General features: G+C 60.1%; 44 protein-coding genes, 1 tRNA gene and 1 pseudogene. 19 read left to right on the top strand and 27 right to left on the bottom strand.

Annotation, left to right across the window (positions count from 1 at the left end):
• From MYY08_RS05550 to MYY08_RS05515, 8 genes are all read right to left on the bottom strand, one after another.
• On the bottom strand, positions 1-1120 hold a 1120-nt coding region (locus MYY08_RS05550; protein WP_288013721.1), incomplete at its 3' end, for a secretin N-terminal domain-containing protein.
• A gap of 101 nt (positions 1121-1221) precedes the next feature.
• Positions 1222-1449, bottom strand: coding sequence for an HrpF protein (locus tag MYY08_RS05545; RefSeq protein WP_038628603.1), 228 nt, complete (start codon positions 1447-1449; stop codon positions 1222-1224).
• Between the two features lie 74 nt (positions 1450-1523).
• The gene (gene sctL, locus MYY08_RS05540) at positions 1524-2126 is read right to left on the bottom strand and encodes a type III secretion system stator protein SctL (protein WP_038628601.1); all 603 of its coding nucleotides are present in this window, start codon (positions 2124-2126) and stop codon (positions 1524-1526) included.
• Positions 2113-2679, bottom strand: coding sequence for a serine kinase (locus tag MYY08_RS05535; protein WP_104951413.1), 567 nt, complete (start codon positions 2677-2679; stop codon positions 2113-2115). The genes sctL and MYY08_RS05535 overlap by 14 nt, the downstream gene beginning before the upstream one ends.
• A complete protein-coding gene (gene sctJ, locus MYY08_RS05530) occupies positions 2676-3452 on the bottom strand; it encodes a type III secretion system inner membrane ring lipoprotein SctJ (protein ID WP_288013713.1) in 777 nt (258 codons plus the stop codon). The genes MYY08_RS05535 and sctJ overlap by 4 nt, the downstream gene beginning before the upstream one ends.
• Positions 3453-3457: 5 nt before the next feature.
• The gene (locus tag MYY08_RS05525; RefSeq protein WP_038628597.1) at positions 3458-3829 is read right to left on the bottom strand and encodes an EscF/YscF/HrpA family type III secretion system needle major subunit; all 372 of its coding nucleotides are present in this window, start codon (positions 3827-3829) and stop codon (positions 3458-3460) included.
• A gap of 67 nt (positions 3830-3896) precedes the next feature.
• Positions 3897-4136, bottom strand: a complete 240-nt coding sequence (locus MYY08_RS05520; RefSeq protein WP_038628595.1) for a hypothetical protein — start codon at positions 4134-4136, stop codon at positions 3897-3899.
• Positions 4137-4303: 167 nt separating this feature from the next.
• Positions 4304-5296 (bottom strand): sigma 54-interacting transcriptional regulator, encoded by a 993-nt coding sequence (locus MYY08_RS05515; RefSeq protein WP_038628593.1) that lies wholly within the window; start codon positions 5294-5296, stop codon positions 4304-4306.
• Positions 5297-5762: 466 nt separating this feature from the next.
• Between MYY08_RS05515 and MYY08_RS05510 the strand changes: the two genes are divergently transcribed.
• The gene (locus MYY08_RS05510) at positions 5763-6533 is read left to right on the top strand and encodes a hypothetical protein (RefSeq protein ID WP_288013707.1); all 771 of its coding nucleotides are present in this window, start codon (positions 5763-5765) and stop codon (positions 6531-6533) included.
• Positions 6533-7624 carry a hypothetical protein gene (locus MYY08_RS05505; RefSeq protein WP_288013704.1) on the top strand — a complete coding sequence of 364 codons (1092 nt, stop codon included), beginning with the start codon at positions 6533-6535 and terminating at the stop codon, positions 7622-7624. The genes MYY08_RS05510 and MYY08_RS05505 overlap by 1 nt, the downstream gene beginning before the upstream one ends.
• Before the next feature lie 107 nt (positions 7625-7731).
• On the opposite strand, the gene MYY08_RS05500 is transcribed toward MYY08_RS05505, so the two are convergent.
• Positions 7732-8700, bottom strand: coding sequence for a lytic transglycosylase domain-containing protein (locus tag MYY08_RS05500; protein ID WP_288013701.1), 969 nt, complete (start codon positions 8698-8700; stop codon positions 7732-7734).
• A gap of 191 nt (positions 8701-8891) precedes the next feature.
• Between MYY08_RS05500 and MYY08_RS05495 the strand changes: the two genes are divergently transcribed.
• From MYY08_RS05495 to MYY08_RS05460, 8 genes are all read left to right on the top strand, one after another.
• Positions 8892-11654 (top strand): sigma-54-dependent transcriptional regulator, encoded by a 2763-nt coding sequence (locus MYY08_RS05495; protein ID WP_038630136.1) that lies wholly within the window; start codon positions 8892-8894, stop codon positions 11652-11654.
• Between the two features lie 89 nt (positions 11655-11743).
• Positions 11744-12166: a PTS sugar transporter subunit IIA gene (locus MYY08_RS05490; RefSeq protein ID WP_038628585.1), complete on the top strand. Its 423-nt coding sequence runs from the start codon at positions 11744-11746 to the stop codon at positions 12164-12166.
• A 15-nt stretch (positions 12167-12181) separates the two neighbouring features.
• The gene (locus MYY08_RS05485) at positions 12182-12652 is read left to right on the top strand and encodes a PTS sugar transporter subunit IIB (protein ID WP_038628583.1); all 471 of its coding nucleotides are present in this window, start codon (positions 12182-12184) and stop codon (positions 12650-12652) included.
• Between the two features lie 14 nt (positions 12653-12666).
• The gene (locus MYY08_RS05480; RefSeq protein WP_038628580.1) at positions 12667-13443 is read left to right on the top strand and encodes a PTS mannose/fructose/sorbose/N-acetylgalactosamine transporter subunit IIC; all 777 of its coding nucleotides are present in this window, start codon (positions 12667-12669) and stop codon (positions 13441-13443) included.
• The gene (locus MYY08_RS05475; RefSeq protein WP_038628578.1) at positions 13424-14260 is read left to right on the top strand and encodes a PTS system mannose/fructose/sorbose family transporter subunit IID; all 837 of its coding nucleotides are present in this window, start codon (positions 13424-13426) and stop codon (positions 14258-14260) included. Before MYY08_RS05480 ends, MYY08_RS05475 begins: the two co-directional genes overlap by 20 nt.
• 10 nt (positions 14261-14270) lie before the next feature.
• The gene (locus tag MYY08_RS05470; RefSeq protein ID WP_038628576.1) at positions 14271-15332 is read left to right on the top strand and encodes an SIS domain-containing protein; all 1062 of its coding nucleotides are present in this window, start codon (positions 14271-14273) and stop codon (positions 15330-15332) included.
• A gap of 21 nt (positions 15333-15353) precedes the next feature.
• Positions 15354-16364: an SIS domain-containing protein gene (locus MYY08_RS05465; RefSeq protein ID WP_038628574.1), complete on the top strand. Its 1011-nt coding sequence runs from the start codon at positions 15354-15356 to the stop codon at positions 16362-16364.
• A 101-nt stretch (positions 16365-16465) separates the two neighbouring features.
• Entirely contained in the window at positions 16466-17233 is a 768-nt protein-coding gene (locus tag MYY08_RS05460) for a class I SAM-dependent methyltransferase (RefSeq protein ID WP_038628572.1), read from the top strand.
• Positions 17234-17338: 105 nt separating this feature from the next.
• Here MYY08_RS05460 and MYY08_RS05455 read toward each other — a convergent pair whose 3' ends face one another.
• Positions 17339-17776, bottom strand: a complete 438-nt coding sequence (locus MYY08_RS05455; protein ID WP_038628570.1) for a DcrB-related protein — start codon at positions 17774-17776, stop codon at positions 17339-17341.
• Between the two features lie 248 nt (positions 17777-18024).
• Between MYY08_RS05455 and MYY08_RS05450 the strand changes: the two genes are divergently transcribed.
• A complete protein-coding gene (locus MYY08_RS05450) occupies positions 18025-18588 on the top strand; it encodes an RcnB family protein (RefSeq protein ID WP_038628568.1) in 564 nt (187 codons plus the stop codon).
• A gap of 145 nt (positions 18589-18733) precedes the next feature.
• On the opposite strand, the gene MYY08_RS05445 is transcribed toward MYY08_RS05450, so the two are convergent.
• The 5 genes from MYY08_RS05445 to MYY08_RS05425 form a co-directional block, all read right to left on the bottom strand.
• A complete protein-coding gene (locus MYY08_RS05445) occupies positions 18734-19861 on the bottom strand; it encodes an NAD(P)/FAD-dependent oxidoreductase (protein WP_038628566.1) in 1128 nt (375 codons plus the stop codon).
• Positions 19862-19904: 43 nt separating this feature from the next.
• The gene (locus MYY08_RS05440; RefSeq protein WP_288013689.1) at positions 19905-20975 is read right to left on the bottom strand and encodes a Gfo/Idh/MocA family protein; all 1071 of its coding nucleotides are present in this window, start codon (positions 20973-20975) and stop codon (positions 19905-19907) included.
• On the bottom strand, positions 20975-21748 hold the full coding sequence (locus tag MYY08_RS05435) for an amino acid ABC transporter ATP-binding protein (protein ID WP_052133955.1): 774 nt from the start codon (positions 21746-21748) through the stop codon (positions 20975-20977). The genes MYY08_RS05440 and MYY08_RS05435 overlap by 1 nt, the downstream gene beginning before the upstream one ends.
• Positions 21738-22565, bottom strand: a complete 828-nt coding sequence (locus tag MYY08_RS05430) for an amino acid ABC transporter permease (RefSeq protein WP_038628562.1) — start codon at positions 22563-22565, stop codon at positions 21738-21740. The genes MYY08_RS05435 and MYY08_RS05430 overlap by 11 nt, the downstream gene beginning before the upstream one ends.
• 79 nt (positions 22566-22644) lie before the next feature.
• A complete protein-coding gene (locus MYY08_RS05425; RefSeq protein WP_038628560.1) occupies positions 22645-23463 on the bottom strand; it encodes an ABC transporter substrate-binding protein in 819 nt (272 codons plus the stop codon).
• A gap of 201 nt (positions 23464-23664) precedes the next feature.
• Between MYY08_RS05425 and MYY08_RS05420 the strand changes: the two genes are divergently transcribed.
• Complete coding sequence (locus MYY08_RS05420) at positions 23665-24735, top strand: LacI family DNA-binding transcriptional regulator (RefSeq protein ID WP_084971335.1); 1071 nt, start codon at positions 23665-23667, stop codon at positions 24733-24735.
• A gap of 107 nt (positions 24736-24842) precedes the next feature.
• Here MYY08_RS05420 and opgB read toward each other — a convergent pair whose 3' ends face one another.
• The 3 genes from opgB to MYY08_RS05405 form a co-directional block, all read right to left on the bottom strand.
• Positions 24843-27134 (bottom strand): phosphatidylglycerol--membrane-oligosaccharide glycerophosphotransferase, encoded by a 2292-nt coding sequence (opgB, locus tag MYY08_RS05415; RefSeq protein WP_288013681.1) that lies wholly within the window; start codon positions 27132-27134, stop codon positions 24843-24845.
• Between the two features lie 334 nt (positions 27135-27468).
• Entirely contained in the window at positions 27469-29235 is a 1767-nt protein-coding gene (locus MYY08_RS05410) for a glycerol-3-phosphate dehydrogenase/oxidase (RefSeq protein WP_038628553.1), read from the bottom strand.
• 156 nt (positions 29236-29391) lie between these two features.
• Positions 29392-29781 carry a tautomerase family protein gene (locus tag MYY08_RS05405; RefSeq protein ID WP_038628551.1) on the bottom strand — a complete coding sequence of 130 codons (390 nt, stop codon included), beginning with the start codon at positions 29779-29781 and terminating at the stop codon, positions 29392-29394.
• A 102-nt stretch (positions 29782-29883) separates the two neighbouring features.
• Here MYY08_RS05405 and MYY08_RS05400 point away from each other — a divergent pair, with 102 nt between their 5' ends.
• Together MYY08_RS05400 and MYY08_RS05395 are read left to right on the top strand one after the other, a co-directional pair.
• Positions 29884-30813 carry a LysR family transcriptional regulator gene (locus tag MYY08_RS05400; protein ID WP_288013678.1) on the top strand — a complete coding sequence of 310 codons (930 nt, stop codon included), beginning with the start codon at positions 29884-29886 and terminating at the stop codon, positions 30811-30813.
• A gap of 137 nt (positions 30814-30950) precedes the next feature.
• The gene (locus MYY08_RS05395; protein ID WP_084971344.1) at positions 30951-32495 is read left to right on the top strand and encodes a methyl-accepting chemotaxis protein; all 1545 of its coding nucleotides are present in this window, start codon (positions 30951-30953) and stop codon (positions 32493-32495) included.
• 9 nt (positions 32496-32504) lie between these two features.
• Here the strand turns inward: MYY08_RS05395 and MYY08_RS05390 are convergent.
• Positions 32505-32783: pseudogene (locus MYY08_RS05390) on the bottom strand (histidine phosphatase family protein); the annotation flags it as partial.
• 77 nt (positions 32784-32860) lie between these two features.
• Positions 32861-33373 carry a hypothetical protein gene (locus tag MYY08_RS05385; RefSeq protein ID WP_038628545.1) on the bottom strand — a complete coding sequence of 171 codons (513 nt, stop codon included), beginning with the start codon at positions 33371-33373 and terminating at the stop codon, positions 32861-32863.
• Between the two features lie 730 nt (positions 33374-34103).
• On the opposite strand from MYY08_RS05385, the gene MYY08_RS05380 reads away from it, so the two are divergent.
• Positions 34104-35351 (top strand): acid phosphatase, encoded by a 1248-nt coding sequence (locus MYY08_RS05380; RefSeq protein ID WP_288013724.1) that lies wholly within the window; start codon positions 34104-34106, stop codon positions 35349-35351.
• Between the two features lie 61 nt (positions 35352-35412).
• Here the strand turns inward: MYY08_RS05380 and MYY08_RS05375 are convergent, their stop codons facing one another.
• The 5 genes from MYY08_RS05375 to MYY08_RS05355 all read right to left on the bottom strand — a co-directional run bounded on the left by MYY08_RS05375 (position 35413) and on the right by MYY08_RS05355 (position 40399).
• Positions 35413-36819 carry a PepSY-associated TM helix domain-containing protein gene (locus tag MYY08_RS05375; RefSeq protein WP_104951417.1) on the bottom strand — a complete coding sequence of 469 codons (1407 nt, stop codon included), beginning with the start codon at positions 36817-36819 and terminating at the stop codon, positions 35413-35415.
• A gap of 44 nt (positions 36820-36863) precedes the next feature.
• Positions 36864-37376, bottom strand: a complete 513-nt coding sequence (locus MYY08_RS05370) for a DUF2946 family protein (RefSeq protein ID WP_288013673.1) — start codon at positions 37374-37376, stop codon at positions 36864-36866.
• A 197-nt stretch (positions 37377-37573) separates the two neighbouring features.
• On the bottom strand, positions 37574-38032 hold the full coding sequence (locus tag MYY08_RS05365; RefSeq protein WP_038628537.1) for a YbaK/EbsC family protein: 459 nt from the start codon (positions 38030-38032) through the stop codon (positions 37574-37576).
• Positions 38033-38127: 95 nt separating this feature from the next.
• On the bottom strand, positions 38128-38931 hold the full coding sequence (gene fhuF, locus MYY08_RS05360; protein ID WP_145055520.1) for a siderophore-iron reductase FhuF: 804 nt from the start codon (positions 38929-38931) through the stop codon (positions 38128-38130).
• 364 nt (positions 38932-39295) lie between these two features.
• Positions 39296-40399: a GGDEF domain-containing protein gene (locus MYY08_RS05355; protein WP_038628533.1), complete on the bottom strand. Its 1104-nt coding sequence runs from the start codon at positions 40397-40399 to the stop codon at positions 39296-39298.
• A 238-nt stretch (positions 40400-40637) separates the two neighbouring features.
• On the opposite strand from MYY08_RS05355, the gene MYY08_RS05350 reads away from it, so the two are divergent.
• A complete protein-coding gene (locus MYY08_RS05350) occupies positions 40638-40922 on the top strand; it encodes a DUF1435 family protein (RefSeq protein WP_288013666.1) in 285 nt (94 codons plus the stop codon).
• A 227-nt stretch (positions 40923-41149) separates the two neighbouring features.
• Here MYY08_RS05350 and MYY08_RS05345 read toward each other — a convergent pair.
• Both MYY08_RS05345 and rsmC read right to left on the bottom strand, forming a co-directional pair.
• A tRNA-Leu gene (locus tag MYY08_RS05345) sits at positions 41150-41236 on the bottom strand.
• Between the two features lie 151 nt (positions 41237-41387).
• Entirely contained in the window at positions 41388-42419 is a 1032-nt protein-coding gene (gene rsmC, locus MYY08_RS05340; RefSeq protein WP_038628529.1) for a 16S rRNA (guanine(1207)-N(2))-methyltransferase RsmC, read from the bottom strand.
• Between the two features lie 107 nt (positions 42420-42526).
• On the opposite strand from rsmC, the gene MYY08_RS05335 reads away from it, so the two are divergent.
• The 3 genes from MYY08_RS05335 to yjjG are packed head-to-tail and all read left to right on the top strand — an operon-like array spanning position 42527 to position 44076.
• The gene (locus MYY08_RS05335; RefSeq protein ID WP_038628527.1) at positions 42527-42940 is read left to right on the top strand and encodes a DNA polymerase III subunit psi; all 414 of its coding nucleotides are present in this window, start codon (positions 42527-42529) and stop codon (positions 42938-42940) included.
• Positions 42909-43349, top strand: a complete 441-nt coding sequence (gene rimI / locus MYY08_RS05330) for a ribosomal protein S18-alanine N-acetyltransferase (protein WP_038628525.1) — start codon at positions 42909-42911, stop codon at positions 43347-43349. The genes MYY08_RS05335 and rimI overlap by 32 nt, the downstream gene beginning before the upstream one ends.
• 46 nt (positions 43350-43395) lie before the next feature.
• Complete coding sequence (gene yjjG, locus MYY08_RS05325; RefSeq protein WP_038628523.1) at positions 43396-44076, top strand: pyrimidine 5'-nucleotidase; 681 nt, start codon at positions 43396-43398, stop codon at positions 44074-44076.
• The last annotated feature ends 262 nt before the right edge of the window (positions 44077-44338 follow it).

Genomic DNA, 44338 nt, shown 5'->3' with positions numbered 1-44338 from the left:
GGGCGGTGCCTTCGCCTTCCAGCGCCTGAATATCGGCGAAGAAGCGGCGGAAATCGGTGACGAACAGCGTGCTGGGGCCGGAAAGCAGCGTCGATCCGCCGCTGACGTTGCCGAACTGGCCCGCCCAGCTGCTGGAAAGGCGCGCCAGTTCGTTGCGATCGATATCGACGATCAGCGCGTCAATTTCGATCAGCTTCTGCGGCACGTCGATCATGGCGATCAGCGACTGGTAGGCGCTGCGGTATTTCGGATCGTCTCGCACCAGCAGGGCATTGTTGCGCACGTCGGCGGAAACCCGTCCCGCCATGGCGCTCAGCGCGCTGCCAGCGGAAGATCGATCCTGATGCGAACCGCGACCAATCAGCTGGTTGAGCACGTTCTGCGACTCCATCCGCATCTGCTCCATACCGTCATCGCCGCCCTGACCGCTGCTCATGCCTTTGGCGCTGTCGCTGCTGCTCTGTCCCAGCAGTTCGTTCAGCATGGTGGCGACGCCCGGCACCAGCAGCGTCTGATCGCGGTAGCGAATATTGCGGTCGGCCACCGAAGCGTACTTCAGCGGAAACGCCATCATCTCTTTCGGCGATTTATCCTCTTTTGGCGTGTCCGATTTTTTGGCGAAGTCGGCAATCAGATTGACGTACTCCGGCGGACCGGTGACCAGCACCACGCCCTCGTCAGGCAGCTCGCCCCAGCCGAAGCGCGGCTCCAGCAGGCCGACGCCCTTCAGCGCCTGTTTGATATCGGGCGCGGCGTCGGGCGAAATTTCCAGGCGGCGCGAGGTTTGCGCCGACAGCGGGCTGACATAGAGCGTGTTGTTATAGACGAACCACTGAAAACGGTACTCCAGCGCCAGACGGTTCAGAAACGCCTCCGGGCTGGCGGCGCGCAGACGGCCGGTCACGTTGCTGTCGGGCAGCGTGCCGATATTGATGTCGACGCCGAAGCTGTTGGTGAAGTCTTCGAGAATAATATTGAGCGGCGTGTTGTCGGCGGAATAGGCGTAGGCGCCGTTCTTCCAGGCTTCCGGCGTGCTGGCGTACAGCGGGCTGCTACAGGCCAGCAGCAGCAGGGCGGCGGCCCAGCGCAGCGGTCTTGTTATTGCGGGCAGGGTGATCACACCTTACTCCTTTCTTCTTGATGTCACGATCGGGCGGGAAAGCCTGTTAGCGGCAGCCGTAGCTGCCGCGCGTCAGGGGAGCGGCGGCGGGCGCCGACGCGTCAGTTAATGGCATCGATAATCGCTTTGCGGATGCCGAACTTGAACTGGGTGTACTGCGAGCTGGCCCAGCTGGCGTTGGACATATCCAACAGCTGGTTCTGGAAGGCGTACATATCGCTGAGGCTGAACGGCTGGCCCGACATCTCTTTAGCAAATTGATAGGTCTCGTTGTGGGTGCGGCTGGACTGGCTGGATAACCGGCGTTGCAGTAAATCTTCGGAAGGCATGGCGCATCTCCTTTAGGTTAAGATCCTCCCTTGAGTGGCGCTGGCGCGCGTTGGGTTCCGCGCCTGATAAAAAATTATCCCTCTGCGCCCAAAGCCTGACAGAACGTTCGCCAGCCGATCGCCATTTCGCCCTGGTCGGTCACCAGCCGCAGGCTCTCCGGCGGCAGCCCTTCGTCGGGCGCCAGCCGCCAGCGCAGCGCCGGACGTTCGCTGAGCCAGGCCGCCAGTGTCGGCTGCTGAGAAGGCGCGCAGCAGAGCGTCGCCTGGATTTCCGGCGCGCAGCGGTTCAGCAGCTGGGTCAGCAGCGCCTGCAGGCGATCCTGCGGCGGCACCTGCGCCAGACAGTGCGACAGCCCCTCGGCCAGCAGGCGGCTGGCCAGTTCGACCACCTGGCGCTGCTGCGCCTCGCGCTGTTGTTGCCAGTCGTCGAACAGCGGCTGCGCCTGTTGCCAGAAGCGCGCCTGCGCGTCTTCGCAGATCGAAATCGCGTCCGCTTCCGCCTGCTGGCGAATCTGTCGCGCCTCCTCCTGCGCCTGTTCGATCAGCGCCTGCGCCTGATATTGCGCGGCGTCCAGCAGCGATTGCGCCTGCGCCTGCTGCGCCAGATCGTCGCGGCTGAGCACTGCCTGCTGCGGTCCCGGCGGCGTAAAACAGGCGATCTGCTTAAGACGCCACATCGTCCGACTCCTGTTCTTCCTGTGTGGGCCGACAGCGCCACAGCGCCGCTTCCCAAATCGGCCGTAGCCGTCGGGCGGGCAGCGCCAGCGGCGGTGAGGGGCAGGCAAGGGCGGCGTCGCGCGGGAAGGCCATGCGCAGCCGAAGCCAGCAGTCGGGCGCGAGCGCCTGCAACAGCGTCAGCGCCGATGCCGATGTCGGAGAGACGTTTTCCGGCAGCCAGCTTTCCGGGCGCAGCCCTTTCGCCAGCCGTCGGCACCAGATTTTATCGTCGCCGGGCAGCGCGGTTTCCGCGCCGCAGACGGCGGCGACCAGCAGCAACAGTCGCGTTTTTTCCGCTTCATCCAGCGAGGCGATTGTCAGCAGCAGCGGCTGCGGCGCTGGCAGCGGCGCGGGGTCGATGCCCCATTGCCGTCCGATTGTCCCGGCGTGCAGGCGCGTCAGCCGCTGCTGTTGCGAAGGCGACAGGGCAAACCAGGCGTCTTGACGCCAGCTGTCATGCGCCGCGCGCCAGTAGCCGCTGTGCCACCACGTCAGCCACGCCTGCGCGGTCATGACGGTTTCCCTGGGTTGGCGACCGTATGGCGCGCGCTTTTTTTGCCGGCGCGCAGCGTCACGATGCCGAGAATCAACAGCAGCAGCACGCCCGCGACGCTTAAGACGCCTTTTGTCAGCGAATACTGCCCCGGCGAAAGGGTAAAAGGCCCCATCTTCACTGTTTCAACGCGATCTTCATACATTTTGGCCGGTACGAACACGATAGCGAGATCGCGATCGTCGCGCCCCACCAGGCCGGGAATACTGGTCGCCACCAGGCGGCGAATGCGCGGCTCGATGCTGTCAGGGTCGAGCGTGTCGTGATATTTGATAAACACCGAGGCGGAGGCGGGCTGTACCGGTTCGCCCGGCGCGATGCGCTCCGGCAGCACCACATGCACGCGCGCCACCACCACGCCGTCAATTTGCGCCAGCGTCGATTCCACCTCCTGCGACAGGGCGTAGATATAGCGCGCCCGCTCCTCCATCGGGCTGGAGATCACGCCGCTTTTCTGGAACACCTCGCCGAGATTGGTGCGCGCCTTGCGCGGCAGCCCGGCCGCGTCGAGAATATTGACCGAACGCTCAATATTTTCCGACGCCACCCGCACCGAGACGCCCGTTTTATCCACCTGCTTGCTGGCGGCGATATGGTAGCGGTTCAGCTCAGCGATAATGTCGTTAGCGTCGTTTTCCGCCAGGTTGCTGTTCAGAACGGTATCGTCGCCGCAGCCGCTCAGCAGCAGAGCAAGCGCACCGATCAGCAAGGCTTTCACCAGAGAAGGTCGCATAGCGTTTACTGTAGGTTGGTTAATTTATCCAGACTCTGTACGCCTTTAGCGATGATCTTGGCGTTCATCAGGCTCTGTACGTAGTAGTCCGACAGCGCGGCGTTGGCGGCGCTAAAATCGAGCGAGCTGGTGGAGCGCGAAGCGGTCTCCAGATCGCGGAATGCGCTCTGCTGCGCCTGCTGGTTGCGCGCGATCGCCCCGGTCAGGCTGCCGATCAAATTGGGCGCCTCGCCGGAACCTGCGGATGCTGACGCTTCCGGCGCGTTGAGCGCCGCGCTGAACCACTGCGCGTCGGCGCCGTTGGCGGCTGGCGCGTCGTTGTCCGCTTCCAGCGTAACGGAAGGGGTCGGCAGAGAAGATGCGTGATTAACTTTCATCGGTTCGGCTCGCTGTGAAAGAAGAAGAGAGGGAGGAGTCAGGCGATCTCCTCCCTGCCCGCGACGCTTAGTACTGGATCTTCACCTGGGCGGCCGCCGAGCCCGCCTGCGCGGCGCTGTCGGCGATGCCGTTGATGCGCTGGTTTTCCGCGTCCAGCTTGGCTTTCGCCACCTGGTTCTGCTGCATCTCTTTCTGTACGCCCTGCATTTCCATCATAAAGTCTGCGCCGCCCAACGCGCCTGAAATCTGGCTCAGGGAGCTGGCGCCGCCGGTGATGAAGTTAGAAATACCTGAAGTTGCACCCATGGTTGTTTCCTCGCTAATGGTTGATTGGTACTGCTGCAATGGTTTCGTTAGTTAAGTGGCGAGGCGACGGCGGCGGTTCCAAAAAAGCGGATTTTTTTCTCACGGGCGGGATACACGGGGCGCCGGGCGCGCAATCGGGCGCGCGGCGCTCAGGGCGGAAAGCGCCTTCAGGCGCTCAGCTTTAGCTGCTTCAGACGGTGGTAAAGGGTACGGCGCGGAATGCCCAGTTCATGCACCACCTCATCGATGCGGTGGCCATGACGATGCAGACACTCATGGATCAGGCTGCGCTCAATGCGGCGCAGACGCTCTTTCAGGACGATCGATTCCGCCTGCGGGATCGCCTGCTGGCAGAGCGGCGGCAGCCCCAACACAAAGCGCTCCGCCGCCGCTTTCAGCTCCCGGATGTTGCCCGGCCAGTTATGCAGCAGCAACGCTTCGTCCAGCCCTGGCGCACGCGGCGGCAGCGGCTGATCGAGCCGCTGGGCGGCGTCCTGGGTGAACTGGCGGAACAGCGGAATAATCAGCTCCGGCCGCGAACGCACCGTCGGCGTCGCCAGCGTAATGGTGTTCAGGCGGAAATAGAGATCGCGGCGGAAACGGCCCTGCGTCACCAGCTGCTCCAGCGGCGTCTGGGCGGCGGCGATCACCCGCAACGTGAGCGGAATGCAGCGTGTGCTGCCGAGACGCTCGATGGCGCGTGTCTCCAGCATGCGCAGCAGCTTAGCCTGTACCGTCAGCGGCATGCTGTCGATCTCGTCGAGAAACAGAATGCCGTTGTTCGCCGCCTCGATATAGCCGGGACGCGAGTGGCTGGCGCCGGTGTAGGCGCCGGAGACCACGCCGAACAGCTCGCTTTCCGCCAGGGTTTCCGGGATCGCGCCGCAGTTGACCGGCACCAGCGGGCCACGGCAGCCGGAGCGTTCGTAGATGCGGCGCGCCAGCGTATCTTTGCCGGTGCCGGTTTCGCCTTCCAGCAGCACATCCACATTCAGCGGGGCGATAGTCTCAACCAGTTTATGCAGATGCGCATGAATATCCGCCGTTGGAAAGGCGCACCCCGTGAGCGCAGGCGAATTCAGCGGGGACAGATCAGCATGGCCGGTGCGCCGGCTCTCTTGCGCCGGGCAGCGCGTGCTGGTGGTAATCGCTTTAACCATAATGTCTCCAGTAACTCGACACGAATTTTTGCTGCGCGTAGTTATACGCTGATGTGGCAATGACAATTGTGAAGTTTTTTTTATGGCATGCCGGTCATAAAAAATTACAAAACCATTCGGTTTCCTTACTTTCCGCCATAACAATCTGCGACAGCTATCAGTCTGGGCTGATAAACACGTAGGGATTTCCAACGTCGCTGTAGGGATTTCCTGACAGGATGACGTTCAGCCCTGTTACCGTGCCGCTTGCGACGACGCCTTGTACATCAAGGGCGTCAGATGAAATTTTTATGTCTGTGCGCTGCCGCACACCTAATTTGCACAGAAATGGAACTCCCCATTCCCCTGCGCCACTTACAAAGCGAGTCAGAGCCTGCGAAGCCTTGAAAAATGTCTGCAACCGGCGAGCAGGCTGGGCCTGTAAAGCTCAATTCATTCATAAATGTAACGTTTAACCGGAGGATGTATGGGATTCAAAATCGGCGGTTTCGGCGGCGGCAAAACAACCATGCCACCACCTGATTTATCCGGCAAAGGGCGTCAGGATATCGGTCCGAACGGGCCGCGTATCAACACCACGACGCCGGGCGGCAATATCACCAATAACAGCACCAGCCTCAATAACGGCCAGGGTGTGGACGGGAAAAACGGCAAGGGCGGCAAGTTGGGCGGTAACCTGCTCGACTTTGGTCTGAACGCTGGCGGCGGCGCGCTGGGCCTGACGGGCAGCGGCCTTACCGGCGGCACCGGCGCCACCGCCAATAACCTGTACTCGACCACCGCGCAGCCTGGCAATCAGAGCGGAGGCCTGCTCTCATCGGGCGGCAAAAGCGGCGGCGTCGGACAGATGCTGCAACAGCTGCTGATGCTGATTGGCCTGCAACAGCTGCTGAAAGGCGGCGGTCAAAATCCGTTGCAGCAGGCGAGCCAGCAACAGCAGCAGCCAGCTGGCAATCAGGCGGCGCAGGGCAATCAGGGCGGCGTTAACGGCATGATCCAGCAGGTTATGCAGATGATGCAGCAAATGATGCAGCTGATGCAGCAACTGACCGGCATGCAGCAGGGCGGCGGCAACAGCGCGGGCGCGCAAAGTAATAATGGCGGCCAGAACAACGCACAGTCCGGCGGCGGCAACATGCTGGGCAATCTGCTGAATTCGGTGATGCAGATGACCGGTCTGAATGCGCTGATGTCGCTGCTGGGCGGCGGTTCGCAGAATAACGGAGGCGTGAAGTAATGGCGTTAAACGTTAACGGAGGGGGCATCGCCCCCCTTTTTCCTGATAAACCCGCGCCCCCGTCCGGCGCGCTGTTGGCCAGCGTCACTGAGCAGCCCGCGCTAAAAAACAGCGGCGTGCTCAACTACGGCGGCGCGGCGGCTAACGCGCCGCTGCTGGACGATGTGTCCGGCGAAGCGCCGCAGGCGAGCGGCGGACAGCAGGGCGCTTTTTTACAAAGCCTGCTGATGCTGATGGGGTTACAGGCGCTGATGCTGAACCTGACGGCCGGACAACAGGCGCAGCAGACGGCGACGCCGGATGAGAAGCTGCAAAATCTTACGCCGCTCATTACCCAGAACGGCGGCGCAGGCAATGGACAGGTGCGCGCCAGCGAGCATGACACCAGCGTCAGACCGACGGAGGAGAACCTGACCGGCCGTCCGCCGGGCGATAACCGCAGCGCGGAAGCGATCCTTGACGAGAACCCGGTACTGAAAAATCTGGGCAATCAGAAGGATATCAAACGCGATCGGTTGAAAGAGCGCTTCGGCGACTGGACCGCCGATAACCCCGATCCGAAAAGCCGCGCCGACGCCGCCTACAATATGGCCTGCGTGCTGAACAGCGTGAAAGGACTCAACGATCGTGACGGCGAGAGCCGCGGCGATGTACACGGCAACGGAAAAATCGAGGGGATCACCAAGGATGGCGACGCGCGTCACGGTACCGAAGCGGGCGTATTGAAGGATATCGCCGAAAATGGATTGAGCGCGCTGCCTGCGGACGGCAATCTGCCGCAGACGAAGGATACCCACGTGCGCAAAGACGGCACCAACAAGGATAACTTCCAGTGGGGCATGGGCGAAATCGGCCGCGTGTTGTCCAATATCCCTATTCTGAAGTCGATCCTGGCGCCGGTGTTTAACAATATCGGCGAAGCACGCACCCTGGGCGAGGTCTTTAGCGGCGGCTTTAAAGGACTGGCCGAGGGCGCAATGGGCCTGGCGCGCGGGCCGGTCGGCTGGGCGGTGACGGCGGCTACCGATACGATTTCCATCGTGCTGGAGAACAGCGGCAAAAACAAGAAAGACCCACCGCCTTTTTCATGAGGCAGAAGGCGCAATCCAGGTCCCTGCACCGTCGGCGCAGGGACTTTTTTACGAGTGGAGTGCGGACGACGCTGCCTCCCCGCGCCTGACGCGCAGGGAGGCGGTTATCACGCGGGCAGAGTGCCCTGGCCGCTGCTGATGATCGAGGCGAAATTCATCACCTTGTTCACATAGGTGGCGTCGCCGGTGCCGGTTTTCGAGATATCGCTGAGATCGTTAACGTTGACGTTAAGCGGCCCGGAATTGTAGGCACGCAGCGCCGCGCCCATATTGCCGCCGAAGTCACCCAGCTGCTCTTTCATATAGAGCGCGCCCGCCATGATGTTGTCCGCAGGATTACTGGCGCTGGCGTTCGGCCCCAGCAGATCGGGGTTTTTGCTCTGCAAATCGGCGAAGGTGTTGCTGTTGACCTGCATCAGGCCGCTGTCCTGCAGGCCGTTGCCGCCGTTAACCGTGGCGGCGCCCAGGTTGCCGCGCGACTCCTGCCAGATTTGCGCCGCCAGCACCTCGCCGGGCACGCCGGTTTTTTGCGCTGCATTCTGGATCGCGCCTTCATACGGCTTCAGCGCCTCTGGCAGATGCAGCCCGCTGCCGCCGGACGGCGCGGTGACGTTGTTGCCCGCGCCGTTAACCGGCGTGGTCATGCCGTTGCCGGTCGGTCCGTTCGGCGTTGCCCCGCTCAGGCCGTCGGAGCCGGGTTGGGGGACGCTCTGGCCGCCGTCAGGCGCAGCAGTCAAATTCTGCGGCGAGCCGCCAGCGCCTGAAGCGGCCGCGTTCTGCTGGCTGGCAAGCTGCTGGAGCAGCGGCATCAGCGACGAAATCAACGCGCTGATCAGCTGGGTCAGCGTCTGAGCGATAGCGTTATCCACCTTCTGCTGCGGATTGCCGCCGTTCTGGCCGAGCAGCGCCGCAAGATCGGTGCCGCCGCCGCCGCTCTGACCGAAATCGATCGGCGAATTCATCGCGCCGGATGCGAGTGGGCCACCGGTCGCCAGCGGATTTTTGTCGCTCAGGTTGCTCAGATCGGGTGGCGGCAGCGTTTGCAGGGGGCCGGGCCCTCCGGGAAGTGTGATCATGCTCAGGTCCTTATTGCGTGTGGGGTCAGTCTGTTAAGTGGCGCAGACGCGCAAAGGGTTCCTGCTGCCCTGCAAAGGTGATGCGACAATCTGTGCGGCATGCCACAAAACGGCAATTCCCCGGCGCGACGAACGCCCGCATCGCTGACTTCGCGGCATCATAGCCCTTGATGTAAACCGGGGAAATCATGATGCGCAAAGATAAATTACTGAATTTTCTGCTTAATCAGACCGATTTTTTTGACCCGCAGCACCTTAGCGAGGTCTTCACCGCCAGCTGGCTGGCACAGCGCTTCGCCATGCAGCGCAACACCGCCAGCCACTATCTCAACCAGCTGGTCGCCGAGGGACAGCTGATAAAAATCAATACCCGCCCGGTCTGCTTTCTGCATAAGGGCAGCTTTGAGCAGCAGTTCTTTCCGCTGTCGCGCAGCGAATATAGCAGCGTCGATGAGCTGTTAGCGGAGGAGGGGGATCGCGCGCCCGCCGCCGACCATTTTGCGCTGCTGATCGGCCATGACGGCAGCCTGAAGAAACCGATCGAGCAGCTGAAAACCGCGCTGTTCTATCCCGACGGCGGACTGCCGCTGTTGATCACCGGCGACAGCGGCACCGGCAAAAGCTATATGGCGCAGCTGCTGCATGAGTACGCCATCGCGCAGCAGGTGATCGCGCCCGACGCGCCCTTTATCAACTTCAACTGCGCTCAGTACGCCAGCAATCCCGAACTGCTGGCCGCCAACCTGTTCGGCTATGTGAAGGGCGCCTTTACCGGCGCGGTCAGCGATCGGGCGGGCGCGTTCGAGGCGGCGCAGGGCGGCATTCTGTTTCTCGATGAGGTGCACCGTCTCAACGCCGAGGGGCAGGAGAAGCTGTTTACCTGGCTCGACCGCAAGGAGATCTTCCGGGTGGGCGAAACGGCGCAGGGGCAGCAGGTGCAGGCACGGCTGATTTTCGCCACTACCGAGGAGGTGCACAGCACCTTTCTTACCACCTTTATCCGCCGTATTCCCATTCAGGTGACGCTGCCCGATTTGGAAAGCCGCAGCCAACAGGAGAAGCAGGCGCTGATGCGGCAGTTTTTCTGGCGCGAGGCGCAGCGGGTGGGCGGCAACCTGCGGCTCAGCCCGCGGCTGACGGCGGCGCTGGAAAGCCATATCTGGCGCGGCAACGTCGGCGAGATGAAGAACGCGGTGAAATACAGCGTCGCCTCCGCCTGGGCGCGGCAGCGCGGACAGACCACTATTGAGGTGACGCTGCACGATCTGCCGGAGACGGTGATGGCGCAGCTGCCCGCGCTCGGCGACCCGCAGGTGCCGGACGAGCCGCTGCTGATCGATCGCGCCGCCTCGCCCGACTGGCTGCTGCGGCAGCAGAACGGCGCGCGCCTGTTAATTCAGGAGACGCAGCTTAGCGTGCTGGCGCTGTTCGCACGCTGGCGCGGCGGGCTGATGGCGTGGGAAGAGATGGAAAAGCGCATGGGCGGCGAGATTGAGATGCTGTTCGACCGGCTGATTTTCGATAACCGCGATCGGGAAGCGTCGTCGATGCTGCTGCTGACCAGCAGCCAGGTGCGCGAAGAATTCTACCGGCTGGAGAAGCGCTTCGGTCTGCAATTTAACGGCAACTGCATCTACGCCCTGAGCCACTATCTGTTACAGCGCGCCAGCGAAACGCCAGCACGCCTGAATACGGAACTGATGCGCCAGCTCTCGCACGCGCTGGAACAGCGCTATCCGCTGCTCTGCCGCTTCTGCCATGAAGTGCTGTCGGCGGTGACTCATAAGCTCGATTTGCAGCCGCAGCGCATCGACGCGCTGCTGCTGATCCTCTGGCTGCAAAAAAGCGGCGCGCTGAGCCAGACGCAGATGACGCGCGCGGTGATCCTCGCACACGGCTACGCGACCGCCAGCAGCATCGCCAACGTGGCGAATCGTCTGTTGAAAAGCAACCTGTTCGAATCGTTCGATATGCCGCTGGACGTGACGCCGGAAGCGATCGCCAGCGAGGTGATGAACTATATCGAGCGCAACGCGCTGGCGTCCGGGCTGGTGATTCTGGTGGATATGGGATCGCTGAACCTGATCCACCAGCATTTCCAGCGCCGCATCACCACGCCGGTGGCGATTATCAGCAACGTCTCGACGCGCATGGCGCTTTACGTGGGCGAACGCATCCTGCGCGGCGACTACCCGGAGGCGATCGTCAGCGAGGTGGCCGCCGACCTGCCGATCGAGCACCAGCTGATCTGGCCGCAGCAGAACAAGCCGCGCGCCATTATCACCGCCTGCGCCACCGGACTCGGCGCGGCCAGCAACCTGAGCGCGCTGTTGAAGGCGAGCATCCCGGAGGCGCTGGCGATTGAGATGGTGGCCTGCGACGACGACAGCCTGACGGATGAGGCGAAGCGCGCCTCGCTGCTGGCGCGTTATGAGGTGCTGGCGGTGGTCGGCACGCTCGATCCCGGTCTGCCGGTGCCGTGGATTTCGCTGGAGTCGCTGATTTCCGGCCAGGGCAGCGCGGCGCTGAACACCCTGCTCGGCGGCCTCGCCAGCGCCTCGCAGATTGAGGAGATCAATAACCAGATCGTGAAAAACTTCTCGCTGCGGCGGGTGATCGAGTCGGTGACCATTCTGGATACCGGTAAGGTGATTAATCAGGTCGAACAGTTTTTGCTGCGCTATCAGCATCTTGTCGGACTACAGCTCGCCAACGATCGCAAGGTGGCGCTCTATATTCATATCAGCTGCCTGATTGAGCGGCTCATCCGTCAGGCGGCGATTCAGCGTTACAGCGGAACGCAGCGTCCGTCGCGGCAGCTCAATCCGCTGCGCGAGGCGCTTAGTGTCATTGAGGCCAGCTACAGTGTCAAAATCCCCGACGCCGAGCTGCATTACATCCACGATATTTTGCATCGCCAGACCGAATTTATCCCGTCAGATCAAGAGTTTTAATCCCTTCTGCCGCTTCGTTTCCGGCGCGCCACTATTTCTGGCACGCCGGTTGCTCTTATTTCTGCGTGGAAACGCTTGATGAGGTCAGGATGAAACGTCACTACATTTTTGCCAGCCACGGCACCTTCGCCGCCGGCATCCGTCATTCCGTCGAGTTAATACTGGGCGCCCAGCCGCACCTGCACACGCTGTGCGCCTATGTGGATGAAAACGAAGATTTAACCCGCCAGGTGGATAGCCTGATGGACGCCTTTACGCCGCAGGACGAGCTGATTGTCATTACCGACATCTTCGCCGGCAGCGTGAACAACGAATTTATTCGCTATCTCCATCGACCCGATTTTCATCTGCTGGCGGGCTTAAACCTGCCGCTGGTGATTGAGATGTTGATCGCGCCGCCGGACGAGCCTGCGCTTCAGCTTATCCACGAGGCGCTGGCCAACGCCAGAGAAGGCATGCAGTACTGCAACCAGACCATCAGCGGCGCCCGCTGCGCCGACAAAGATTTCTGAGCGAGGAGGATAACAATGATAAAGCTCTTACGTGTCGATCACCGACTGCTGCACGGCCAGGTGGCCTTTTCCTGGACGCAATATATTGGCGCCGACTGCATTCTGATCGCCAACGACAGCGTGCCGAACGACGACCTGCGCAAAACCACCATCAAGCTGGCGAAGCCGCCAGCGGTGAAGCTGGTGATCAAAAGCATCGACGACGCCATCGAGGCGATCAAAAGCGGCGTCACCGATAAGTACAAGCTGTTTATCGTCGTCGAGTCGGTGGCGGACGCCTGGCGACTGGCGTCGGCGGTGCCGCAGATCGTCAGCATCAACCTCGGCGGCATCAAGGCGCGCGAGGGCAGCCGCAATATCTCGAAAGCGATTAACGTCCTGCCGGAAGAGATTGCGCTGTTGCAGGAGCTGACGCAGGCGGGGACGGAAATTGAAATCCGTCAGGTACCCGGCGATCGCAAACAGCTGTTTACCGAGGCGCTGTAGCGCGGGGAGTCACCATGACAGAGGCACTTCTGCTGGGGCTGGTGGCGTTTATCGCTCAGTCCGAATATGCGCTCGGCACTTCGCTGCTCTCGCGGCCCATCGTCACCGGCCTGCTGACCGGGCTGGTGCTGGGCGACGTGCAAACCGGGGTGATAATGGGCGCGACGCTGGAGCTGGCGTTTATCGGCTCGTTTTCGGTCGGCGCGTCGATTCCGCCCGATGTGGTGACCGGCGGCATTCTCGGCGTCGCCTTCGCCATCACCTCCGGCGCAGGCACCGAGACGGCGCTGCTGCTCGGCCTGCCGATCGCCACCCTGACGCTGGTGTTGAAAAACGTCTATCTGGGGCTGTTTATTCCCACGCTCAGCCACAAGGCGGACGTCTATGCGGAGCGGGGCGATACCGGCGGCATCGAACGCATGCATCTGCTGGCGGGGTTCGGCCTGTCGCTGATGCTGGCGACCATCGTCACCGTTTCATTCCTTGTCGGCAGCGGCGCGGTGAAAAGCCTGCTCGACGCCATCCCCGAATTTATTAAACACGGGCTGAGCGTGGCGACCGGCATCATTCCGGCGCTCGGCTTTGCGATGCTGGCGCGGCTGCTGATCAATAAAAAGGTAGCGCCCTGGTTTTTCCTCGGCTTCGCGCTGATGGCCTACCTGAAAATTCCGGTTACCGGCATCGCCATTCTGGGCGCTATCGCCGCGGTGGTGATGGTCAACGTGACGCATCAGCCTGTGCAACGCGCCTCGACGGCGCAGGGAGTTGAGAATGACGAAGATGATTTCTGACAACGAAAACCCGACGGAGCCGACCATCACCCCGCGCGATCTGCGCCGCGTGTTCTGGCGCTCTTTCCAGATGGAGTTCTCCTGGAACTATGAGCGGCAGATGAACCTGGCGTTTGTCTACGCGCTGATGCCGGTGCTGAAAAAGCTCTATACGCGCCATGAAGATCTGGTCAGCGCGCTGAAGCGCCACCTGGTGTTCTTCAACACCACGCCGCATATCGTGACGCTGATCCTCGGCATCACCGCGGCGATGGAGGAGAAAAACCGCAGCGGCGGCGGCATGGACAGCGCCTCGATCGATAACGTGAAGGCGTCGCTGATGGGACCGCTGGCAGGGCTGGGCGACTCCTTCTTCTGGGGCACGCTGCGGCTGATCGCTACCGGCATCGGCACCAGCCTGGCGCTGAAGGGCAATATTCTTGGGCCGATCCTGTTTGTGCTGATTTTCAATATTCCGCACATCCTGGTGCGCTGGCTCTTTACCCGCTGGGGGTACGTGCTGGGCACCGGCGTGCTACAGCGCATCCAGCAGAGCGGCATGATGGAGAGCGTCACTTACGGCGCGTCGATCATCGGCCTGATGGTGGTCGGCGCGATGACCGCCTCGATGATCGATATCACCATTCCCATTACCTTCGGCACGGGCGAGGCGAAAACCGAGGTGCAGTCGATCATCAACGACATTATGCCCTGTCTGTTGCCGCTGCTGAGCTTCGGCATCGTTTACTGGCTGCTGGGGAAAAAGGTGCAGCCGCTGGCGATTATTGGCGGGATGGCGGTGGTCGGCATCCTGGGGTCCTGGATTGGTCTGTTCTGAGGAGAAAAGCATGTCGGTCACCATGATGCACTGTATCGAAAGCGAGCCGGAAATTCTGGCGCGCATACTGAACGAATATGAAACGACGCTGGCGCCGGTGCGGCAGCGGCTGGCGCAGGGGCCGGTGCGACGCCTGCTGATCCTCGCTACCGGTTCGTCGATGAACGCCGCCCAGTGCGCCGCGTTCGCCTTCAGCCAGTGGGCCGGGGTGCAGGTGGAGATTAAAGAGCCGTACCCCTTTACCCACTACGAGCGGCTGGACGAGCAGGCTGACTGGATCGTCGCCCTGTCGCAGAGCGGAAAAAGCCACTCCACGCTACAGGCGCAGCGCAAGGCGCAGGCGGCGGGACGACAGGTCTGGAGCCTGACATCCGATCCGCACAGCCCGCTGGCGCGCGAGGCGGATGCGCTGCTGGACATCAACTGCGGCATTGAGCCGGTGGGATTCGTTACCGTCGGCTTCAGCGCCACGGTGCTGAACCTGCTGCTGATGGCGATGATGATCGGCGAAGCGCAGGGCGAACTTGGCGCCGCGCGGCGGGAGAGTCTGCTTCAGTCGCTGCGCGCGCTGACGCGCTATCTGCCGGAGACGATGCGCCGCACCGACGCATTTATCGATCGCCATCAGACGCTGCTGGCGCAGGCGACGCGCTATGTCGCCATCGGCTACGGCGCGCTCGCTGGCGTGGCGCAGGAGTTTGAGACCAAGTTCACTGAAACCGTGCGTTGCCCCTCCAGCGGCTTTGAGCTGGAAGCCTATATGCACGGCCCCTATCTGGAGGCGAACGCCAGCCATCTGCTGCTGTTTATTGAAGATGCGCCCAACTCACGCAGCGCGGCGCTGCGCAACTATATGCGTCCGCACGTTCGGGCCGCGCTGACCCTTAGCGCGCAGGGCGACGGCGATGAAACCACGCTGGCGCTCGATTTCCCTCTCGATCCCTTGCTCGCGCCGCTGCTGCTGATTGTGCCGGTGCAGATCATGGCGTACCGCGTCGCCACGCTGAAGGGCATCGATTTAGGCGTGCGGATTTTTGACGATTTCGACAAGGTGCTGCAAAGCAAAATCTAATCATTCCTCAGGAGAAATAATATGTTGGGTTTTAATCAGGACGAGTACCTGACCAGTACTCGTGAGATCATCGCTGCGCGCGAAATCGCCGAACAGGTGGCGGAAACCATTCATCAGACGGGCTTCAGCAACCTCTTTTTCGCTTCGGTCGGCGGCTCGCTGGCGCCGATGATGGCCATCAATGAGTTCGCCAAAGAGTGCACTGCGCTGCCGGTCTACGTGGAGCAGGCGGCGGAGCTGATCGCGAAAGGCAATAAAAAGCTGAGCAAGGATTCGGTGGTGATTACCCTGTCGAAATCGGGCGACACCAAAGAGTCAGTGGCGATAGCCGAATGGTGCAAGGCGCAGGGCATTCGCGTTGTCGCCATTACCAAAAACGCCGATTCGCCGCTGGCCGCCGCCGCCAGCTGGCATATTCCGATGCGCCATAAAAACGGCGTCGAGTTTGAATATATGCTGCTCTACTGGCTGTTCTTCCGCCTGGTGGCGCTGAACGGCGAATTTGCCGACTACGACCGCTTCGCCAGCCAGCTGGAACAGCTGCCGGAAAACCTGTTGCAGGCCAAGCGCGACTTTAACGATCGCGCCGACGCCATTGCCCGCCAGTATCACGCCAGCGACTATATGATGTGGATCGGCGGCGCGGAGATGTGGGGCGAAGTCTACCTCTTTTCGATGTGCATTCTGGAGGAGATGCAGTGGAAGCGCACCAAATCGGTCAGCTCGGCGGAGTTTTTCCACGGCACGCTGGAGCTGCTGGAAAAAGAGGTGCCGCTGTTCCTGGTGAAAGGCGAAGGCAAATGCCGCACGCTGGACGATCGCGTCGAGGCGTTCGCCCGTAAAATCAGCGACCACGTCGTCGTGATCGATCCGCGCGACTACCGTCTGAGCGGCATTGACGAAGCGTACCGCTGGATTATGGCGCCCTGCGTCGCCTCCACGCTGCTGGTGGATCGACTGGCGGCGCACTTTGAAAAATATACCGGCCACGACCTGAATATCCGCCGCTACTACCGCCAGTTTGATTATTAATGCCGCCCGCCCTTTCCGCAGCCGGAGAGGGCGGCTTCCGGCTTAACTTCGCTTCTCTAAAGTTGCATAATTAATGCAACTTAACTTGGCGCGAGGTCATCATGTCTGACAGTAATAAAGCGGGGCATACTTTTCTGGCGAGCCTGGGCAAAACCCGGCTGCGCCCCGGCGGCGCGGACGCGACCGAATGGCTGTTTGCGCAGGCCGGATTTACCGCCGAAAGCCAGGTGCTGGAGATCGCCTGCAATATGGGCACTACCTCTATCGAGCTGGTTTCCCGCTTCGGCTGCCGGGTTCACGCCGTGGATATGGACAAGCAGGCGCTGCGCAAGGCGCAGGAAAACGTTGACGCCGCCGGTCTCGCCGACCGCATCCAGCTGAGCGAAGCTAACGCTCACCATCTTCCTTTCCCGGATAACAGCTTTGACGTGGTGATTAACGAAGCGATGCTCACTATGTATGCCGATAAGGCCAAACAGCGACTGGTGCGCGAATATTATCGCGTACTGAAACCCGGCGGCTGTTTGCTGACGCACGATATTATGCTGACGCGCGGCGAGCTGGAAGCGCAGGCGGATACGCAGCTGCAACAGGTGGTGAAATCGAACGTCAGCCCAATGACGCAGCCCGAATGGCAGGCGCTGTTTTATCAAAATGGCTTTAGCCAGGTAGCGACGCATCACGGCCCGATGACGCTGATGTCGCCGCGCGGCATGTTAAAAGATGAAGGCGTGCTGAGAACGCTGAAAATTATTTTTAACGGGCTGAAAAACCGTGAAAACAGACGGCGCTTTGTTGGGATGTTCCGCTATTTCCGCTCTCAGCGGCGACAAATGAACTATATCGTCTGCTGTTCGCGCAAAAGCTAAAAAGGGAAGGATGGCGCCTTCCCGCTGAAGGTGCGGCCAGCCTGCGCCGCCCGCGTTAAGGTTGCGGCAGCACAGGCCGACGCGGATGCATCGAGCCTGTGGAGATCAGGCGGTTGGCGTAAAGCTGGCAAGCAGCGCGGAAAACTGCGCGCATTCCTCGTCGGTCAGCGCGCCGTTTTTAGTCTGGGTAAACACCAGAATCTGCGATGCGTTCAGCATGAATATCGCCTGCTGCTGTGCGATGGGGCGACCCTCGCGCTGGAAGGTGGTGACGATCCGCTCTCCCTCGATCTCTTGTTTCCCCAACCGTGCGCTGTCGCGCTGCTTCGTCTGCCAGTTCGGCAGATGCTTTTGCATTAACGCCAGCTGGCCGCTGATATAGTCTTGCAACGTCATGCCCGGCGGCAGCCGATCGCGCGATATGGTATAAGTGGGGGCGGCGATGTTTGCCGTTCTGAACAGGTTAGCGGTCTGATCCAGATAGCCTTCGGGAAGGGTAATGCTGCCTTCGGTAAACAGGCAGCGGGATGCTGTTTGGGTCATTTTTGCAGTTCCTTTTGCATTGAAAAATATGATTTTTACACAGCGAAAACGAAATAACCATATGCCAGGTAAGGAAAAGTGACACATACGGGTGCCTGCGGTAGAGCGGTTGTTGAAATAATGATCAGCCTGTAGCGAAAAACATTAAAGTTCACAATAAATGTTGAGACTGTTGACGTAACCAAGGGTAATTTGTTGTCACTAAAATAAGCGCCCGTAACAGCGGGGCAGGGATAACAGGAGAAACCATGCGTAACACTCACAAACTTTTATTTTCGGGCGCATTGATTAGCGCGTTGGCATTCACTTCTGTCGCCTATGCGGAAGGCGAGCAGGCTACGGACCCGGCGCAAACGCAGGAAAATCCGATTCAGTCGGCGCCGCAGACGCAGGGCAATCCGGGACAGCCGGCGCCGGAACAAACGCCAGCGAATCCGGCGCAGCCGGTGCCGCAGACGCCGGACCAGCAGAACCAGCAGGACCCAACTCAGGGCGCGCCGGAAAGCGCCATGCCGCAGGACCCGACGCAAACCCGGCCGCAGGCTGAAACGCCGCCGGACGCCGCGCAGGCGCCAAAAGAGCCGTACGAAGTCACCGAGTTCTTTAGCGATTCCCGGCGATACACGATTGGCGATACGGTGCCGGAAAAATATCGCAGCAAGACTTATGAGATCACCGAGTGGCAAAAACGTCACCTGCCTGCCCCGGAGGCGGATAGCCACTGGACCTACATGGGCGGCAACTATGTGCTGATCACTAAAGGCGAAGGAAAGATCGTGAAGGCGAAATCGGGCGATATCTTCTTTCACTAAGTCATAACGGGAAACCAGCTGTTTGCGGCCAGCGCTTTATCGGCGTCTGGCCGCTGTCGTTTCTGGCTTTTAGCGCGTCGGGCGAGGCGGAGCTACCACAGCGCACCGCGTCGCCGGGGCAGGCAGGCCGCCCCGGTTTCAACGGTTACGCCTGGCTAAAGCGTTCGGCGCGGAAGGTGGCGAACATCGGGTGGGGCTCGCCGCTGATAATCTCATCCGCCAGCAGCTCGCCGGCGATCAGCGCCAGCGTCGCGCCTGAGTGGGTAAAGGCGACGAAGCAGCCCGGCGCCTTTTTCAGTTCACCGAAAACCGGATTGCCGTCGCCCGGAATCGGCTTCAGACCCGCTTTCCAGCCGCTGGCGCGCAGCGCTGGCCGGCCGGCGATCAGCTTGCTCGCCTCCTGTACCAGCTCCTCTACCACCGCTTCCGGGATGGTGTACTGTCCGTCTGCGGCGCGGCGAATATGTTCCTCATACCAGTCATGATCGATCGCCAGCGTCGCGCCCGGATTCGGACGTATCGCGGCGCGCGGCGTGTTCATCACCACATCTACCGGCGTATCGATGGGATCGGTCGTGACCAACATCGATACCGGCGATCCGTTGGGAATCTTCACGCCCAGCGGCGCCACCACGTCCGGGGTTTGCGGGCCGCAGGCGACCAGCACCGCGTCGGCATCAATCTCGCCTGCCAGCGCCGTGGCGACGCCGCAGGCGCGTCCGGCGGCGTCGGTTTTCACTGCGGCTTTACCGGCATGCTCTATCAGCCTGCCGCCGCGCTGATGAAACTCCTCCATCAACCAGCCGATCAGGTGCGGCAGGCTGACCCAGCCTTCGCCGGGGTTGAAAATCGCCTTGTCGGCCATCGCCTCCGGCGCGATATTGCGCGCGCAGCCGCCGACGGTTTCCGGGCCGACCAGCTTCGAATCGTAGCCGTGCGCGCTTTCCAGGGCGTGGCGCGCGTGCGTGCCGCGATCGTCGTCCGCCGCCCAGTAGAGGCCGCCGTCAAAGCGCAGCCACGGAAGATCGGGATGTTGCGCGAACAGCGTGCGGTAGCGATCGATGCCCGCCATACGCAGCGCATGATATTCACGCGCGCGCTCGCCAGCGGAATTGAGCCAGGATAGCGAGCGGCCAGAGGCGCCGGAACACAGCTCCGCTTCGGTAATCAACACCACCTGCGCGCCCTGGCGCAGCAGATGCACCGCGCTGGAAACGCCAATCGCGCCGCCGCCGATCACGGCGACGATTTTTTCATTTTTCTGCAAAGACATAGGGTGGTTCCTTGTTCAGGTAACAGATTGAATAGGGGCCGCCTCAGGCGTTGCGGACGGCGTAACGGGTATGCAAATCTTCAATCAGGCGCAGCGCCGCCAGCGATTCGGCGGCGTCCACCGGCGGCGGGCCGCCCTCCAGCAGCGCATTGGCCAGCAGGCGGTAAAAGGCGAGGTAATCGCCGCGCTCGGTTTCAACAGGCTTATTTTCGCCATCGCGGGTCAGCGTCCCCCAGCGGCTGGCCTCCTCTATACCGTACCGCGCGTCCAACGGCGTCATGCCAGCTGCAAGCAGGGGCTCCTGGTTATCCAGTCCCCACTTGGTAAAACCTGCGCGGCTGCCCAGCAGATGAAAGCGCGGCCCCTGACGGGCGGCGAGTCCGTTCATCCACAGCCGGGTGCGTATGCCGTTTGCGTGCAGCAGCGAAACGAAGCTTTCCTCATCCGCATCCGACTGCGCGGGCAGGGTATGGCGCGCCAGTTCGGCATAGCTTTCCGTCACCGGGCCGAACAGCTGTAACGCCTGATCGATAAGATGGCTGCCGAGATCGAGCAGCAGGCCGCCGCCTTCCGCCACGTTGGCGCGGTCGCGCCAGTTGCCGAAGCCCTGCGGGCGCCACCACTCAAAACGCGATTCAAAGCTGCGCACTTCGCCCAGCGCTTGCTGGCTAAGCAGCCTGCGCACCGTCAGAAAATCGCCGTCCCAGCGTCGGTTCTGAAATACCGTCAGCAGCGTGCCCGCCGCCTGCGCGGCGGCGATCAGCGCTTCGCCGTCGCGGCTGTTGGCGACAAAAGGCTTATCGATCGCCAGATGCAGGCCGCGGGCGATAGCCGCCTCCGCCTGCGCGCGATGCCCTTCCGGCGGCGTGCCGAGCACGATCAGATCGAGCCGCAGCTCGCCCGAGTCAATCAGCGCCAGCAGCTGCGGCCAGCTCTCCACCAGCCGCGCCTGCGGATAGCGCTGCTGCGCCAGCCTGCGCCGTTCCGCGTCGGCGGTGACAATCGCCGTCAGCGCAAAGTGCGGATCGGCGGCCAGCAGCGGCGCGTGAAATACCTGGCCGGATATGCCGAACCCCACGACCGCCGTGCGGATCTTTCCTTGCAGCAAGGGCATCAGAGCACCTCCGATAAGAAGCGGCGCAGGCGCGCCGAGCGGGGACGTTCAAAGATCGCTTCCGGCGTGCCGCTCTCGACGATCTCGCCTTCGTCCATAAATACCACCTGGTCGGCCACCTTACGCGCGAAGCCCATCTCATGCGTGACCACCACCATCGTCATTCCGCGCTGACAGAGATCGGCCATCAGATTCAGGACTCCTTTCACCAGTTCCGGGTCGAGCGCCGAGGTCGCCTCGTCGAACAGCATTACCTCCGGGTCCATCGCCAGCGCTCTGGCGATCGCCACGCGCTGCTGCTGACCGCCAGAGAGATCGCGCGGCCGATGATCGGCGCGCTGCGTCAGCCCCACCTCGTCCAGCCGCAGCCGGGCGATCTCCAGCGCCTGCTGCTTCGGCAGCTTTTTAATTTTCCACGGCGCCAGCGCCACGTTTTGCAGCGCGGTGTGGTCGGGAAACAGATTAAAGTGCTGAAACACCATGCCGATGCGCAGGCGCAGCGCGTCCGGCTTCTCTTTCAGTACCGAGCGGCCCGCCAGCAGCACATCGCCGGTTTTCGGCTCGTGTAGCCGGTTGATGCCGCGCAGCAGCGTCGATTTGCCCGACCCGGACGGGCCGATAATGCAGGTGGTGCTGCCCGCCGGAATATGCAGCGAGACGTTGCGCAGCACCTCGACGTCGCCATAGGCCAGCGTCAGGTTGCGCAGCTCCAGCGTGGCGCCGTGAAAGGCGGGCTCCTGCGTGGTATCCACAGCTAAGGCGTTATTCAGCATACTGTTGCTCCCGATGGGTGGAGAGAGGGGCCGTGCGGCCGGGCTTCAGCGGAGGCGTGCTCTGCTGCACTTCATCCAGCTCTTTCAGGCCGCTCTGCGGCGCGCTGGCGCGGCGGCGGCCGGTGCGGTAACGCTCGTCGATGGTATTAACCAGATGAGTCATCGGTACCGTGATCACCAGATAGAACATCCCTGCCAGCATCAACGGCGAGAGGTTGCCGGTCAGCACCGCGGCGTCCTGGCCGACGCGGAACAGTTCGCGCTGGCCCACCATCAGCCCCAGCAGGTAGACCAGCGAGGAATCTTTGATGATCGAGATAAACTGGTTCACCACCGCTGGCAGCACGCGACGAATGCCCTGCGGAATGATGATCAGCGCCATGGCGCGGCCGTAGCTCATGCCGAGCGCGCGGCAGGCTTCCAGCTGGCCTTTATCGACGCTCTGAATGCCGGAGCGAAATATTTCCCCCATATAGGCGCTGGCGATCAGGCTGAGGGCGAAGATGCCGAGCGGGTAGGGCGTTGGGCCGAACAGCTGATAGCTAAAGCGCGCCAGGCCCTGGCCGATCAGCAGGATAGTTAAAATCGACGGCAGGCCGCGAAACAGATCGGTATAGATGCGCGCTGGCAGGCGCAGCCAGCGTGACGGCGAGATCGCCATCAGCGCCAGCAGCAGGCCGAAGCTGGTGCCCAGCACGGTAGCGGCCAGAGAGATGATCAGGGTATTGATTAAACCGGTCCCCAGCAGCTGGGGAAAAACGGCCATCATCGACGGGAAATCGAAGAAGGTCCGCGACAGAATCTCGAACAGGTCCATAGTAAGCACTCGCTTTTTTCAGGGGCGGGACGCAACTATCCCCGCCCGGTGGAACAGGCTGGTTTCTGAGAAGGCGGTATTACTGCGCGCCGGGCAGGTACTGTTTCGGCATCGGCGAGCCTGGGAACCACTTCTCATAGAGGCGTTTCCAGGTGCCGTCCTGCATGGCGTCGGTGATGGCTTTATCCAGCGCCGCTTTCAGCGCGGGCTTCTGTTTCGCAATGGCGAAGCCAGCGGGCGCGTCAAACGACGGGATATCGGCCGCGTGGACCAGTTTGAAGCGAGCGGCATAGCTTTTGGCCGCCTCGAAATCGAGGAAGACGGCGTCCAGCGTGCCATTATTCAGGGAAGAGATGGCGGCGTTGTTGTCGGGGAAGCGCACCAGATCGGTCTGCGGGAAGTGTTTCACCGCATAGCTCTCTTGCAATGTGCCCTGCACCACACCCATACGGCGTTTCGCCAGCGTGCCGACATCCTTGATGCCAGTATCGCTGCGGGTCAGCACCGTCAGGTAACCCGCCAGATAGCCGGTGGTAAAATCGACGGTTTTGGCGCGCTCCGGCGTAATGCCGATCGCCGCGACGCCAGCGTCATACTGCCCGTTAGCGACCGCGGGCAGAATGCCGGAAAAATCCTGACCGATAAAATCGACCTGCTTAACGCCAAGGCGATGGGCGACGTTAGTAAAGAATTCAATATCGAAGCCGGTAAAATTGCCTGAAGCATCGGTAAAGGTGTAGGGTTTTGCATCGCCCAGACTGGCGACCCGCATATGACCGGGTTCAATCAGGCCGTAGGGATTGTCGTCCGCGGCGGCGGCGCGGGTAGAGAGAGTCGCGATGGAGGCCGAGGCGATAAGCGCGACGGCCATTTTGAACAGGATGTTGTGCGATTTCATAAGTAGTCCGTTTTTGTTGTTAAAACATCAACGACTATTGAAACCGGGGTCGTTTAATTAGTATGAGACCGGTCTCAATGCAGGTGCTGATTATGGAGAAGAGTCGTTGTGAGACCGGTCTCAAATCAGTTACAGTGATATTAAGCACAGCCTTTCTGAGTCGTCAATGATCGAACCTTCAACCTGTGATTCGAATTAATTATGACAAGTACAAATATGCGAATGAAAGCCCCGACGACCGCCGACGTGGCGCGCGAGGCGAAGGTTTCTAAAGCGCAGGCGGCCAGGGCGCTGGGCGGTTACGGCGCCGTTAGCGAGGAGGTCATGACGCGCGTGCAGGCGGCGGCAGAGCGCCTCGGCTATCGCCCTAACGAGCTGGCGCGCAGCATGAACACCGGGCGTTCCAATACCCTGGGCGTTATCGTCGGCGATATTGAGAACCCCCATTTCGGCCTGGCGCTGCGCGGCATTTCCGATGTGGCGCGCGAGGCGGGCTACCACGTCATCCTTAGCAACAGCGACGAACAGGTGGCGATTGAGCAGGAAGCGGTGCGCGTCATGCTGGAAAAGCGGGTCGACGGCATTATCGTCGCGCCTTGTAGCTCCGCCGCCAGCCACAACCCGCATCTGGCGCAGGTGCTGGCGGAGGGCAGGGCGCTGACTTTATTCGATCGTGCGGTATATGACATGGATGTGGAGGTGATCGGCGTCGATTTCACCCGTACGGCGCAGCAGGCGACGCAGGAGTTGCTGGAAGCGGGGCACCGCCGCATCGCTTACGTCACCAGCATGAACTGCGCGGAGCCTTACCGCAGCCCGGAAGACATGGGGCTGACGCCAGTGGCCCAGCGTATCGCCGGTATGGAGCAGGCGTTTCGCGTGGCGGAGGTGCCCTTCGCGCCGACGCTAATCAAGCCCAACGCGCTGGACGACGCGGCGGTGGCGCGTATCGTTGAAGAGCTGTTCGCCGATGCCGCGCCGCCGACGGCGGTGATCGCCTCTGACAGTCTGATCGCCCAGTCGCTGATGCGCGAGTTTCATCTGCGCGGCCTGCGCATCCCGCAGGATCTGTCGTTTGTGATGTACGATAATTTCCCCTGGACGGAGATCGTCTCGCCGCCGCTGTCGGTGATTGCGCAGCCGGTGTATGAAATGGGCTGCGAGGCGGCGCGGCGTATTATCGCCCAGATCCGCGGCCAGGATCCCGGCCCGATGCCTGCGTTTGAAACGCGCTACATCCGACGCGGCTCGACCGGCCCGGCGCCGCGCTGAACAGGCCGCTCAATCTGCGGCAAACGGTAGAACGTTTTGCGTAAGCGCGGTATGAAGGCCAATAAAAAAGGGAGCGGTTGTCCGCTCCCTTTTGTTATTTAACCCGACTAACCGGCTACCGGCACCACTTTGATTTCCACCATGCCGATACCCAGCTTGCGCGGATCCTGACCAATGATATTACCCTCGTTAGAGAGCTGCGGTTCCGGCGGCATAATCACCAGCTGGCTGCTGCCGTTGGGGTTGGTGAAGTGCAGCGTCACGGTACTCACCTCATGGCCCAGCGTCATGGTCTGCTGCTGGTCGCCGACGCGCACCGGAATCGGGCGCTGCGCATTGGGGCCAAAAGCTTTGGCGCGGATCACCAGATCGAAACGCGGCGGCAGCGGTTTGACGTAATCGATCGTCACTTCCGGCGCGAGGTTAGCGTTGGACCAGCGGCCCCAGGCTTCCGGCCGGGAAATGCCGCTGAACTGCTTCACCGCCAGCGGCGCGCCCGGCACGTCGAGCTTAAAGCTATCCGCCTCGTAGCGAATATCGTTATCGGCGATCTTCAGCGCGGCCACATTTTGCTGATGGCGCAGCGCATCCAGCTTCTGCTGGGGGATACGCACTTCGCCCTGCCAGTTCGCGCTGTCGATGCGTTCTACCTGCGGCTGCGCGCCAAGCTGGCCCTGCGCCACGCAGAGGTCGGTTGAGAGCGCCAGCGTCGGCTGCCACAGCCGCGCCATTTTAAAGCAGCGGTCGACCCAGACGAATTTCTCATCGGCGGCGAAATCGGCCAGCTGATAGCGCAGCGGCGCGGCATATTCCCCTTCCGGCAGCGGCTCGACTTTATCTTTGCTAATTTTGAGCAGCAACGGCAGGCTGAAATGCGCGCCGGAGAAGCTGATGCTGTTTTTCTCGCGGTCGACGCTAAAGCGGTCGATACGTTTCGGGAAGCCCCACAGCTGGATAACGTCCGGTTTCCATGTCAGCACCTTTTTCTTCATATCGAACTGATCCGACAGCGACCGATCCGAGAGGGAGCTGCGTCCAAGGCCTATCGCCTTGTCGCCGCCGAGCAGATCCAGCACGGTGGCGCCGTTATCCAGCGAGCTGCGCTTCATCGTCAACAGCTGCGGCTGCGCGCGGTCGCCGCGAATCACCATAAACAGGTTGTCGCGCTGATGGGCATTCAGGTATTTCCATGCGGTATTGTTCATCGCCAGGTGATCGGACGAGACCACAATCAGGGTATTTTTCGCCCACGGCGACGCGAGAATGCGTTCTATCAGGCGCGCCACGTGCTGCTGACTACAGGCGACGGCGCTGAACGACTGGTTCGGTTTGCCTTCATAGCTGTAGCTTTTACGATCGCAGCTGCGCGAGATAAAGCCGTCCGGGTGATGGGTGTCGACCGTCAGGGTAAACAGGGCGAAAGGCTGTTTCTGCTGCGACAGCTGCTCGAACTTCTGCCATACCTCATCCATTACCGTATCGTCATAGAAGCCCCAGTTATTGCGGTAGGCTGGATCGGCGACCTGATCTTTCAACTCCTGCAAGCCGTACAGATGATCGATGCCGTGCGACTTCAAAAAGGTATCTTTGCCAGCGAAGCGCAGATCGGCACCCTGCATAAAATATGTCTGATAGCCGGAGTTTTTCAGGATGTCGCCCAGGCAGATATTCTGCGGGAAGAAGCTGGAGAGCGATGCCGAGGCGTTGCCTTCAAAGGGGGCGAACAGCGGAATGCCGCACTGCGAGGCGACCATCCCGGCGATGGTGTATTCGGTGCCGGGCAGCTGCTCGGTCTGTGAGAAATCGAGCGCCTGCTGCTGTTTCAGGCGGCTCAGCTCCGGCGCCAGGCCGGGAAATGCCTGTTCGTCGAACCAGGTGCGCTCCAGGCTTTCGCCATAGATATAGACCAGGTTCAGCGTCGGTTTGGCGATCTGCTTTTGCGGCACGTGATACCACTGCGCGAAGTCGGAATCGCCGACGCGGCTCTGCGAGCCGAGCAGATCGACCACCTGCTGAAAGGCGGGCGTGGTTTTAATCGAGCTGAGCGCCAGCAGCAGCGCCAGCAGGCTGTAGCCGAAATGGTGCGGCCGATCGCCGCGTCGCCGCAGCAGCCAGGAAAGCAGGCAAAAGACCAGAAACAGCGCCAGCACCAGTCCGATGCCGGGCAGCACATATTTGCTGACGCCTGCGCCGGTCAGACTGTTGGTCAGGGTATAGAGCACCGCATCGTTAATCCCTTCGCCGGTGAAGTAGTTACTGGCGTACAGGGTGGCGTTAAGAATGATAAACAGGCCAAGCACCAGCAGCAGCGCCAGATACCAAAAGGTATTGCGTCCGGCTTTACAGGCGTAAATAACAATCGACGCCACAAACAGGATGACTGAAAAGAGTTCAGACAACGAAATTTCCTCATGCGCAAGCGGGCGGCTATCGCGCGCCAGAATCGCTTTTATGACAGGGGAGAGCAGAATTTTTTCAATCTATCCTGACTGTCACATCCCTGCAATACGCCATATCACAACTGTGGCGCGCAGCGCGCAAATTCAGACATTGAGCGGGCTGAACGTGCAGCGGCAGCTTTGTGAATATGCGCTGGCGCTTCGGAGAAAGGGTGCGTCGGACGGCGGGACGTCGCGCACCGGGTCAAAGTTGCGCCAGAAACCGGTAGCGGTAGAGGCATCTGATAAAACGCTGAGCATCAGCAGTAAAAAATAACGCTAACAGGCTTTACGGCTAAACGACCTGCATCTCTTCTGCGGATTGAGAAGAGGAGGCTAAACGAAGCCCGGAGACGCCGTGCAGACGCGCCAGGCGGGAAAGGGTCCGTTCCAGCTGCTGCTGGCGACAGGCATCGTTCCAGCCCATCTCCTGCGCCATCAGGTGTGCGATTTCCGCCATCAGCGGCGGCGTCAGCTGGCCGGAGATGCCGAGCGCGGTGCGGCGCAGCAGCAGGTCTTCCAGCATCACCACCTGTTCCTCCTTAATCAGCCAGCGCAGCTCGGTATCACTGTAGTCGGCGTGATGCTGCAACGGCTGCTCATCGTTCGCGGCGATTTGGCGCAGCAGCGGCCCGGCACGCGTGCCGTAGCGCTCCACCAGCCGATCGATGCGGCTCTCCGGTAGCTGATATTTGGCGCTCAGCTCGCGGATCCAGCTGGCGCGGCGTTCCGGGCAGGGAAAATTGCGCCCGCCGCCGATCGCCATATTTTCGGTAGAACGCAGACGTTTCTCGCCCAGAAGCCGCAGCACCCGATCCGCTGCCTGTTCGCCGAAACGGCGGAAGGTGGTCCATTTGCCGCCTACCAGGTTCAGCACGGAAAAATCGCGCGTGGCGTCAGGCGGAAAGTAAACCAGCGAATGGTTACGCGTGATGCGGCCGCTCACTTCGGTGTCGCTGGCGGGCAGCGGACGCACGCCCGCAAAGGTGTAGATCACGTCGTCGTCGGTGACGTCGATATGCGGGAAGATAAAGCGCAGCGACTCAAGAATATAGCGCTGTTCCTCTGCGGAGCAGGCGATATCGTCCGGGTCGTCGACGCGAATATCGGTCGAACCGACCAGCACCTTGCCGTACCAGGGGAACATAATGCAGACGCGTCCGTCCTGATTTTCGTAATAGACCATTTCGTCGCGCAGTTCGGCCAGCAGCGCCGGGCTGTCGATGATCAGGTGCGATCCTTTCGTGCCGCCGATAAGCTTCGGTGGATCCGCCGGCAGCAGGCTGTGGTTGATCTTGTCGATCCAGGCGCCGGTGGCGTTGACGATCACATGCGGCTCAAGGGTGAAAATCGCGTTGGTGAGATTGTCGCGCAGCGTTACCCGCTCGCCGTCGCTCTCCACCAGGCTGACGTAGTTCAGCGCCAGCGCTGCGGCGTTGCTGTTTTCCGCATCCAGCACCAGCTCCACGCCCAGCCGCTCCGGCGCTTTGATCCAGGCGTCATAGTAGGTGGCGCTGTATCTTACCCAGTCGGCGAAGCCGGGCCAGCGAGTACGGGTTTCCGCCGTGTTGTTGAGCCGATGACGCGGCATATTGCCCTGCTGACGGGTATAAAAATCGTAGAGCGACAGGCCGGTTTTGATCAGCAGCGCGCCGCGTCGCGTTGGCTGTTCGCCCAGGCGTAAGAAGCGTTTGCTGGCGTTGACCAGGCCGCCGCCCCAGCTATCGATGGGCACCGTGGTGCGCAGGGGAGAGACGTAATGAGGGGCATTTTTTAGCAGCCGGTCGCGCTCCTGCACCGACTCTTTCACTAAATCGAACTCGCCGGTTTCCAGATAGCGCAGGCCGCCGTGGATCATACGCGACAGCGCGCCGCTGGCCGCCTGGCACCAGTCATCTTTTTCCACCAGCACCACCGGCACGCCCTGCAACGCCAGTTCGCGAAAGGTACTGATGCCATTGATGCCGCCGCCGACAATCAGCACCGGCGCGCGATTGCGCTGGCGCAGCGCGGCGAGCTTCTCTTCCCGATTGCGCTTCACCACCACTTCCTGTTTCCGCATTTTTTCCTCCTCCGCCAGCCGCAGGATGCGCTGGCTCAGCGTTAACGGCTTGCTCCTGCAATTATTTTCGCCGTGGGAGGAGAGGGCAAAAAATGGGCCGCATAAAGTCCATATATGTGACCTGGATCGATATTTTTCTGTAAAACCGCGCGGCCGTTACAGGTCGCCGGTCAGGTACTGCGCCACGCCATTGGCGAAGCTCCAGTCGCCTTTGTCGTTGGTGATAAAGCTGATCATCACATCGCTGCCGCGCACGCCGCAGCAGCTCTCCAGCTCGCGCGCCAGTTCGGCCATAAACCGCTGCTTCTGTTCGCTGCTGCGTGGGCTGGTATAGACACGTACCATTACCAGGTTATCGCTGCGCGTCAGGCCGAGGCCGGTATCTTCAAACACCATCTGATAGCGTTTGTTTTCATGAACAATCTGGTAGCGGTCGCGCTCCGGCACCTTAAATGCCGCCAGCACCGCCCGATGCGCCGCGTCGAGCAAGGTTTTTAGTTCACGTTCCGAACGGCCTTCAATCAAATCGAATTGCAGCAGCGGCATGGTTTTCTCCCGTTAAGCCTCTCTTTGGCCTCTATCCTGGCCGCTTCTCAACGGAAGAAAAAGCGGTATAGTTGAACGCATTGTTTACTATTTTGAACAATTGTGATGAAACTGAAAACGGACGCGCTCTGGCTGCATCTGCACTGGCTGACGGTGCTGGCGGAACAGGGCAGCTTTACCCGCGCGGCGGAGCGGCTTGAAGTCAGCAAGGCGGCGATGAGCCAGAAGATTAAAGAGCTGGAAACGCTGGCGGGCGTGCCGCTGGTACTGCGCACCACGCGCAGCGTGCGGCTGACCGAGGCGGGAGAGAAGCTGGTACAGGAGCTGCGCGTGCCCTTCGCCGAGATTGAACAGAGCTTCTACGCCGTGCGCGACAGCAGCGGGCCGCTGCGCGGACGGGTGCGCATCACGGCGCCGGTCGCCTTTGCCCGTCAGCAGTTGCAGCCGCATATCCGCGATTTTTTGCGCCTGCATCCGCAGGTGCGCATCCAGCTGGAAGTGACCGACCGGCTGGTTTCGCTCGCCAGCGAAGGGTTCGATCTGGCCATCCGCCACAGCAACGCGCTGCCGGAAACCCATGTCGCCCAGCTATTGTGCGACACTCAGGCGCTGCTGGTGGCGTCGCCCGCCTGGCTGGCGGCGCACGGTGAACCGCAGCACCCGCAGGATCTCAGCCGTCACGACTGCCTTTACTACCCGCGCGGCACCGAGCCGCCGCGCTGGCGCTTTAGCGATCCGGCGCAGCCGCAGCGGGAGATCGTGGTCGAAGTGCGCGGCCCGTTCGCCACTAATAACAGCGAATCGATCCGCGATGCGGCGCTGGACGGGCTGGGGATTGCGATGCTGCCGGATTTCAGCGCACGTCAGGCGCTGGCGGAAGGAAGGTTGCGTCAGCTGCTGCCGCAGTGGCGTATTATGGGCGCCTTCGCCAGCCATATCTGGATCGTTCGACCCTGGGCTGCTCGCGTGCCGCGCGCGGTCACGGAGCTTAGCCAGTGGCTGCGCCAGCGCTTTCAGACGCCGGCGCGCTAGCGTTGTGCAGCGGGTCGGAAAACCGGCCCGTGAAAGTGAATTATTGTTAAAGTTTTATGATCCGCCTGCCGATTAGCCTTCAGTTATTCCCTGCACAAAATAATCAAGATCTTCATACTCAGGACAAGGCTCGTCATATGACTAATCAGCCCCACGTTACGCAGCAGGCCTGTCAGCTCGACGATGACACCACGCTGATGACTACCACGGATGCGCAAAGTTACATTACCTACGCTAATCAGGACTTCGTCGAGGTCAGCGGCTATGAGCGCAGCGAAATTCACGGTCAGCCACATAATCTGGTGCGCCATCCCGATATGCCGAAGGCCGCCTTCGCCGATATGTGGGCGACGCTGAAGCAGGGGCTGCCCTGGACCGGATTGGTGAAAAACCGCCGTAAGAACGGCGACCACTACTGGGTGCGCGCCAACGTAGTGCCGGTGATCCGCAACGGCGAGATTGCCGGCTATATGTCGGTGCGCATCAAGCCGGAGCCGCAGGAAATCGCCGCGGCAGAGACGCTTTATCAGCAGATGCGCGAAGGCAAGCTGCGCGGCTGGCGGCTGAATAAAGGGCTGCTGGTGCGCAGCGGCCTGCTCAGCCCGCTGTCGTGGCTGAAAACGCTGCCGCTGCGCTGGCGTATTCGCAGCGGCGTCGGCTTCTGCTGGTTAGGCGTCGCGCTCAGCGCGCTGGCGGTCGGCTTACAGGGCGGAGCGCTGGCGGCGTTTACTGGCCTTTCGCTGATGATGGCGCTACTGACGACCGGCTGGCTGGAGTGGCAGATCGCCCGGCCGATGGAGAAAGTGTGCCGCCAGGCGCTGGACGTGGCGAGCGGCGCTTCGCAGAAGGTCGACCATCTTGACCGCGCCGACGAAGTGGGCATGACGCTGCGCGCCGTCGGGCAGCTTGGGTTGATGTTCCGCTGGCTGGTCAATGACGTGCGCGATCAGGTGATGAGCGTCCATCAGGCAAGCGACGAGCTGGCGCAGGGCAACGAGAAGATCGCCAGTCATACCGAGCAGACGGCGGCCAGCGTGCAGCAGACGGCGGCCACCATGAATCAGATGACTACCACGGTCAACAGCAACGCGGAAAGCACCGGCCAGGCGAATACCTGGTCAATTACCGCCAGCAACGCGGCGGTGCACGGCGGCGAAGTGATGCAGAATGTGGTCGGCACTATGGATGAGATCGCCGCCAGTTCAAAACAGATCGCTTCTATTACCGGTCTGATCGACAGCATCGCCTTCCAGACGAATATCCTGGCGCTGAACGCGGCGGTGGAAGCGGCGCGCGCGGGCGAGCAGGGCAAAGGCTTCGCGGTGGTGGCGGGCGAGGTGCGCAATCTGGCGAAACGCAGCGCCAGCGCCGCCAGCGAGATCCGCCATCTGATCGAAGCGAGCGTGCTGAAAGTGGAGTCCGGCGCTGGTCAGGTGCATCAGGCGGGGCAAACCATCGCCGATATCGTGGAAAAGGTGCAGAACGTCACCGATCTGTTGCAGCAGATCAGTACCGCCACCCGCGAACAGGGCACTGGCCTGAGCGAAGTTGGCAAGGCGGTGGAGGAGCTGGATCGCATTACCCACCACAATGCTTCGCTGGTGGAGGAGGGCGCGCAGGCGTCGGCGCGCATGAAGGATCAGGCGCGTCTGCTGGTCGACGCGGTGAATGTGTTCCGCTAACGCGTCGCGTCAGAGAAAGGCGCGGTGATACACCGCCGTGCTCCAGTAACGGCTGCTGGCGTGTTTTTCCGCCAGCCAGCCCTGACGACGCAGTTCGCGCGCAATCAGCTTATTCGTAATGCCGTGTCCGGCCAGCAGCACAGCGCCGCGCTCGCTGAGCGCGATCAGCTGGCTGGCGGCCTGCGCCGCGCGACGGCGGGCGTGACGGAACGACTCTACCGAGCCGCCGTAGCCGCAGAACCAGAGCAGGCGCAGCAGCGACAGCCAGAGGCCGGGCGGTAGCGCAGGCGTTTTAACCGGCAGCAGCGCCACGTCGCGAAAGCTTCCTTTGCTTTATGAGTCGGTAAATCCTGCCGGGGCCAGATTCAATACTTTATGACTGCATGCACAACCGTCATGCCCAGCGCATTGCTACGTTTAGTGACGCGAAGAGTGCCGCCATCAAAGTAATCGCCCGCCGGTTCGCACACTTTTATGCGTCTTTTCAGGTCCGGATCGTCAACGTAAGCGCCAGAACAGTCGTTACGGCTGCGTGCAGAATACTCACTGGTGGCAGTATAAGTACTCGTTGTACCAGGAAGCAGCCAGACAACGGTGCTGAGCAGGATATAGCTAAAGATGGCAACAATCAGAACTGACCCCGCATAGAGCTTAATATTGCTCATAATGCCGTGGATACGCTTATCCTTATCCCGTTTTTTAATGCAAAAAGAAAGGCACAAACCGAGGATGAGTCCCGCGACAAGCAGCATATGCAGCGTTTTTCGGGCAAGGAAAGTACTTTGGTTGATTGTGTTATGCCACGCAAAGAAAGCAAATATGCAGCCAAGCCCACCTGTGGTTGCTAATAGTAAACGGGGGTACGAAAGGGTATTCATTTGTCACTCTCTCCATGAGCCAGCATCAGGTTCAGGGGACTGAAGTCTGGGATTAACCCCACCACAGAGATATTTCTTTCAGCACCTGAAGACGCTTGTGTTAAGCATGCACTTAACAAATTCGCCTTAAACCCAAATCCGAAGGAATAGGTAAGGGCGGTCTTATTCTGCTGAAATACTTTCTCACTGACAACTGACAAGACTCCGCTTCTGACGCAGAGCAGACTGGTTTCGTTCTCCCGCTACAGGCTCAGCAGGCCTTGAAAGAGGCTCAGAGGCGAAACCAGCTACAGGGCGGCGTGACTTTTCTGTGGCGTCTGCGATGGATGATCCAATACCTGAAAGGTTCAGGAGCGGATGAAGAGAGAGAGCTTTCCAGGTCGAGCGTTCTTTTATAGAAAAAGGCAGTTACTTTAATGGGGAGAAACCGCAATTAGCGGAAAGCGGACCCGGCTGCCCAAAATCAGGAGGTATACTCGATAAAATAGTAGTGATTACGGACGATTCAACGGCGTATTTTTTAATTCTCTGTTTCTGCGCTATTCATCCGGGGCTTTATCACAATGAAATCCTCAAGAACTAACGGGCATTTCTGATTTTCCGGGCAAGACGTCATTTCCGTTCTGCCCGCTCTCCACAGAAGTTTTACAAAACTTTTCCTGTCATCAAACTGTCATCGCGCCGATTCAGGCTGACGGCGATAAGTTTTATTAACAAGGAAAAGAACGTGATGAAACCGACTTTGCTTAGCCTCCTGCTACTGTGCGGCACCGCCTCCGCCGCCGACTTCGATCGCATTTCCGCGATTGTCGACGCCACCACGCCCGCCAGCGATAGTCAGGCCTTTACGCAGCTGGAGGCGCGCAGCTTACAGGCGCTGCGTCAGACGCTACAGGGATCGCAGCCGCAGCTCACGCGCGATGCGCTGGAAAAGGCGAAGCAGGGCGCGCCGCAGGCGGATAAAGCCTGGTTGAAAGCGAGCGGTTATGACTTTGCGGTGAAACAGCAGCAGCAGGCGGATATCGCCCTGCTTGAATCCTTTAATACGCTGCCGGCGGCGGTTAAAGCGCAAAGCATGGCGACCGTTACACGCATTAACCGCGACGCGACCCGCGGCGAACGCCAGCAGGCGCTGGCCGATGCGGAAGGTATCGGCTATCTCTATTTTCTCGCCGATGCGCTGGGGCCGAAGCTGGGCCAGGCGTTTTTAACCGCTTACGATAAGGGCGAGCTGGCGAAGGCCGCCGCACTAATTAAAGCCAGCGAAATCAGCACCTCCGCCGCAAAGGATTATTTTCACTATCCGCGTCCCTTCCTGCAGCCGGGCAATCAGATCCATCAGGTGCCGGACGACGTGGTGGTAAAAGACGGCAAGCCTTACGGCGCCAGCGGCGGCGCCTTCCCCAGCGGGCATACCAATACCGGCTACACCGATGCGCTGCTGCTGGCGGAGATGCTGCCGGAGCGTTTCGTGCCGCTAATCGATCGCGGCGCGCGCTACGGCTATTCGCGCGTGGTGCTGGGCGTGCATTATCCGCTGGACGTGATCGGATCGCGCATGATTGCCGAGCGCAACGTGGCGCACGATATGAACGATCCCGCCTGGCGCAAGCTGTTTGACGAGGCGAAAGGCGAGCTGCGCAGCGCTCTGGCGCGCGAGTGCGGCGGCAGTATAGCGCAGTGCGCGCAAAGCCCGACGCAGGACGATCCTTACCGCGATCCGGCGATGAAGGACTTTTATCGCTTTACCATGACTTACCAGCTGCCGCGGCAGGCGGCGGCGAAGGCCCCGTTTAACGTGCCGAAAGGAGCGGAGGTGCTGCTGGAGCCGGTGCTGCCGCAGCTGAGCGTCGCGCAGCGGCGAGCGCTGATGGCGAAAAGCGCGCTGGCGGACGGCTATCCGCTTTCTGGCGGCGACGGGGAACAGAACTTCTGGCAGCGCCTGAATCTGCATGAGGCGGTGACCGCGGCGCGCTGAACGGTGCCGAAGAGGGTATTTATCAACGAAAACGGGCCGACATCGCGTCGGCCCGTGCTTATCAGGCGCGCTGCGCCTGTCGCCAGCGCCAGATGTCGATCAGCAGGAAGCAGACCAGGCTGATGCCCATTAGCGGCAGGCTAACGGCCAGCGCCACCGTTACTACCGACAACAGAAAGCGCAGGCTGAGGCTCATGCCTCGCCAGGCCTGAATCAGCGTCTCCGCCGGATGGTGGCGCGGCTGAGCGGGACGGCGCAGCCACCAAAGGCGATAGCCCAGCGCGATTAGCACGCAGAGCGCCAGGCCGAAAAAGGCCAGCACCAGCTGGTTCGCCAGGCCGAAAAGAATGCCCATATGCGCATCCACGCCCCAGCGCGTCAGCTTCGCCAGCAGGCCGAACTGCGCGAATTCCACCTTATCCGTCACCTGAAAGGTGTGCGGGTTGACCGCTACGCTGTCGACCTGCGTCGGCCAGCGGCGATCGATTTCGCTGACGATCCACGCCCGGTCCGCCTGGGCGGCGGGTCGGATCTCCAGCTTCGCGGCATCGATGCCGCTGGCGCGCGCGGCGGCCAGCACGCTATCAAACTGGCTTGGGCTGAGCGGCGCGTCGGGCGCATGATGCATCATATGACCGTGATGCTCCGCATGTTCATCCATCATCATCGGCGGCATCGCGCCGTCGAGCTGCGTGTTGACCGCGGGCGTCAGCCAGCCGAAATGGCTGCGCATGGCGTTGATGTTGTCGCCCGCCCAGCGCGACCAGGTCAGGCCGGTGGCGGAGAAAAACAGCAGGCCGATCAGCAGCGCCACGCCCAGCGTGCCGTGCAGCGCGCGCAGCCTTAACAGACGCCCCGTGCGCGATGCGCTGTTGCGTCCGGCGCGCTTCGGCGCGCGCTGCGTCGCCCAGAGCAGCACGCCGCCCAGTGCGGCCACCCACAGCCAGCTGGCGGCCAGCTCGCTGTAGTTGCGTCCGATATCGCCCAACAGCAGGCTGCGATGGAGGTAATCGATAGTGGTGCGCAGCGGCAGAATGCCGCTGGTGCCGTAGACCGTCAGGTCGCCGCGGATTTGCAACGTAATCGGGTCGACGAATACCGCGCGGCTTTCCGACGGCGCGCTGTTGGCGAAACGAAACATCACCCGCGTGGTATCGGTTGCCGTCGGCGCGGGGCGCACGGCGGCGATAGCGGCATCTTCGCCAACATAATGCAGCGCGGCGTCGACCTGCGCGGAGAGCGGCTGCGCCGGGCCGGACGCATCGGTAGTCAGCTGCTGCGCATAGAGAGAGTGCTCCAGCTGCGGCGTCAGTACATAGAGCACGCCGGTCAGCGCGGCGACAAAGATAAAGGGGCCGATAAACAGGCCGACAGAGAAATGCAGACGACGCATCAGCTGTAAGAATGCCTGCCTGCTTTGCGCTTTTTCAGCGTGTGCCGATGCCGTCGGCACGATTTTTTCCGACATGATGGTTCCTTTGCCCGCGTGCGGGCGATAAAAAATGGGCTGGGTTAAACGACAGAGAAGGCGTTAACCGGCGGCCCGCGCGGACGGAACCAGAGAGGCGTCCAGCTGGCGACAAAAGGCTGTAGCTGGAGAGGCGCGGCAGGGATCGCTGCCTGCAACAGCGTCCAGAGTTCAGGCAGGCGAACGGAATCAATCGACAGATGGATCAGCAATACGCAGTAGCCGCAGGCGCTATCGTCCATCATCGACATCGGGTGATGTTTTGGCAGTGATGAAGCGGCGTGCTGCGTTTTGGCGGAAGAGGGCGGCATCGGCTGCGCATCGTGTTGCGTTAGCGCGGTATCCTCATGTGGCATCATCCCGGAAGCGTCGTGCATCATCATCTCGCCGTGCATCATCATCATGCCGGAGGCGTGGTGCATCATCGCTTCCCCATAGCCACGCTGCGCCATCAGCGATTTGGAAATCACCGGTGCGATAAACAGTAGCAGCATAGCCAGTAACGCCAGCCAGGCGGGCAGGCGGCTGCGGGCTACGGCAAAATGGATCAGCGACACGAATCACCCTGTTAAAAAATGACGACATAATTGTACGCGAAGCGCAGGGAGAGAAATAATTTTTTTACAGAAGGGAAAGCAGACAGGGTGTTCGGGCTGTTTCGCTGAGGTGGGCCTGAGGCGCGCGATGCGCCCGTTCCGACGGCGCGTAGCGGCGGGCGTTATCGTCGTCGCCCGCCGTGAAAGGTTCCGCGCGCTTACTGGCAGACGTCGACCCATTCGGCATCGGTTAACGCCGCCATCTGTTCCGGCGAGATGCGCACCGCGCTGTGAGTCGCGCCCGCCGCTGGCAGCACTTCGCTGAAGCGCTTCAGAGAAATATCGCAATAAACCGGCAGGGGATGCTCCAGGCCAAACGGACAGACGCCGCCGGGCGGATGGCCGGTCCAGTTCAGCACCTCGTCGGTGGTCAGCATGCGGGCTTTAGCGCCCAGCGTCTCTTTTAATTTGCGATTGTCCAGCCGCAGATCGCCGCCGGTAACGATCAGAATGACCCTATCTTTGACTTTCAGCGACAGGGTTTTAGCGATTTGTCCCGGAACGACGCCATGCGCTTTGGCGGCAAGATCGACGGTCGCCGTACTCTGATTCAGTTCGATAATGGCGATTTCAGGGGCGCGCTCGGCAAAAAACTGCCGTACAGACTCCAGGCTCATGCTGCTCTCCACAAGAAACGAAGGTGATAAAGCTGCCATAACCGGCGGAATCTGTAAATGTTATGCGGCGGTGAGGCGCCGCCGCTGGAGAGAAATTAAACAGGCTTGAGGGTGCAGTCGCCGCAGCGGTCAATCGCAGGCAGTCGATAGCGCTGACAACAACTGCGACGCTGCATGGCACCGTCGCGCGGGATAACGGTGCGGTAAAGTGGGTTGTCGCTGCCGTCCAGCAGATGACGTGAGAAGAACAGTGCGTGTTCCAGCGTCAGCAGCGTCGCTTCATCCACCCAGCTTTTCATTTCGCCAAGGAACCAGTGCATCAGGTAGCCGTTATTGTTCCAGATTAATTTGGCGTTGATGTCGCCATGCTGCTCGATGCCTTCCACCGCCGGAATAAGGTGGCGCTGGATCATGCGGTCGATACGCTGGTGCGCATTCAGGTAACGCGCCTCTTCATCTTCGTGCGCGTCGATCCAGAATTTATCCGGGCGGCCGCTTTCATGAAATTGCAGATGGAAATGGCGCAGCGAACAGTCCAGCGCGCGCGTTTCCATCACCAGCGCCAGCATCATCGGCGGTACGATCAGGCCAAAATACCACTGCGCCCACAGCGATTGCAGCGGCTTTGCTTCACGCGTCATCTCAGGATAGTTACGGTAGATCTCATCAGCGTAGCGCGCCAGCAGCGGCGTAAAGTGCGCGCTTTGCGACCACGCCGGCTGCGTTAACGTATCGGCAGGCGCCGCTGCGTCAGGACTGGTAAAGCGCAGGAAGTCCAGGAACCAGGCGCGATGCTCGCTGAACAGGCTGTGCAGCGCAGTAGTGAGCGACGTATCGCTCTGCATAAAGATGACCGGAGAGGAACCGTATTCATAAGCCTGACGCGTAACAATAGCCATAGGGCTTCCTGTGTGAACGACTGCTGAATGGTGATAAGAAAACAAATGATAATCGTTCTTGATTGTATCCAGGAAGAAAAAGGGTGGCAAGCGGCAGAGCAAAGGTTGAACAAGGTCGGCACGGAAAATCAAATAACCCTGCGCAGACTCAGGATTAGCTAACTTTTTATTGACGGGCGAGTCACAAAAAAGAGGCGTATTCAGAAAGAATTAATAAAAAAATCGCGCCGGTTAGCCAGCGCGGCTGCATTAATCTGCTCGGTTATCGCTAAGGCGTTACGGTAAAACAGTAAGCCCGAACAAATTTGAATTAAGTATCATTATTAATAGCGGCTGAATATTTATATTGTGAATCGCCTTTTCATCATTGCATTAAATCGGCCGGCTGCGTTAATCGATTTGTTTCGCAAAGTTCTTCCCAGGAAAGAATGGTATTTCTGCCCCGGTTCTTGGCCACATATAATGCCCGGTCGGCATTAGCGATCGCCTGTTCCGCATCTTCTTCAAATATTGGCGCAATACCCGCGCTGATGGTGACGTGCGTAGAAACCCGATCGTTAAAACGGTGGGGAATTTCCAGGTCCAGCACATGCTGACGGATACGTTCGGCCAGCCGCATAGCGATAGCAGCGTTAACGTTGGTCATTAATACCAGAAATTCCTCGCCGCCGTAGCGCGTCACCACGTCGCGCGAACGCACCGCATCTCTTATCGCCGCTGAGACCCGCGCCAGCGCCTGATCGCCCATGGCGTGACCGTAGTTATCGTTATAGGCTTTGAAATTATCAATATCCAACAGCATGACGAAATGGCTGCCGGCATGGTTCTCAAGGATATTTTCCAGCCGGTTTTTCAGGCCGCGCCGGTTGTAAAGGCCGGTCAGCGGATCGAGCATGCTGAGATCGCTGAAGGTCTGCTTCTCCTCATACAGCTGGAACAGCAGCCGACGCGTAAAGTGATCGCTGCGGCGCTGCATCAGGCTTTGCAAGGTGAAGCCGAGCAGCGGCAGCGCAATGGTGAACAGCAGGGTAAGCGAATGCTGGCCGCGATCCAGCACCAGCACCATCAGCGAAGGCGGAATGATATGCAGGCTGAACGCCAGCAAATGTTCATTCAGTGAGATGGCGCTGATAAAGAAGATGGTCATCAGGCTGATTAAAAGAAAACTGCCGTCGAAATAAAAGATCAGTGCATTTTTATGCAATATCAGCCAGGCCCATAATATGCCCATAATTAAAGCCGTAACGGATAATATCGGTTTCCTTGTTACAGGCTTAAGCAAGGCGACGGCCAGCAGAAATAAACTCAGCGTAACAATAAGCGTTGCCGGCAACGAGAATGTCAAATTCTCACCTTTATTTATCGGTAACATAAAAAAAAGTGATGTCGCCATGTTGAGAAAAAGAAAAAGCATCAACGAAAGGCGATATTTGCTGTGAAGCAATTCTTCATAGGTCTGTAATTTCATTGTTATCACTCGGGACGGCCCTGAAAAATCAAAGCGCCATTGCCACAGTAAAAGAAGTTACTCTGGAAATGATTTTGAGCTGTTATTATATGCTTATGGGAATAAGAATAATCCTGGCAATCTACCACTTTATAACTGGTCTGTCATCCTTGTGTACAAAGATTCAACACAAGAAAGGTGCAAAATGATAAAAATTATCATATGCTATTGGTAATCATTATCATTTGGTGCGACGGATATGCTGATGGCGATTATGGCGGCCTGCGGGCTGTGGAGCGTAAGCTGGGCAATGGGGAAACGGCTGCGAAGCGCATGGGGCGTGATTCTGCCAGGCGCGCTGATGCCGGTGGTGGCGTCCATTCATCTCACCTTTAACGAATGGCGCTGGCTATTAGTCGCCGCGCTGCTGTTAACGCTGATCATGCTGATCCATCATCGGCTGCGTCGCTATATCTTGCTGCCTTCCTGCATTGCGCTGGCGAGCGTGCTGGCGGCGGTTTCTGTGAACGCCGGTGGCCTGTAAGGAAACAGGGGCTGAAAAAACGCGTATGACGGCGACGGCAACAAGGAAGCAGGGCGGCCTGCGAAAATCATCGTCACGCAAGCTGGCGTGGTTGATGAATGCACGGGTCCAGTGAAACGAGCCAAAGCCGTAAAGCGGAAGCAACGTAATGCGAACAGCACGGATAGCGCAGGAAGAAAAAGAGAGAAAAAAGGATAATGCGGAAGAACTACCGAGGGCGACAATATTGGTGCGAAGAGAGGGACTTGAACCCTCACGTCCGTTAAGACACTAACACCTGAAGCTAGCGCGTCTACCAATTCCGCCACCTTCGCATTCCGGCAATGCTTTACAGCACTGCAACCACGGAGGCGAATTCTGGAGATTTTTACCGGGGACGTCAACAGATATTTCTCGACTCTGTTGCGATTGCTGTAAAAAACAGCACCTCCCCGGGAAGTGGCGATTTAATCGCCGCGTTAGCGCTTAGCGAGCGCGAGCGGCGCGTCCCCAGACGGCACGATAAACTTTAAAACGACCGGTTTGCGCCAATACCTCGTGCTGACCGAAGGTTTCGTCCAGCACCTGCGGGTAGGGCAGGAAGGCGTTCGCCACCAGCCGCAGCTCGCCGCCGGTATTCAAATGCTGCGCCGCGCCGCGGATCAGGGTGCGCGCCGCCTCAAGGCTGGTCTGCATGCCTTCATGAAACGGCGGGTTGGAGATGATCATATCGAAACGGCCGGTCACGTCGGAATAGACGTTGCTGGCGAAGACTTCGCCCTCCAGCTGATTCGCCGCCAGCGTCGCTTTGCTGGCCGCCAGCGCGGCGGCGTCGACGTCAGTCAGCCACAGGCGCACCTTCGGCGAATGATGCGCCAGTAGCGTCGCCAGCACGCCCGCGCCGCAGCCGATATCCAGCACTTTGCCTTTGGTATGCGGCGTAAAGGTTGAGAGCAGCAGGGCGCTGCCGCCGTCGAGACCATCACGGCTGAAAACGCCAGGCAGCGTTTTGATCGTGCAGTCGTCGATCTGATATTCATCCCAGAACGCGTCGGCATCGAACGTCGGCTGCTGCGTCAGTCGGCCATGATAAAGACCGCAGCGACGCGCGCTGTCGATTTTGTCCAGCGTCGCCCACGCCTCCAGCATGCCTTCGGCGCTGCGCACGCCGCTGCGGTTTTCGCCAATCACGAAAATATCGCTGCCGACCGGCAGCAGCGACAGCAGATTTTGCAGCTGGAACTGCGCTTCCGGCTTGTTTTTCGGCCAGTAGTAGATCAGGGTATCGCATTCCGCTACCGCGTCCGCCGTCGCCACCAGGCCAAACTGCGCGCGGTCGCCCATGCTGCGGCTTAATGATTGCCAGTGATGGTAATATTGCGTATGAACACGGCTCAGTTGCGTTTCCAGCTGGGCGGGCAGGTCATCCTGCAAATCACCGGCAAACAGCACGCGGCGCGCTTGCCATTCATCACTGTGGCGCAGGATCACTTCACTCGCCGGGGTAAAAGCAGACATCAGGTAACTCCTCAGAAATCAGAGCGCAGAGTATAGTGGTTTGTTGGCGCATGTTCGATGGGTTTGCTAGCATAGCGGCGCATTATAAGGGCGTAACGGGAATATCTATGTCATCCAGACGTGACTGGCTACTACAGCAAATGGGCATTACGCAGTATAAGCTGCGGCGTCCGCGCGCGTTGCAGGGCGAGATCGCCATCACGCTGCCGCCGGACACCCGTCTGCTGATCGTGGCGGATATCCCGCCCGCCGCCGGGGACCCGCTGGTCAACGATGTGCTGCGCGCGATGGCGATAGCGCCGCAACAGACGCTGAGCATTACGCCGGAACAGCTCGCCATGCTGCCTGACGATCGGCCCTGCGCCAGCTGGCGGCTGGGCACCGACGCGCCGGTATCGCTGCCGGGTCCGCAACTCTCCACGCCGCCGCTTGAGGCGCTCTATTTTGACGCCGACGCGAAACGCGCGCTCTGGCGACAAATTTGTGAATATGATGCCGATTTCTTTACTCACTCCGAATGATCTTCCGCAGGCGCTCGCCATTGAGCGGCGCAGCCACGCTTTCCCCTGGACGGAGGCGACCTTCGCCAGCAATCAGGGCGAACGTTATCTCAACTACCGTCTGGACGTTGACGGCCAGATGGCCGGTTTCGCCATCACCCAGTGGGTGCTGGACGAAGCGACGCTGTTCAATATCGCCGTCGATCCGGCATATCAGCGCCGCGGCCTGGGCAAAAAGCTGCTTAATCATCTGATCGAACAGCTACAGCAGCGTGATATTTTCACGTTGTGGCTGGAAGTGCGCGCCTCTAATCAGGCGGCGATCGCGCTCTATGAGCAGACAGGTTTCAATGAAGTATCGGTGCGCCGTAACTATTATCCGGCACATCACGGCAGGGAAGATGCCCTGATTATGGCGCTTAGCTTGTAAACGCTGGCGCGCGGGGCGCCCTGAAGTGCCGTAACAGGAGAAAACTATGCTGGAAAACTGGGACTGGATCCTTTTTGACGCTGACGACACGCTGTTTCACTTCGATGCGTTTGCCGGCTTGCAGCGGCTGTTCAAAGAGTACAATGTCGATTTCACTACGGCGGACTATCACGAATATCAGGCGGTGAATAAACCGCTGTGGGTGGAGTATCAAAACGGCGCCATTACCGCGTTGCAGCTACAGCATCAGCGTTTTAGCGGCTGGGCGGAGAGGCTGAACGTGACGCCGGACGCGCTGAACAGCGGCTTTCTTTCCGCTATGGGCGAGGTGTGCGTGCCGCTGGAAGGCGCGGTCAATCTGATGAACGCCCTGAAAGGCAAAGTGAAGATGGGCATCATCACCAACGGCTTTACCGCACTGCAACAGGTGCGCCTGCAGCGCACCGGCTTCCGCGACTATTTCGATCTGCTGGTGATCTCAGAGCAGGTGGGCCACGCCAAACCGCATCCGGCGATTTTTAACTATGCGCTGGAAAAAATGGCGCATCCGCCGCGCGAGCGGGTGCTGATGGTCGGCGACAATCCTGATTCAGATATTCTGGGCGGGATTAACGCCGGGCTGAAAACCTGTTGGCTGAACGCGGACGGCAGAGAAAAACCTGAAGCGATCACCCCGGACTGGCAGGTCAGTTCACTGCATGAACTGCAATCCATTCTGTTTGCTTAAGTTTTAAAAACCATCCCTTTTTAGTTATATCCACTGCGATAGCGGCCATCAGGCCGCTTTTTTTATGGGTTATTCGCTGTAAAACAGCATCCTGCTTTGTTGGTTCGCTCTGGAACCGCTTTTCCAGAGAGTATTTCAACAAAATTAGATCCAGTTAAGAAAAAAATTTGCCCTTCAGAATGGCGGTTTTTTTTGTCGTTTTTAGCCGTGAGTCGCGCGGTAAGTACAATTTATCTGATATTTTGTAAGAATATTCCTATAG

Source organism: Mixta sp. (assembly GCF_024610815.1).
Lineage (GTDB): Bacteria > Pseudomonadota > Gammaproteobacteria > Enterobacterales > Enterobacteriaceae > Mixta > Mixta calida.
The sequence above is the reverse complement of the archived record's forward strand: the minus strand, read 5'-3'. Positions and strand labels throughout refer to the sequence as shown.

Coding starts and splice junctions, on each gene's coding strand:
- MYY08_RS05545 (WP_038628603.1), bottom strand. CDS start 1,449: ATGCCTTCCGAAGATTTACTGCAACGCCGGTTATCCAGCCAGTCCAGC.
- sctL (WP_038628601.1), bottom strand. CDS start 2,126: ATGTGGCGTCTTAAGCAGATCGCCTGTTTTACGCCGCCGGGACCGCAG.
- MYY08_RS05535 (WP_104951413.1), bottom strand. CDS start 2,679: ATGACCGCGCAGGCGTGGCTGACGTGGTGGCACAGCGGCTACTGGCGC.
- sctJ (WP_288013713.1), bottom strand. CDS start 3,452: ATGCGACCTTCTCTGGTGAAAGCCTTGCTGATCGGTGCGCTTGCTCTG.
- MYY08_RS05525 (WP_038628597.1), bottom strand. CDS start 3,829: ATGAAAGTTAATCACGCATCTTCTCTGCCGACCCCTTCCGTTACGCTG.
- MYY08_RS05520 (WP_038628595.1), bottom strand. CDS start 4,136: ATGGGTGCAACTTCAGGTATTTCTAACTTCATCACCGGCGGCGCCAGC.
- MYY08_RS05515 (WP_038628593.1), bottom strand. CDS start 5,296: ATGGTTAAAGCGATTACCACCAGCACGCGCTGCCCGGCGCAAGAGAGC.
- MYY08_RS05510 (WP_288013707.1), top strand. CDS start 5,763: ATGGGATTCAAAATCGGCGGTTTCGGCGGCGGCAAAACAACCATGCCA.
- MYY08_RS05505 (WP_288013704.1), top strand. CDS start 6,533: ATGGCGTTAAACGTTAACGGAGGGGGCATCGCCCCCCTTTTTCCTGAT.
- MYY08_RS05500 (WP_288013701.1), bottom strand. CDS start 8,700: ATGATCACACTTCCCGGAGGGCCCGGCCCCCTGCAAACGCTGCCGCCA.
- MYY08_RS05495 (WP_038630136.1), top strand. CDS start 8,892: ATGCGCAAAGATAAATTACTGAATTTTCTGCTTAATCAGACCGATTTT.
- MYY08_RS05490 (WP_038628585.1), top strand. CDS start 11,744: ATGAAACGTCACTACATTTTTGCCAGCCACGGCACCTTCGCCGCCGGC.
- MYY08_RS05485 (WP_038628583.1), top strand. CDS start 12,182: ATGATAAAGCTCTTACGTGTCGATCACCGACTGCTGCACGGCCAGGTG.
- MYY08_RS05480 (WP_038628580.1), top strand. CDS start 12,667: ATGACAGAGGCACTTCTGCTGGGGCTGGTGGCGTTTATCGCTCAGTCC.
- MYY08_RS05475 (WP_038628578.1), top strand. CDS start 13,424: ATGACGAAGATGATTTCTGACAACGAAAACCCGACGGAGCCGACCATC.
- MYY08_RS05470 (WP_038628576.1), top strand. CDS start 14,271: ATGTCGGTCACCATGATGCACTGTATCGAAAGCGAGCCGGAAATTCTG.
- MYY08_RS05465 (WP_038628574.1), top strand. CDS start 15,354: ATGTTGGGTTTTAATCAGGACGAGTACCTGACCAGTACTCGTGAGATC.
- MYY08_RS05460 (WP_038628572.1), top strand. CDS start 16,466: ATGTCTGACAGTAATAAAGCGGGGCATACTTTTCTGGCGAGCCTGGGC.
- MYY08_RS05455 (WP_038628570.1), bottom strand. CDS start 17,776: ATGACCCAAACAGCATCCCGCTGCCTGTTTACCGAAGGCAGCATTACC.
- MYY08_RS05450 (WP_038628568.1), top strand. CDS start 18,025: ATGCGTAACACTCACAAACTTTTATTTTCGGGCGCATTGATTAGCGCG.
- MYY08_RS05445 (WP_038628566.1), bottom strand. CDS start 19,861: ATGTCTTTGCAGAAAAATGAAAAAATCGTCGCCGTGATCGGCGGCGGC.
- MYY08_RS05440 (WP_288013689.1), bottom strand. CDS start 20,975: ATGCCCTTGCTGCAAGGAAAGATCCGCACGGCGGTCGTGGGGTTCGGC.
- MYY08_RS05435 (WP_052133955.1), bottom strand. CDS start 21,748: ATGCTGAATAACGCCTTAGCTGTGGATACCACGCAGGAGCCCGCCTTT.
- MYY08_RS05430 (WP_038628562.1), bottom strand. CDS start 22,565: ATGGACCTGTTCGAGATTCTGTCGCGGACCTTCTTCGATTTCCCGTCG.
- MYY08_RS05425 (WP_038628560.1), bottom strand. CDS start 23,463: ATGAAATCGCACAACATCCTGTTCAAAATGGCCGTCGCGCTTATCGCC.
- MYY08_RS05420 (WP_084971335.1), top strand. CDS start 23,665: ATGACAAGTACAAATATGCGAATGAAAGCCCCGACGACCGCCGACGTG.
- MYY08_RS05410 (WP_038628553.1), bottom strand. CDS start 29,235: ATGCGGAAACAGGAAGTGGTGGTGAAGCGCAATCGGGAAGAGAAGCTC.
- MYY08_RS05405 (WP_038628551.1), bottom strand. CDS start 29,781: ATGCCGCTGCTGCAATTCGATTTGATTGAAGGCCGTTCGGAACGTGAA.
- MYY08_RS05395 (WP_084971344.1), top strand. CDS start 30,951: ATGACTAATCAGCCCCACGTTACGCAGCAGGCCTGTCAGCTCGACGAT.
- MYY08_RS05385 (WP_038628545.1), bottom strand. CDS start 33,373: ATGAATACCCTTTCGTACCCCCGTTTACTATTAGCAACCACAGGTGGG.
- MYY08_RS05380 (WP_288013724.1), top strand. CDS start 34,104: ATGAAACCGACTTTGCTTAGCCTCCTGCTACTGTGCGGCACCGCCTCC.
- MYY08_RS05375 (WP_104951417.1), bottom strand. CDS start 36,819: ATGTCGGAAAAAATCGTGCCGACGGCATCGGCACACGCTGAAAAAGCG.
- MYY08_RS05365 (WP_038628537.1), bottom strand. CDS start 38,032: ATGAGCCTGGAGTCTGTACGGCAGTTTTTTGCCGAGCGCGCCCCTGAA.
- fhuF (WP_145055520.1), bottom strand. CDS start 38,931: ATGGCTATTGTTACGCGTCAGGCTTATGAATACGGTTCCTCTCCGGTC.
- MYY08_RS05355 (WP_038628533.1), bottom strand. CDS start 40,399: ATGAAATTACAGACCTATGAAGAATTGCTTCACAGCAAATATCGCCTT.
- MYY08_RS05350 (WP_288013666.1), top strand. CDS start 40,638: ATGCTGATGGCGATTATGGCGGCCTGCGGGCTGTGGAGCGTAAGCTGG.
- rsmC (WP_038628529.1), bottom strand. CDS start 42,419: ATGTCTGCTTTTACCCCGGCGAGTGAAGTGATCCTGCGCCACAGTGAT.
- MYY08_RS05335 (WP_038628527.1), top strand. CDS start 42,527: ATGTCATCCAGACGTGACTGGCTACTACAGCAAATGGGCATTACGCAG.
- rimI (WP_038628525.1), top strand. CDS start 42,909: ATGATGCCGATTTCTTTACTCACTCCGAATGATCTTCCGCAGGCGCTC.
- yjjG (WP_038628523.1), top strand. CDS start 43,396: ATGCTGGAAAACTGGGACTGGATCCTTTTTGACGCTGACGACACGCTG.